Source organism: Acinetobacter sp. BHS4, from assembly GCF_018454425.1.
Lineage (GTDB): Bacteria > Pseudomonadota > Gammaproteobacteria > Pseudomonadales > Moraxellaceae > Acinetobacter > Acinetobacter pittii.
In genome coordinates this window covers 1556535-1614205 of record NZ_CP075323.1, presented here as the reverse complement: position 1 = coordinate 1614205, position 57671 = coordinate 1556535, and the positions used below count along the sequence as shown (strand labels likewise).

The 57671-nt window shown below is 36.8% G+C and carries 58 protein-coding genes, 1 other RNA gene and 1 riboswitch (2 of these 60 cut by a window edge); of the genes, 29 read left to right on the top strand and 30 right to left on the bottom strand.

Annotated features, from left to right (window positions below; all coding sequences use genetic code 11):
• From ptsP to KIP84_RS07620, 7 genes are all read left to right on the top strand, one after another.
• Positions 1 to 2197, top strand: partial view of a phosphoenolpyruvate--protein phosphotransferase gene (gene ptsP, locus KIP84_RS07650; RefSeq protein ID WP_213689646.1) — the 3' portion only. Its footprint begins 656 nt before the window's first position; the window shows 2197 of its 2853 coding nt (coding positions 657-2853); the start codon falls outside the window, past its left edge; the stop codon is at positions 2195 to 2197.
• A 15-nt stretch (positions 2198 to 2212) separates the two neighbouring features.
• Positions 2213 to 3160, top strand: a complete 948-nt coding sequence (gene pfkB / locus KIP84_RS07645) for a 1-phosphofructokinase (RefSeq protein ID WP_213689645.1) — start codon at positions 2213 to 2215, stop codon at positions 3158 to 3160.
• A complete protein-coding gene (locus tag KIP84_RS07640) occupies positions 3147 to 4865 on the top strand; it encodes a fructose-specific PTS transporter subunit EIIC (RefSeq protein ID WP_104074420.1) in 1719 nt (572 codons plus the stop codon). The genes pfkB and KIP84_RS07640 overlap by 14 nt, the downstream gene beginning before the upstream one ends.
• An 837-nt stretch (positions 4866 to 5702) precedes the next feature.
• Complete coding sequence (locus tag KIP84_RS07635) at positions 5703 to 6167, top strand: MarR family transcriptional regulator (protein WP_002121027.1); 465 nt, start codon at positions 5703 to 5705, stop codon at positions 6165 to 6167.
• A 195-nt stretch (positions 6168 to 6362) separates the two neighbouring features.
• Entirely contained in the window at positions 6363 to 6578 is a 216-nt protein-coding gene (locus KIP84_RS07630) for a hypothetical protein (RefSeq protein ID WP_002120955.1), read from the top strand.
• A 577-nt stretch (positions 6579 to 7155) separates the two neighbouring features.
• A complete protein-coding gene (locus KIP84_RS07625; protein ID WP_213689644.1) occupies positions 7156 to 9246 on the top strand; it encodes an EAL domain-containing protein in 2091 nt (696 codons plus the stop codon).
• Between the two features lie 147 nt (positions 9247 to 9393).
• A complete protein-coding gene (locus tag KIP84_RS07620) occupies positions 9394 to 9837 on the top strand; it encodes a universal stress protein (RefSeq protein WP_002120966.1) in 444 nt (147 codons plus the stop codon).
• Positions 9838 to 9891: 54 nt separating this feature from the next.
• Here KIP84_RS07620 and KIP84_RS07615 read toward each other — a convergent pair whose 3' ends face one another.
• Entirely contained in the window at positions 9892 to 11331 is a 1440-nt protein-coding gene (locus tag KIP84_RS07615) for a glucose/sorbosone family PQQ-dependent dehydrogenase (RefSeq protein ID WP_213689643.1), read from the bottom strand.
• A 393-nt stretch (positions 11332 to 11724) separates the two neighbouring features.
• Here KIP84_RS07615 and KIP84_RS07610 point away from each other — a divergent pair, with 393 nt between their 5' ends.
• Complete coding sequence (locus tag KIP84_RS07610; RefSeq protein WP_213689642.1) at positions 11725 to 12357, top strand: SOS response-associated peptidase family protein; 633 nt, start codon at positions 11725 to 11727, stop codon at positions 12355 to 12357.
• 224 nt (positions 12358 to 12581) lie between these two features.
• Positions 12582 to 14036, top strand: coding sequence for a SulP family inorganic anion transporter (locus KIP84_RS07605; protein ID WP_068563079.1), 1455 nt, complete (start codon positions 12582 to 12584; stop codon positions 14034 to 14036).
• A 41-nt stretch (positions 14037 to 14077) separates the two neighbouring features.
• Here the strand turns inward: KIP84_RS07605 and KIP84_RS07600 are convergent, their stop codons facing one another.
• The 5 genes from KIP84_RS07600 to kynU form a co-directional block, all read right to left on the bottom strand.
• A complete protein-coding gene (locus tag KIP84_RS07600) occupies positions 14078 to 15259 on the bottom strand; it encodes a S8 family peptidase (RefSeq protein WP_213689641.1) in 1182 nt (393 codons plus the stop codon).
• Between the two features lie 584 nt (positions 15260 to 15843).
• Positions 15844 to 16101 (bottom strand): DUF6527 family protein, encoded by a 258-nt coding sequence (locus KIP84_RS18795; RefSeq protein ID WP_068563081.1) that lies wholly within the window; start codon positions 16099 to 16101, stop codon positions 15844 to 15846.
• A gap of 606 nt (positions 16102 to 16707) precedes the next feature.
• Positions 16708 to 17454, bottom strand: a complete 747-nt coding sequence (locus KIP84_RS07595; protein ID WP_068563082.1) for an alpha/beta hydrolase — start codon at positions 17452 to 17454, stop codon at positions 16708 to 16710.
• Between the two features lie 7 nt (positions 17455 to 17461).
• A complete protein-coding gene (locus KIP84_RS07590; protein ID WP_213689640.1) occupies positions 17462 to 18868 on the bottom strand; it encodes an amino acid permease in 1407 nt (468 codons plus the stop codon).
• 40 nt (positions 18869 to 18908) lie between these two features.
• On the bottom strand, positions 18909 to 20159 hold the full coding sequence (gene kynU / locus KIP84_RS07585) for a kynureninase (RefSeq protein WP_213689639.1): 1251 nt from the start codon (positions 20157 to 20159) through the stop codon (positions 18909 to 18911).
• 147 nt (positions 20160 to 20306) lie between these two features.
• Here kynU and gigD point away from each other — a divergent pair, with 147 nt between their 5' ends.
• Positions 20307 to 20756, top strand: coding sequence for an Lrp/AsnC family transcriptional regulator GigD (gene gigD, locus KIP84_RS07580; protein ID WP_004791887.1), 450 nt, complete (start codon positions 20307 to 20309; stop codon positions 20754 to 20756).
• 29 nt (positions 20757 to 20785) lie between these two features.
• Entirely contained in the window at positions 20786 to 21322 is a 537-nt protein-coding gene (locus KIP84_RS07575) for a GNAT family N-acetyltransferase (RefSeq protein ID WP_068563085.1), read from the top strand.
• 37 nt (positions 21323 to 21359) lie between these two features.
• On the opposite strand, the gene KIP84_RS07570 is transcribed toward KIP84_RS07575, so the two are convergent.
• Complete coding sequence (locus KIP84_RS07570) at positions 21360 to 21653, bottom strand: hypothetical protein (protein ID WP_025465974.1); 294 nt, start codon at positions 21651 to 21653, stop codon at positions 21360 to 21362.
• Between the two features lie 424 nt (positions 21654 to 22077).
• Between KIP84_RS07570 and KIP84_RS07565 the strand changes: the two genes are divergently transcribed.
• The 4 genes from KIP84_RS07565 (at position 22078) to KIP84_RS07550 (ending at position 24910) form a co-directional block, all read left to right on the top strand.
• Positions 22078 to 22764, top strand: a complete 687-nt coding sequence (locus KIP84_RS07565) for an HAD-IA family hydrolase (protein WP_213689638.1) — start codon at positions 22078 to 22080, stop codon at positions 22762 to 22764.
• On the top strand, positions 22748 to 23176 hold the full coding sequence (locus KIP84_RS07560; protein ID WP_068563087.1) for a S4 domain-containing protein: 429 nt from the start codon (positions 22748 to 22750) through the stop codon (positions 23174 to 23176). The genes KIP84_RS07565 and KIP84_RS07560 overlap by 17 nt, the downstream gene beginning before the upstream one ends.
• A gap of 145 nt (positions 23177 to 23321) precedes the next feature.
• Positions 23322 to 24368: a recombinase RecA gene (recA, locus tag KIP84_RS07555; RefSeq protein WP_002115680.1), complete on the top strand. Its 1047-nt coding sequence runs from the start codon at positions 23322 to 23324 to the stop codon at positions 24366 to 24368.
• A 59-nt stretch (positions 24369 to 24427) separates the two neighbouring features.
• Positions 24428 to 24910 (top strand): regulatory protein RecX, encoded by a 483-nt coding sequence (locus KIP84_RS07550; RefSeq protein ID WP_005068912.1) that lies wholly within the window; start codon positions 24428 to 24430, stop codon positions 24908 to 24910.
• Positions 24911 to 24923: 13 nt separating this feature from the next.
• Here KIP84_RS07550 and ffs read toward each other — a convergent pair.
• An RNA gene (gene ffs / locus KIP84_RS07545) (signal recognition particle sRNA small type) lies at positions 24924 to 25020 on the bottom strand.
• Positions 25021 to 25334: 314 nt separating this feature from the next.
• On the opposite strand from ffs, the gene KIP84_RS07540 reads away from it, so the two are divergent.
• Entirely contained in the window at positions 25335 to 26207 is an 873-nt protein-coding gene (locus KIP84_RS07540) for a YbgF trimerization domain-containing protein (protein ID WP_068563088.1), read from the top strand.
• Between the two features lie 58 nt (positions 26208 to 26265).
• On the opposite strand, the gene lpxA is transcribed toward KIP84_RS07540, so the two are convergent.
• From lpxA to rimO, 12 genes are all read right to left on the bottom strand, one after another.
• Complete coding sequence (lpxA, locus tag KIP84_RS07535; RefSeq protein ID WP_213689637.1) at positions 26266 to 27054, bottom strand: acyl-ACP--UDP-N-acetylglucosamine O-acyltransferase; 789 nt, start codon at positions 27052 to 27054, stop codon at positions 26266 to 26268.
• Entirely contained in the window at positions 27051 to 27536 is a 486-nt protein-coding gene (fabZ, locus tag KIP84_RS07530) for a 3-hydroxyacyl-ACP dehydratase FabZ (protein WP_002115603.1), read from the bottom strand. Before fabZ ends, lpxA begins: the two co-directional genes overlap by 4 nt.
• 6 nt (positions 27537 to 27542) lie before the next feature.
• Positions 27543 to 28613 (bottom strand): UDP-3-O-(3-hydroxymyristoyl)glucosamine N-acyltransferase, encoded by a 1071-nt coding sequence (gene lpxD, locus KIP84_RS07525; protein ID WP_014206984.1) that lies wholly within the window; start codon positions 28611 to 28613, stop codon positions 27543 to 27545.
• A 4-nt stretch (positions 28614 to 28617) separates the two neighbouring features.
• Positions 28618 to 29118: an OmpH family outer membrane protein gene (locus KIP84_RS07520; protein ID WP_016145644.1), complete on the bottom strand. Its 501-nt coding sequence runs from the start codon at positions 29116 to 29118 to the stop codon at positions 28618 to 28620.
• A gap of 41 nt (positions 29119 to 29159) precedes the next feature.
• Complete coding sequence (bamA, locus tag KIP84_RS07515) at positions 29160 to 31733, bottom strand: outer membrane protein assembly factor BamA (RefSeq protein ID WP_068563090.1); 2574 nt, start codon at positions 31731 to 31733, stop codon at positions 29160 to 29162.
• Between the two features lie 36 nt (positions 31734 to 31769).
• Positions 31770 to 33125, bottom strand: coding sequence for an RIP metalloprotease RseP (rseP, locus tag KIP84_RS07510; RefSeq protein ID WP_213689636.1), 1356 nt, complete (start codon positions 33123 to 33125; stop codon positions 31770 to 31772).
• A gap of 1 nt (position 33126) precedes the next feature.
• Positions 33127 to 34323 carry a 1-deoxy-D-xylulose-5-phosphate reductoisomerase gene (gene ispC, locus KIP84_RS07505; protein WP_213689635.1) on the bottom strand — a complete coding sequence of 399 codons (1197 nt, stop codon included), beginning with the start codon at positions 34321 to 34323 and terminating at the stop codon, positions 33127 to 33129.
• Complete coding sequence (locus KIP84_RS07500; protein WP_213689634.1) at positions 34324 to 35148, bottom strand: phosphatidate cytidylyltransferase; 825 nt, start codon at positions 35146 to 35148, stop codon at positions 34324 to 34326.
• The gene (gene uppS, locus KIP84_RS07495; protein ID WP_002115643.1) at positions 35148 to 35900 is read right to left on the bottom strand and encodes a polyprenyl diphosphate synthase; all 753 of its coding nucleotides are present in this window, start codon (positions 35898 to 35900) and stop codon (positions 35148 to 35150) included. Before uppS ends, KIP84_RS07500 begins: the two co-directional genes overlap by 1 nt.
• A gap of 4 nt (positions 35901 to 35904) precedes the next feature.
• Entirely contained in the window at positions 35905 to 36459 is a 555-nt protein-coding gene (gene frr, locus KIP84_RS07490; RefSeq protein WP_002115638.1) for a ribosome recycling factor, read from the bottom strand.
• An 84-nt stretch (positions 36460 to 36543) separates the two neighbouring features.
• Positions 36544 to 37272 (bottom strand): UMP kinase, encoded by a 729-nt coding sequence (gene pyrH / locus KIP84_RS07485; protein WP_000852257.1) that lies wholly within the window; start codon positions 37270 to 37272, stop codon positions 36544 to 36546.
• A 51-nt stretch (positions 37273 to 37323) separates the two neighbouring features.
• Complete coding sequence (gene rimO, locus KIP84_RS07480) at positions 37324 to 38667, bottom strand: 30S ribosomal protein S12 methylthiotransferase RimO (protein WP_213689633.1); 1344 nt, start codon at positions 38665 to 38667, stop codon at positions 37324 to 37326.
• 342 nt (positions 38668 to 39009) lie between these two features.
• On the opposite strand from rimO, the gene glnL reads away from it, so the two are divergent.
• From glnL to KIP84_RS07450, 5 genes are all read left to right on the top strand, one after another.
• Positions 39010 to 40119 carry a nitrogen regulation protein NR(II) gene (gene glnL, locus KIP84_RS07470; RefSeq protein WP_002115631.1) on the top strand — a complete coding sequence of 370 codons (1110 nt, stop codon included), beginning with the start codon at positions 39010 to 39012 and terminating at the stop codon, positions 40117 to 40119.
• Positions 40106 to 41599, top strand: a complete 1494-nt coding sequence (glnG, locus tag KIP84_RS07465) for a nitrogen regulation protein NR(I) (protein WP_002115702.1) — start codon at positions 40106 to 40108, stop codon at positions 41597 to 41599. Before glnL ends, glnG begins: the two co-directional genes overlap by 14 nt.
• Positions 41600 to 41865: 266 nt before the next feature.
• Complete coding sequence (locus tag KIP84_RS07460) at positions 41866 to 42519, top strand: TetR/AcrR family transcriptional regulator (RefSeq protein ID WP_005803466.1); 654 nt, start codon at positions 41866 to 41868, stop codon at positions 42517 to 42519.
• A 112-nt stretch (positions 42520 to 42631) separates the two neighbouring features.
• On the top strand, positions 42632 to 43552 hold the full coding sequence (gene argF, locus KIP84_RS07455; protein WP_005068890.1) for an ornithine carbamoyltransferase: 921 nt from the start codon (positions 42632 to 42634) through the stop codon (positions 43550 to 43552).
• 193 nt (positions 43553 to 43745) lie between these two features.
• A complete protein-coding gene (locus KIP84_RS07450) occupies positions 43746 to 44270 on the top strand; it encodes a protein tyrosine phosphatase family protein (protein ID WP_044102147.1) in 525 nt (174 codons plus the stop codon).
• Here the strand turns inward: KIP84_RS07450 and ispF are convergent.
• A complete protein-coding gene (ispF, locus tag KIP84_RS07445) occupies positions 44258 to 44749 on the bottom strand; it encodes a 2-C-methyl-D-erythritol 2,4-cyclodiphosphate synthase (RefSeq protein WP_002115651.1) in 492 nt (163 codons plus the stop codon). The two genes, KIP84_RS07450 and ispF, sit on opposite strands and share 13 nt — an antisense overlap.
• 100 nt (positions 44750 to 44849) lie before the next feature.
• Here ispF and KIP84_RS07440 point away from each other — a divergent pair, with 100 nt between their 5' ends.
• Entirely contained in the window at positions 44850 to 45494 is a 645-nt protein-coding gene (locus KIP84_RS07440) for a hypothetical protein (RefSeq protein WP_016140721.1), read from the top strand.
• A 44-nt stretch (positions 45495 to 45538) separates the two neighbouring features.
• Here KIP84_RS07440 and KIP84_RS07435 read toward each other — a convergent pair whose 3' ends face one another.
• The 3 genes from KIP84_RS07435 to KIP84_RS07425 form a co-directional block, all read right to left on the bottom strand.
• Entirely contained in the window at positions 45539 to 46783 is a 1245-nt protein-coding gene (locus KIP84_RS07435) for a D-amino acid dehydrogenase (RefSeq protein ID WP_005068883.1), read from the bottom strand.
• A gap of 176 nt (positions 46784 to 46959) precedes the next feature.
• Positions 46960 to 47048: riboswitch (glycine riboswitch) on the bottom strand.
• 150 nt (positions 47049 to 47198) lie between these two features.
• Positions 47199 to 47690: a hypothetical protein gene (locus KIP84_RS07430; RefSeq protein WP_213689632.1), complete on the bottom strand. Its 492-nt coding sequence runs from the start codon at positions 47688 to 47690 to the stop codon at positions 47199 to 47201.
• Between the two features lie 241 nt (positions 47691 to 47931).
• Positions 47932 to 48375 carry a BLUF domain-containing protein gene (locus tag KIP84_RS07425; RefSeq protein WP_017398952.1) on the bottom strand — a complete coding sequence of 148 codons (444 nt, stop codon included), beginning with the start codon at positions 48373 to 48375 and terminating at the stop codon, positions 47932 to 47934.
• 228 nt (positions 48376 to 48603) lie between these two features.
• Between KIP84_RS07425 and KIP84_RS07420 the strand changes: the two genes are divergently transcribed.
• Complete coding sequence (locus KIP84_RS07420; protein WP_017398951.1) at positions 48604 to 48867, top strand: hypothetical protein; 264 nt, start codon at positions 48604 to 48606, stop codon at positions 48865 to 48867.
• Positions 48868 to 48912: 45 nt separating this feature from the next.
• On the opposite strand, the gene KIP84_RS07415 is transcribed toward KIP84_RS07420, so the two are convergent.
• The gene (locus KIP84_RS07415) at positions 48913 to 49623 is read right to left on the bottom strand and encodes an alpha/beta hydrolase (RefSeq protein WP_104074403.1); all 711 of its coding nucleotides are present in this window, start codon (positions 49621 to 49623) and stop codon (positions 48913 to 48915) included.
• Positions 49624 to 49796: 173 nt separating this feature from the next.
• On the opposite strand from KIP84_RS07415, the gene KIP84_RS07410 reads away from it, so the two are divergent.
• The gene (locus KIP84_RS07410; protein ID WP_032006888.1) at positions 49797 to 50090 is read left to right on the top strand and encodes a hypothetical protein; all 294 of its coding nucleotides are present in this window, start codon (positions 49797 to 49799) and stop codon (positions 50088 to 50090) included.
• A gap of 97 nt (positions 50091 to 50187) precedes the next feature.
• On the opposite strand, the gene fumC is transcribed toward KIP84_RS07410, so the two are convergent.
• Together fumC and KIP84_RS07400 are read right to left on the bottom strand one after the other, a co-directional pair.
• Positions 50188 to 51582 carry a class II fumarate hydratase gene (gene fumC, locus KIP84_RS07405; RefSeq protein ID WP_199993215.1) on the bottom strand — a complete coding sequence of 465 codons (1395 nt, stop codon included), beginning with the start codon at positions 51580 to 51582 and terminating at the stop codon, positions 50188 to 50190.
• A 116-nt stretch (positions 51583 to 51698) separates the two neighbouring features.
• Positions 51699 to 52706, bottom strand: coding sequence for an SDR family NAD(P)-dependent oxidoreductase (locus KIP84_RS07400; protein ID WP_063099004.1), 1008 nt, complete (start codon positions 52704 to 52706; stop codon positions 51699 to 51701).
• A 65-nt stretch (positions 52707 to 52771) separates the two neighbouring features.
• Between KIP84_RS07400 and tusD the strand changes: the two genes are divergently transcribed.
• Genes tusD through KIP84_RS07380 form a run of 4 tightly spaced genes read left to right on the top strand, consistent with a single transcriptional unit; the run spans position 52772 to position 54167 of the window.
• A complete protein-coding gene (gene tusD, locus KIP84_RS07395) occupies positions 52772 to 53140 on the top strand; it encodes a sulfurtransferase complex subunit TusD (RefSeq protein WP_002115623.1) in 369 nt (122 codons plus the stop codon).
• 44 nt (positions 53141 to 53184) lie between these two features.
• Entirely contained in the window at positions 53185 to 53535 is a 351-nt protein-coding gene (locus KIP84_RS07390) for a hypothetical protein (protein ID WP_044102138.1), read from the top strand.
• 17 nt (positions 53536 to 53552) lie between these two features.
• A complete protein-coding gene (locus KIP84_RS07385) occupies positions 53553 to 53837 on the top strand; it encodes a DsrH like protein (protein WP_213689631.1) in 285 nt (94 codons plus the stop codon).
• An 18-nt stretch (positions 53838 to 53855) separates the two neighbouring features.
• A complete protein-coding gene (locus KIP84_RS07380; RefSeq protein ID WP_213689630.1) occupies positions 53856 to 54167 on the top strand; it encodes a TusE/DsrC/DsvC family sulfur relay protein in 312 nt (103 codons plus the stop codon).
• A gap of 2 nt (positions 54168 to 54169) precedes the next feature.
• Here KIP84_RS07380 and KIP84_RS07375 read toward each other — a convergent pair whose 3' ends face one another.
• Complete coding sequence (locus KIP84_RS07375) at positions 54170 to 55033, bottom strand: DMT family transporter (protein ID WP_213689629.1); 864 nt, start codon at positions 55031 to 55033, stop codon at positions 54170 to 54172.
• Positions 55034 to 55156: 123 nt separating this feature from the next.
• Between KIP84_RS07375 and KIP84_RS07370 the strand changes: the two genes are divergently transcribed.
• Positions 55157 to 56548 carry a PLP-dependent aminotransferase family protein gene (locus KIP84_RS07370; RefSeq protein WP_213689628.1) on the top strand — a complete coding sequence of 464 codons (1392 nt, stop codon included), beginning with the start codon at positions 55157 to 55159 and terminating at the stop codon, positions 56546 to 56548.
• A 16-nt stretch (positions 56549 to 56564) separates the two neighbouring features.
• Here KIP84_RS07370 and KIP84_RS07365 read toward each other — a convergent pair whose 3' ends face one another.
• Positions 56565 to 57047: a helix-turn-helix domain-containing protein gene (locus KIP84_RS07365; protein WP_213689627.1), complete on the bottom strand. Its 483-nt coding sequence runs from the start codon at positions 57045 to 57047 to the stop codon at positions 56565 to 56567.
• A 216-nt stretch (positions 57048 to 57263) separates the two neighbouring features.
• Positions 57264 to 57671, bottom strand: the 3' end of a protein-coding gene (locus tag KIP84_RS07360; protein WP_202724216.1) for a molybdopterin molybdotransferase MoeA. The gene runs 828 nt beyond the window's last position; the window shows 408 of its 1236 coding nt (coding positions 829-1236); the start codon falls outside the window, past its right edge; it ends in the stop codon at positions 57264 to 57266.

Sequence of the window (57671 nt, the reverse complement as noted above, 5' to 3'; positions counted from 1 at the left end):
TGCTTTAGAGCTAGGTGAAAAAAAATTAAATACCCTAGTATGTATAGCTGCCAACGAGCAATTAGATAGCCAGAGATTTAATCGACTGATTGATATTCTGTTTAATCCAGAGCAAGTTGCACAATTAGACCAAACACAAGCACCAAATGAAATTGCTAAAATCATTGGTGCAGATGTTATTCCCGATTGGCCCCACCGTTCTGTTGTACTCGCTAATGCACATGGATTACATGCTCGACCAGCAACTCATTTAGTAAACTTAACCAAAAGTTTTCAAGGTGATATCCAAGTCGCAGTAGATGAAGGCAATTTTGTTTCAGCTAAAAGTTTGACACGTCTTTTAGCTTTAGGTTGTAAACGCGGCCAAACTTTACGTTTCATTGCTGAACCAGAAACGGATGCAGTTGAAGCTTTAGATAAAGTTATTCTGGCAGTGCAACAAGGCTTAGGTGAAGAAGTTGAACCTATACAATCTTCAGACATAAAAGTAGAGCAATCTAGTGAAATCCCAAGCCATTCAAAACCACTTAGCGCAAATACAGGAATTGCTGCTTCAAGCGGTTTAGCTTTTGGCCCTGTACATGTAATTAAACCTAAGGTTTACCAATATGAACGCATGGGCTTAAGTGTCAAAGCAGAAAAAGAAAAACTTGATATTGCACTTCACGCAGTTAAAAACAATATTCACCAAGTTATTGCAAAATCTGAAGTGGCTGAAATTAAGCAAATCTTCCAAGCACATTTGGAAATGCTTGATGACCCAGATCTTATTAATGGTGTTTATCAAAAGATTAACCTAAATCTTTCTGCTCCTGCTGCTTGGCATGAGCATATTGAAGCAGCAGCCAAAGAGCAAGCAGCTTTACCAGATCGATTACTGGCTGAGCGTGCGACAGACCTACGTGATATTGGTGATCGCGTTTTGGCTCAACTCTGCGGTGAGGTCATCATCGAAGAACCTAAAGAACCTTATATATTGATTATGTATGACGTCGGACCAAGTGATGTAGCCCGCCTTAATAAAGATCGTGTAGCAGGTATTTTGACCGCCGTAGGTGGTGCAAGCGCTCATAGTGCCATTGTTGCTCGTGCTTTAGGTATCCCTGCAATTGTTGGCGCTGGTGATCAAGTACTAGATATTGAGCAAAAAAGTTCTCTTTTAATTAATGGAGATACCGGAGCTTTTATCTTAAATCCTAATGCTCAACAAATCGAACAAGCGAAACAAGAGCGAGAGCTTCAGAAAAAAATTCGTGAAGAAGCTGAACGTCACAGCCAAGAACCTGCAATTACTCTGGATCAACACCAAATCGAAATTGCTGCCAATTTAGGAAAAGTTCAAGCGACCCCTCATGCAGTAGAATGTGGTGCCGAAGCAATTGGCCTACTTAGGACTGAACTTGTTTTTATGGCCCATAGTAGCGCTCCGAGTGAAGCTACCCAAGAAGCAGATTATCGCATCGTTTTAGATGCTCTTGCAGGCCGTCCCCTCGTAGTACGTACGCTAGATGTAGGTGGTGACAAACCACTCCCTTACCTTCCAATTGCTGAAGAAGAAAACCCATTTTTAGGATTGAGAGGTATTCGTTTAACGCTAAGACAGCCAGAGCTGTTGCGTCAACAACTTATTGCTCTGCTTAAAGCTGCAGATGACCGCCCTTTAAGAATTATGTTTCCAATGATTGGACGTGTAGAAGAATGGCGTGCTGCAAAAGCTATTCTTGATGAAGTTAAAGCGACATATCCATGCGCCGACTTACAAGTTGGGATCATGATTGAAGTTCCTTCTGCTGCTTTACTTGCACCTATCCTCGCGCAAGAAGTGGACTTTTTCAGTATCGGAACAAATGACTTAACTCAATATACATTAGCCATTGATCGTGGACACCCTATTCTATCGGCTGAAGCAGATGCGCTACACCCAAGTATTTTGCAATTGATTGATCAAACTGTAAAAGCTGCACATAAGTATGGCAAATGGGTTGGTATATGTGGTGAACTCGCAGCCGATCCAAAAGCTGTGCCCATCCTAATAGGCTTAGGGGTGGATGAGCTTAGTATGTCACCGAATAGTATTCCTTTGGTTAAAGCCCAAATTCGTACACTTAACTACAGCCAAGCTCAAGTGCTTGCAAAGCGTGCACTTGAATGTGATAGCGCTACTGCTGTACGTCAGTTATCCGAACAAGAAATGTAAAGATTAGGAATGGTAATGGCTAAAGTTTTAACAATTACTTTAAATCCTGCAATTGATGTGACTATACAACTCAATGAGTTACAGATAGGTGAAGTAAACCGCCAAGAATCTGTAGAAATACATGCGGCAGGCAAAGGTTTAAATATTGCACAAGTTTTAAAAGATTTGGGGCATAAGGTTGTTGTTTCTGGTTTTCTAGGAGCAACAAACAGACAGATTTTCGATGACCATTTTAAAGAAGCTCAATTTCAACCTGAATTTATTTATATTGAAGGTGAAACTCGCCAAAATATAAAAATTGCTGAACATTCAGGACGTATGACGGATTTAAATGGAAAAGGTTTTTTCGTATCTGAACTAGATAAGAAGCACCTCTTCCAAAAAATTGAAATGATTTTGCCTCTGGTAGATGTGGTTGCTATTGCTGGAAGCCTTCCGCAGGGATTTAGTGTTGATGAGTTAAAACAACTTATTAAACTTATTCAAGCGCAAGGGAAAAAAGTTGCACTAGATACAAGTGGTAAAGCGTTGGTTGCTGCCATTGAATGTCAGCCATGGATGATTAAACCAAATACAGATGAGTTAGTAGAAAGTTATCAGCTTCCTGCTACAACCTATGCTGAACAAAAAATGCTTTTTGAAAACCTAGCCAAAATTGAACATGTCGTTATTTCGATGGGTGAAGACGGTGTAAACTGGTTACATGACACTCACCCACTTCATGCCACAGCACCTAAAGTAATAGTTAAAAGTACAGTTGGTGCGGGTGACTCTCTTTTAGCAGGTATGATTCATGGCTTATTGAGTGGCTTCTCTGCTGAAGAAACATTAAAAACTGCTACAGCAATTGCAAGTCACGCTGTAACACAAGTAGGCTTTCGTATTCCTAATACTGAAAAGCTAAACCAATTAAAAGCCCAAACAACAATCAATTCATTGAGTGAATCTGATGCCAACTGCTAAACGTTTATTATTTGTTATTAATAGTCCGCAACAGCAAGTCAATGCTTTGATTTTAGCTCGTAAGCTTGCACAAGTCGCGTCCCAACAGGGTTATCAAAATAGCATTATTTCACTTGATGAATTCGAAGTGAATGAAAGCTTTGACCAAATTATCGTTGTTGGACAACGCCCGAAAAATCTTAATATTTTTGGTACACGCCCTTTATCTTTCATTAACATTGAAGAAATCAAAAGTGATACTGATTCAGCTCTTCAAACTGCTTTAGATCATTTTAAATCTGCTCAAGACTGGCAAAATGATAATAGCTTATCAGCAACTACAGCTAAAAAATTTGTTGCGATCACTGCGTGTCCTACGGGTGTCGCGCATACTTTTATGGCAGCCGAAGCTTTACAGCAAGGCGCAGAAAAGCTCGGTTATGACATTCAAGTAGAAACTCAAGGTTCCGTTGGCGCAAAAAATATCTTATCACCTCAAGCTATTGCTGATGCCGATATCGTCATACTTGCGACTGACATTGAAGTTAATACAGACCGTTTTGTAGGTAAACGTGTTTATCGATGTAGTACAGGTTTTGCTCTAAAGCAAACAGATAAAGCGTTTGCTGAAGCAATCAGTAATGCGCAAGTTTTAGAACAAGGTAAGCAACAAACTTCTGCAGAAAACAAAGATAAAACCGAAAAAGTTGGCGTATATAAACATCTCTTAACGGGTGTCTCTTATATGTTACCTATGGTGGTGGCGGGAGGTCTTTTAATTGCTCTGTCTTTATGCTTTGGCCTTAATGCAGCTGAACAAGCAGGCAGCTTACCGGCTATATTAAAACAAATTGGTGCCGCTGCATTTATGCTTATGGTTCCAATGTTATCTGGTTATATCGCCTACTCGATTGCTGATCGTCCTGGCCTCGCACCTGGTTTAATTGGCGGCTTACTTGCTTCTCAGTTACAAGCAGGTTTTTTAGGAGGTATTGTCTCAGGTTTTCTTGCAGGCTATATCGCACTATTTATCGCTAAAAAACTTAAACTTCCAACTAGTTTAGAAGCACTTAAACCCATTCTAATTATTCCGTTATTAGGCACATTATTTGTTGGTCTAATTATGTTTTATGTGGTTGGACAGCCAGTAGCACATATTTTTGAGCTAATGAAAGATTTCTTAAATAACATGGGTACAACAAATGCTGTTTTAATGGGAATTATATTAGCAAGCATGATGTGTATTGATTTAGGTGGACCAATCAATAAAGCAGCCTACGCTTTTACTGTTGGACTGCTGACAACAAATACTTATATGCCTATGGCAGCCACGATGGCAGGCGGCATGGTCCCTGCTATTGGTATGGCTATTGCAACTTTCATTGCTAGGAATAAATTTAGTACTGGAGAGAAAGATGCCGGAAAAGCAGCTTTCGTATTAGGTTTATGTTTTATTTCTGAAGGTGCTATTCCCTTTGCAGCTAAAGACCCAATGCGTGTTATTCCAACTTGTATTTTAGGTGGAGCTGTGACTGGAGCACTCGTTGCCTTATTCCATTGTGAGTTGGTTACTCCTCACGGCGGTGTATTTGTTCTTTTAATTCCTAATGCGATTAATCATGCTTGGTTATATCTTGCTGCAATTGCTGCTGGTAGTATTGTTACAGGGATAAGCTATGCCATTGTTAAGAAAAAAATAGAAGAAAAAGCTGTGACCACTGCATAATTAAAAAAGGGAGAATTTATATTCTCCCTTTTTTATAAATTATATGTGCCTGATCTCATAAAAATTTAAACTGAAAACTATTTAATTCACTTTCTTTGAGACTTAAATCATTTAATCTGAATAGCTCTTGCCATAATCTGTGTGGGCACTTCTCCTGCGAGTATTATGGTTAGAGTTCGCTCTTTTGAGATTTAATGGATAAAATTTATTAAAATTATAATTTATAGACAAAAATACCTCTATTTCAAAAGCTTATGATTTCAAATAATATTTGAAATTTATTAATAAAAATCAGTTATTTAATATAGAAATCTAATTTTATTTTACTAAATAATAGATGTTTCATGTTAAATGTATGGTAAATTTCGGCAACACCAAAACAATACAAGTGATTGATATAAATAAATATTTTTTATTTAAATATCTTAATTTTTCATAGTTATGACTTTAGAGACAAAAACTTTCTCGTTCAATGCCACGTTCAAATCATAATTTTTTTTCTACGATGCCCTTGCAAGCAACATCGTTCAATTAACGATCAAGCAAGCTTAGATGCAATCTTACATATCCACTCAAAGAGTTTCAGGTACGGCTTTGTTAAACAGTTTTTACCTTTAATAATCTTTGATTATAGCTGAAGAGTATTTAAAGTTCGCAAAGTTATAGGAACACTTTATAAAGATAAGGACAATTAAACCATGTCATTGTTAAATGAAGCTATATAACTTTTGCTCATCAAGTAAAGTCCTGCTATAACTTGCTTGATGAAACTATATTTTTCAACTATTAAAGATAGTTCACCAGGAATGCGATCCACCAAGGTATGGGGAAAAGTCAATGACAAAGAAGTATGCGCGTTTTTTACCTACAACAGAATCTTTTACTCTTGAAGATTTTCCATATTATTGGATTACTCAAGTACATGCTCAATATGTACAAAACATTGATAATGCTTTAAAAAAATATGGTTTAGATAACTCACGTCGACGCATCATGTTGGCTTTAAGCAGCAAGCCCCATGCGAGTGTTTCTGAACTTTCAGATATGATTATTTCAAAAATGTCGACTACCACAAAAATCGTTTATCGTTTGAAAGATGAAGGTTTGGTTGAAACTTACTCTTGCCAAACTGATGGTCGTATTACTCGCGTAGTACTTACAGAAAAAGGGACCGAAATGATCAACAAGATCAATGATCTAACAAGTGTAGTACTTGAGCAGTCTTTTGAAGGTATTACTCCCTTACAGCTAGAAAAAATGATGGAAAGTTTAAAATTACTTTTAAAGAACCTTTCTCGTTAAGATGAAATAAGAATCTATTTATAAGCAATAGTTAAAGCTCTCATTATGAGAGCTTAACTATTTTAATGTCTCTACTTTGATATTGAGAGAAATAGCATCCCACATAAAATAATCAATTAACCTTCTATCTGTTGACTTGAGCTCTTAACTCCAGTAGAAATTCTCTTTCAATAACTGAATAGCAAATTTCGGAAAATGGCTAAAAGAAAATACAAAAGTGACAAATTTCAGGTACGTCGTATTAACCGTAGCTGGTGGGTACTTGAAAAAGACCTTGAATCAAACTGCTATTTAAAACATGAGCAAGTGGCAACAAAAACCTTAGCAAACAACTATGCTGATGATTATATCGAACAGTACTATATGAATCTGTACATACAACAACAGTTGAACAAGCCAGAAACTGTATAAAAAGCCATTTTGGCTTTTTTTATTTTTATAATTAAAATCTATAAAAGTTATGCATAAAAAAACCTACATCTTGGGGAAAATGTAGGCTATAAAATGCACAAAAAGGAAATATATATCCTTTTTGACAAAAAGAATTTTACGATAATACAAGCTATTATTTTATATTACTTTTGTAAACTTAATAGCGATTATTGTATTTAATTAACCTCTTTTGAGAGCTTCTTTGTTTATATTATGAATAAAATTTGATTTATCAAATTCTTTATTTTTTATCTTTACTCCTTCTACTTTCTTAGTTTTATTTTTAATATGACAAATATATGGAGATAATTATAAGCTGCTGTTTTAATAAGTTTTTTACAAAAATAAGCATAAATATTTTTTTAAAGAAAGATAAATAAAAATTAATAAATAACAAAAACATAAATTAAATCTTTAGTATATATTAGTTTTAATAACTCAATTTTAGTTCAAAAAAATACACATAAAATTTATTATTTGCTGTTTTGCTTACTACAGAAAGATTACAATAATGGCTAATAAATAGATTAATCAACACAATCTTTCTAGGCATGTTATGACTTCAATGTCGAACAACACCCAAAAGCATTTTATTGTTGAGCAAATTCCACTTCCAACTTGGGTAAGTGATGAAAATGGCTTGATATTATATTGCAATATAGAGTGTACAGAATATTGGTTGGATACTTTTTCTCCATTGCCAGAGCAATGGCTAGATTTTATTTATCCTGCCGATTTAGATGAAGTCAAAAACAGATGGCTCGAAGCAATTCGCCTACAAAAAAGAATCGAATTAAAATGTCGACTTTTACGAGCTGGAAATCAATATAGATGGTGCAAACTATCGATTCAAGCATCTAAGTATCGCAGCTCCTCACAAACTAGCGAATGGTATGTTAGCTTTTTAGATATAGATCACGATATTCAAGAACAGCAAAACTTGCAAAAGAACATTGAAATACAAAATCAGATGTTAGATATCAGTGTAGATTGCATTAAAGTTTTAAATGTAGACGGCACACTTTCTCATATGAACAAATCAGGATGCCTCGCTTTAGGTATACCTGTTGATGAAACAGAATTTGGAATGAAATGGCTCGAACTATTACCACCGCACATTCGTAAACGCGGTCGAGTCGCTTTGAAAAAAGCTCTTCAAGGTAAAGTTGCTAGATTTGCAGGAATGAGCTGTTTACCAGATCAGGATCCTGAGTATTGGGATAATATGCTTACCCCAATTCATCGGGAAAATGGTGAAATTGGACAAATTCTGTGTGTCTCACGTAATGTTACTCAACAACATTTGGCAGAAAACCAGCTTAGGAATATAAGTGAGAGAGATGAACTGACCGGATTATATAATCGGCGTTCATTTAAATTTCAACTTAAGCGTACTCTCTCATATTCAAAAGACACTCAAACAAGTGTAGGGTTACTTTTAATTGACCTCGACCACTTTAAACATATTAATGATACTTTAGGGCATAGCGCGGGCGATCATCTATTAAAAGTTCTCTCCAAACGCTTTAGTCATTGTGTAGATGATGAAAAGTGCTTTGTCGCGCGGTTAGGCGGAGACGAATTTGCGGTTATTATTAATAATCTCAATTCTGAAAATGATGTCCGAGAGTTAGCAGCCATTTTACTTCAACAGTTAAATCAGCCGATTACCTATTTAGGAAATGTCTTAAATGGTGGGATGAGCATTGGCTGCGCAATTTATCCGCAAGATGCCATAGACCAGTCAGGTTTGCTTAGTTGTGCCGATATGGCATTGCATGATCTAAAAGCGCGTGGTCGTGGGGGTATTCGCATGTATGATCCATGCATGATGCAAATGACCGAAACAGTCGCTTCTCAGCTTAATTTAGCTCGTCAGCTGATTCGCCATCATACCATCCAGCCTTATTATCAACCTAAAGTAGATTTAAGAACTCATCGTGTAGTGGGATTTGAAGCTTTATTAAGATGGCATACAACCTCAGCTCAAAGAGGCTACCCTGCACAAATTGCGGAAGCGTTTAAAGATTATAATTTAGCGAGTAAGATCGGTGAAACGATGCAACACCAAGTTCTACGTGACATCGCCAAATGGATAACTCTTGGTATTACCCCTCTCCCTGTTTCACTAAATGCTGCACCAGTTGAGTTCTTAAGAGATAATTATGCTGAGAGACTTTTGAAAAAGATTAATCAATTTCAAATACCGACGCATTATATTGAAGTGGAAGTCACCGAACACATGCTAGGCGACCGAGGCTCGGAATATGTGATCCGTGCACTTAATAAATTAAAACAGCATGGGGTACGTATTGCACTTGATGACTTTGGTACTGGTTTCTCATCGCTAACCCATATTCGCGATTATCCGATTGATAGTTTAAAAGTAGATTGCAGCTTTATCCAAAAGATGCAACATGACCCATCAATTTATGCGATTGTCCAAGCAATTGGTTTACTCGCTCCAAATTTGTCACTTGGGCTTATCGCTGAAGGAATTGAAACTCCAGAACAAGAAGAGCTACTTCGACAATTTGGTTATAGCATAGGTCAAGGATTCTTGTTTGAATCTGCTATAGATGCTACTCAGGTTATTTCCATACTTAAACAAAATCAGCCTTACTTAGAAAGTCATTACAATCTTTGAAAATAGGATGTTTAATGAACCTTTTAGTTTTTATTCATACTAAAAATAAACAATAATTTTTTAAAAACTGTTCATAATATAAGCATAAAGATAATAATTTCGGTGTTTCCGCACCATACATTGTCATAAGACAATAAGGAGCAATATATGAGTTATCACCATATCTTGGTTCCAGTCGATGGTTCTCCTACTTCACTTATTGCCGTCAATCATGCAACAGCAATTGCTAAGGCCTTTGGCAGTAAAGTGACTCTAGTATATGCACTTACCATAGATCCTTTCATTTCTGTAGAGTTCATTGATAGTACAGAATTAGCACAGGATTATTTTAATAAAGCTAGAGCATCGATTCAGAGCATTTTAGACCAAGCTAAAGAACAATTTAGCCAACATGGAATTTCTGTTGAAACAAAAATTGTTGAGGGCCAAACAATCCACACAGAAATTATTAAAGCAGCTAATGAGCTAAAAGCAGATTTATTAGTGATTGGTTCGCATGGGCGAAAAGGGTTTAAAAAGTTCTTCTTAGGAAGCGTGACTCAAGCCCTTTTAGGAGAAATTCATTTACCGGTATTAGTCGTAACTGAATAGTTTTCTAAAGCTAAAAAACCGATCTTTAATAGATCGGTTTTTTAATGGTCTGTATTACTTAGCCTTATATGTAAACTTAATGAGAGATCCTGGGTTTTCTAATGTATTTGTTACCGAGCCATCATCTTTTTGGACATTTCCGGCAGTATCAGTTAATACATATAAAACATTCCCATCTGGACTTGCAATCACATCACGATAACGGTTGTTGCTCTTAAACATCGGTACAGCGTCATCATAAGTAGTGCTATAAGTTGGATCTAACTTAATACGGAAAATAACACCGCGTTTTAAAGATGGAACCAATAATGTATTTTCCCAACCAGTAATTGCTTTTTTACCGCCCTTATAGACATAGGCAGATGACGGCGCAACTGTTGGCCAGCAAATGTAGGTCATCTCTCCACAAGTTGGATCGTTATAGTTGTAGGTATCTTGAACGGTATATAAAGTTTTTAATGGTGGGACAAAGTTTTTACCAGTCCATTCAGATTCTTTCGTCACAGGAACCCCTGCGGCTACTTTTACTCCATTCTGAGCTAAATCCTTAATTGACTTATTGGCTGCTGCTGAATAGTTTGCATAAGCATAGCCACTATCATCTTTATAACCTGCTACATTCGGCCAACCATAGTTGCCACCTTTGACAATGAGGTTAATTTCATCGTCAGAGTTTGGGCCTTGTTCAGACTGCAACAATTTACCATTTGGAGTAAATGCTAAGCCCTGCGGATTACGATGTCCGAGCGTATAAATATGGCTAACCACCCCATTAAAACTTGGATTATCCTTTGGAATACTTCCATCAAGATTTAAGCGTAGTACTTTACCCATATAGGTGTGATAGTCTTTGCCATTGAGTTCTTGTTGAGTTGGCGTATGTTGTGCTTGGTTTGGCAAGAACAAATAAGCAAGTTGATTACGCCCTTGGTCACCAATCGTATAATAAATCTTTTGATCTGGCCCAATGACAAGACGACCTGACTGATGGTCTTTCGATGATGGTAATCCTGCCAATAAATCTACTGGCTTCTCGAGCGTATCTATTGACTTGTTATAGGTATATCGACGAATAATCGTTTGATTCGGTAATTCTTTATCTGTAGATTTCGGATTTTTAAATGTACCTGAAATATAAATATAAGAATTATTTTTAAAGTCAGGATGGAAGGCAAAGCCTAATAAACCGTTTTGACCATCAGCATCATTGACAATCTCTGGTACCTGAAAAACTGTTTTTACACTCCCCGACTCTGGATTCACTCTTAAAATCTTGCCTGTTGCTCGCTCAGTTAACCAAATTTGATTATCTGGTCCCCACAACAAAGCATGCGGCTTATTTAAATTAGACAGAATAACTTTTTTGTCAAAGTTTTCTGTTTTCGCTTTAGCAAATTGAGATGGAGTAAGAGGAACATCAGCAAATGCTGAATTGAGTGTAACTACCTGAGCGGCGCCTAATAAAGCAATTTTTGCCAGTAAATGTTTATTCATGTGTCCACCTTATAAATTGTCAAAATTTTCCGAGAATTTTTAAACCTTTACTCACTGGTTTGTACGAGTTCTCTATATGATTTGTATTATGATGAATAACGAATCTATTAAAATCTAAATTTCTGAAAGGCTCTGTTGCATAAAAGTAGCTATTAAAACTGAATAAACTCTCTTTAAGATGAGCAACTTAACTATACGATTTATCTATTCTATTAATTTTATATCTGAAACTTTTTTGAAATGTCCATGAGTTAAATAAATATTTATTAACGAAGTAATTGATAGTTAAAAATTAATACTCAAAGAGACAATTCTAATTATAAAAATATACATCACTAAAGACTAAAAGTTAGAAGCTGTAATTGAGAGCTATTTTTACAACGAAGGTGTCTTATGTGTGCAAACTTTAAACCTATTAAGAAAATACATGCCAATCAGTTAGATTTATTCGAACCAACCTTTGAATATAAGATGGATATTTTCCCAAGTGATGATTGCCCACTCATTTTATCGAATGAAAATGAGCTTGAGTGGAGAAAAGCTAAATTTGGAATGCTTCCCCCTTACGCTAAAGAAATCGCATTCAAATATGCAACGTATAATGCCAGAACAGAGACAGTACAACAAAAGCGCTCTTTTAAACATGCTTGGTTAAATGATCAGTTCGCACTTATTCCTGTTGAAGCCATCTATGAACCTAAATACATTAATGGAAAAGCTCATTGGTATGGTATTTTCCGTCAAGATCGACAACCTTTTACCCTTGCTGCAATCTATGAAGAAACACTTATAGATGAACAGAAAGTTAGATCAATGTCGCTATTAACAATCAATGCTGATCATCACCCTTTCATGAAACAATTTCACAAACCTGATGATGAAAAGCGTTCGGTTATTGTGATACCTGATGATCTTAGAAATGATTGGCTCAACTGTACTCATTCTGAAGCAAAAGACTTTTTCTTAGATATGCCTGCGAATGAATTTGCCTCAATGCCAAAAGCTAAAATGAAAAATTATGATTAAATCGGTTTAGTCGACTTAGGTTAGTCAGCCTTAAAAACTTATGCTATTCTTCGGGCACTTTTAAATGCCTCAAACTCTCTATACCTATGACACTTACACCACCTTAAGTTTATTTACCCTTATCTATTGTAAATAACTCATCACTGTTTAGTGATGTGGTGTAGTCGCTTGTGTTGGTATATCACATCACTAGCCTTTTAAATTTAGAACTTAGGCTATTTCTCATGTTATCCAATGTCCGAGAACAATGGTTCTCTAATGTCCGCGCAGATATTCTTTCCGGTCTTGTTGTGGGTCTTGCTTTAATTCCAGAAGCAATTGCATTTTCAATTATTGCGGGTGTAGATCCAAAAGTTGGTTTATATGCCTCTTTTTGTATTGCCGTTATTATTTCTTTCGTAGGCGGTCGTCCCGCTATGATTTCGGCGGCTACAGGCGCAATGGCTTTGGTTATGACAACGCTTGTAAAGGATCATGGTCTTCAATACTTATTTGCAGCAACAGTATTAACTGGCGTTATACAGATTTTGGCAGGATATTTCAAACTCGCTAAACTCATGCGTTTTGTTTCTAAATCGGTGGTTATTGGATTCGTTAATGCCCTCGCTATTCTCATCTTTATGGCTCAATTACCAGAATTGGTAAATGTGACATGGCATGTCTACTTACTAGTAGCAATTGGTTTAGGAATTATTTACCTTTTCCCCTATATTCCAAAAATTGGAAAGTTCTTTCCCTCACCTCTTATTTGTATTGTAGTGGTCACATTACTCGCTATTTTTTTAGGATTTGACGTTCGAACAGTGGGTGATATGGGATCATTACCAGATACGTTACCTATATTTCTAATTCCGAATATTCCTTTAAATTTAGAAACCCTCCTTATTATTCTTCCATATTCTTTAGCGCTGGCTGCAGTTGGTCTACTTGAATCCATGATGACTGCAACAATCGTTGATGAAATGACAGATACATCTAGTGATAAATTTCAAGAATGTAAAGGTCAAGGCATTGCAAATATAGCTTCAGGTTTTATGGGAGGTATGGCGGGTTGTGCCATGATTGGTCAATCAATGATTAATGTAAAATCGGGTGGTCGCACACGCTTATCCACTTTTTGTGCAGGTATATTCTTACTTATTCTCGTTGTATTTTTAAGTGACTGGTTAAAGGTTATTCCCATGGCCGCTCTGGTTGCCGTCATGATTATGGTATCAATTAGTACTTTTGAGTGGAGTTCACTGACTCAATTTAAAAATAATCCTAAAAGTAGTAATGTCGTTATGATCGCAACCGTTATTGTAGTAGTTGCTACCCATAACTTAGCGTTAGGTGTATTAACTGGGGTATTACTTTCAGCACTTTTCTTAGCAAATAAACTTGAAAATGATATTCGTATTGAAACTTCATTCGAGGGTCAAGCTCGTCTATATGAATTAAAAGGTCAAATATTTTTCAGTTCATCTGAAAAATTTATGCAAGGTTTTAACTTTAAAGAAGATGTTAAAGAAGTCATTATTGATCTCACCCATTCTCATATTTGGGATGTGACCTCAGTTGCCATGTTAGATTCTGTTGTGAATAAATTTCAAAAGAACGGTATTCAGGTAACGGTTCGCGGTTTAAATGAAGCCAGCTCAATCATGATTGATAAATACGGTACTCATGCAAAAATCTAAAAAAGGTCCTTCGGGACCTTTTCTAATTTAAATAACTGCTTTTACTGCGCAGATTTATATAGCAACCGATTTGGGCTACCAGAAGGATTTTTTACCACATTATTACTTGCTTGGTTTAAAAGATTGTTCGAGATTGTCTGAGGTGTTGCAGTAGGCGTACTTTGCAACATTTCAGCTACGACACCGACAACATGTGGAGTAGCCATTGAAGTTCCATTCAAAACTTTAGTTGCTGTATTACTCCCAATCCAAGAAGAGTTAATCTGGCTTCCAGGCGCAAAAATATCAACGCAGCTTCCATAATTCGAATAACTCGCTCGAGTATCTGTACTATCTGTAGCAGCAACAGTAATTGCCTTACTTACTCTGGCAGGAGAAGAACTACATGCATCTGTATTCGAGTTTCCTGCAGCCACAACCATTACATAACTATTATTAAATAAATTTTCCACTGCACTATCTAAAGATGCGTTTGCTTCACCTCCTAAAGACATATTCACTACAGCTGGCTTTTTACCATTTTTTAATATCCAATCTAGCCCCGCAATCACATTACTCGAAGCACCAGAACCATCACATCCTAAAATCCGAATGGGTACTAAGCTTACATTCTTGGCAACCCCATAGGTACTACCACCAACTGTTCCTGCCACATGTGTACCATGACCATGACAGTCATTTGTGCCATTTCCATCAGATATCGCGGTATAGCCACTTAATACCCGTCCAGAGAACTGTTGATGTGTAGACAATATTCCTGTATCAACAATATAAGCGGTTGTGCCTGAACCTGTTTGTAAGTACGAATAGGCTGAATCTAGAGGTAAGTTTTTTTGGTCAATACGATCTAGTCCCCAATCTGGGTTACTTTGTGTAGTGGCATCAATTTTCATGATTGTGTCATTTTCAACAGAAACGACTTTCGGATTTTTTTTCATTGCTTCAACAAAAGCAGTACCGGCAACATCGGGTAAATAAATTGCAAATCCTTTAAGTACAGCATCATAGGTCTGTAATACCTTCCCACCATGTTGTTTAGCAATACCTTGTGCAAACTCGTTAGAAGAACCCACATCCTTATTAAGAATAACAATATATTGATTTTTAATAATTCCTTTTGCTTCAGATGAGCCTAATACAGAATTAGTTGTAGCAGGTGCAGCATAGGTTAAATGACTCAGCGCTATTGCTAAAAGAAAAGTCGAAACTTGGCAAAACTTCATAGAAAATCTCCATATTTTTTACTTTAGACATCATTGTTATGATCAGTACAGTCTTTATATTTAGGGATTAACATCTTTAGAAAGGAATTTTTATTATATTCTCCATATATTATGACCACGTCATGTTTTCATAAAACTTGGACCTATACAATGCTATTATCTTTTTTCATTTAAAATTGAGAACCAATTCAAATAAACCAATAAATCAAATATTTTAGAATAAATAACTACCTTACTTTATTTATAATGTAGTTTAGGTGGGATGTATAATGTAAAAATATATAATCATTAAAAATAATATAAATGTGGAAATAATGAGATATGTTCCAGTTGTATTAAAGCTTTTTAAAAATTTCCAGATATCCATAAATAAAAATATAAAACAGTAAGTTATGAAAATTCTTGCAAATTCTAATATAGCCTACAACTAAAAGAGATTTACAATTTTTTAAACTATATGTGTTCAGTATCAAATATGTAAAGATATATTGCAAAAATATGTGATAATTAAGGAAATGTGCAGCCTTTTAAATGGCCATAATTAATAAATACCAAAATCAATATATTCTATAGTTTTTTTAATTTTAGTTCTGCAGCTCAATCTTACAACCAGCTAAATGATGCCTACAATTAACGCTATATTCGATAAAGCCATCTTTAATAAAGTAATTACAATATTCATTTATACTTATGATGGGATCAAATGTCGGTTTTTCCAAGTTACTATTAAAAAACCATTGGTTGCCGTTAGAGAAAGGATAATGCACAGGAATATAATGAAGATATCCGCAAGCAGGACACATATGTTTATACATGCCTCCTTCGAAATACTGTACTTTCATTAACACTCCTTTAAAAATAAAAAAGCCAACTCATAAGAGCCGACTAAACCAATTATTTACAGATTCTATATATTATTAAATTATGTACTATAGCCTTCTCTCTTTTATTTTTCTGTTTTTAATTTATCTAACCTATATGACAAATTCATGAACTTCCGAGTGTAATCTCACACTTTGTTAGTTTGGTAAAATATATTTTATATAATCCATTAATTAAATGATAATTCCAATTAAATAATGAAAAGCAAATTCTAATTTGTTTCTTATTTAGCAGAGGGCTATGTGATTAACTCATATTAATCATTAAATAGATATTATCGCCATATCCAAGAATAAAATTCGATTTATCTAATTGTTTTTAAAAATCAAATAAAAAAGTCCGCATCTTGGGAAGCTACGGACTTGAAACTCAACTAAACAACAGCTAAACATTTTGCCGCTTAGTGAGAAAGCACTATCTTTTTAATCTAATTAAGTTCTATAGTCAGGTCAATAAGGATACTTAATTTTTATAAAAATTAGGTTGAGTTGTGATTTATCTCACATTTCATCTTCTAATAAGTTTAATATGTTTTTCTTTACTCAGTTACATTCTATTTCAAACACTTAAATTAATATCGAGTTAAAATAGTGTTCTAAAATAGAATAATGATTAACTTTAGGAATAAGCTTAAAAGAAACAAAATCCTGATCTTGCTCTCTTTTATTTTCAAAATAATTTTGGCTTTGCCATTTCAACTCGTCTAGCTCAAGTTCACCACATAAAATTGAACATGGAATAGTAATTCGTTTTGACTGGTGAACGGGACTATATTTCAAGATATCTTCGCTTGAAAGATTGAGAGCATGATTTAAATGGGTACTTTGTATAGGTTCCAGATCATAAATTCCACTTAGCAAAACCATCTCGGATATGAGTGGATGGCCTAATGACAAAGCAGCCAGATGCGCCCCTGCCGAATGACCAATTAAAACTACCTCATCAGTTTTCCAGTCTTGCTCTCGAATAAAATTGAGAGCTTGATTAACTTGAGAAGTAATATCTGAAATTTTACTTTGTGGTGCTAAATCATATTCTAAAAGAACGCACTGGACTCCTTTTGCTAGAACATACGCTACAATGAATGCAAAATCTGATTTATCACACCATTGCCAATAACCACCATGAATAAAAATAACAGTCTTTTTGGCTTGCTCTAATGGGAATAAATCTAAAGTTGATCTTGAGTTCGGACCATATTGGATATCTGTGATATGGGTAAATTTTTGATAGCTCAACAAGCTTGTTCTTTTAAATTCTGCCAATATTTCATGTTCATTCGCTACGGTTCTAGAATTATCATATGGTCGCATAGGTCTCTCACTTCAAAGATTCTTTATGAGCATTTAAAGCAAGCTTGGCTGATGAACGTTTTAAATAATAGAAAAATGTAAGAACAACAACTAATGGGACTCCAAACTGTAAAGTTGACTTGAATTCATTTGTAAACCACGTTGTGATCGTAATACTTAAAATTGCGATTAAACCTAACAGGGAGATTAACTGACTCGCTGGAACCTTAAATTTTAACTGTTCTCCTTTTCGTGCCATCTTCCTTCTAAAAAACATATGGGTAACAAAAATACTGCCCCAAGTGAACAGTGCACCGAACATAGATAAAGCAATCATGATCGGGAATGCCGAGTTCGGATTAATGGTATAAACAATACTCGCAATACCAATCCCAACCGCTGACAATAGCAATGCGTTAATTGGTACGCCATTATGACTAATACGACCAAACAGTTTTGGTGCATCACCTGCTCGTGACAAGCTAAATAGCATACGTGTTGAGATATATAGCATACTATTCATGGCTGACAAGGCCGCGACAATTACAATAAAATTTAAAATACTGTCTGCATATGGAATACCTACAATTTTCATCACCATCACAAAAGGGCTGGTCGCTTCGGCTCCAATTAAAGTTGTCCAAGGAACAAGTGCCACAATGAGAAATAAAGACAGCAAATAAAATAGGATTAAGCGAATTGCCGTACTTTTAAAAGCTTTTTTAACAGCTCTTTCTGGATCTTTAGCCTCACCTGCTGCAACAGCGATCATTTCAATACTTAAATAACTAAATATTGAAATGATTACTCCAATCCAGACTCCACTAAAACCATGAGGGAAAAATCCTCCATGCTCGGTTAAATTAGAGAGAACCTGTTTCGTTCCTCCATGACTTTGGGTCAAAATACCAATTGCTAAAAGAATAAATACAATAATTGCAAAGACTTTTATTGTCGAAAACCAATATTCAACCAACCCGAATGCTTTAACACTATATGCATTAACCACAAGTAACGTCAGCGAGAAAAACGCAATCCAGACCCAAGAACCTACATGAGGAAACCATAATTTCATATAGTCAGCAACTGCTGTAATTTCTGTACCGACCGCTAATACAATACATGCCCAATAACAATAACGGACTAAAAACCCAGCAAGCGGACTTACATAATGCTCAGCATATGCCCCAAATGAGCCTGACGTAGGGTGCTGGACTGTCATCTCAGCCAAACAAGTCATAATAGCAAATGCGATTAAGCCTCCAATGGCATAACTCACAATGACGGCTGGGCCAGCAAAGCTAATTGCGAACTTGCTTCCCATGAACAGCCCTGTACCAATCGCTCCACCAATTGCAATCATTCCCATCTGTTTTGCGGATAATTTTTTATGTAAACCCGCTTCTCGATTTTGTATTTCATCAAAACTGCTCATAGGCCCTCCTAGCCATTATTCTAATGTTGATCTCTAACGATCAGGTCACTTCACTGCGCACCAGATAACGTTCATTTTTCCATTCACTATTCAGCATAATTTGCTTAAGTTGTTGTACGGCATTCCAAATATCTTCAAATCCTAGATATAAAGGTGTAATTCCAAAACGTAATACTTCCGGCTCGCGATAATCCCCAATTACCCCACGCGCAATAAGCGCCTGAATAATTTCATAACCGAACTCATGCCTATAACTGACATGACTGCCACGATATTTATGATTTAAAGGTGTAATCAGCTCAAAACCAAACTGGGCACACTCTTGTTGAACAAGTTGAATAAACAAATCAGTTAATTTGAGTGATTTCTCGCGTATTTGTTGCATATCAGCTTGTAAGAAAATATCGATACCACATTCAATTAGACTCATAGAAATAATGGGTTGAGTTCCGCACAAGTAACGGCGAATACTGTTAGCTGGTTCATAGTGCTGAGCCATATCAAAAGGTTTCTTGTGGCTCCACCAGCCTGAGAGAGGTTGCCAGAACTGATCACGATGCTTTCGATTTACCCATAACAACGCTGGAGAACCTGGGCCACCATTTAAATATTTATAAGTACAACCAATCGCAAAATCACTATTGCTCTGATTAAGATCCATAGGCACCGCACCAACCGAGTGACATAAATCCCAAATAATCAAAGCATCTTTAGCGTGAATTTGTTGATTAATAGATTCCATATCATAGAAATATCCTGTCCGATAATTCACATGAGAAAGAACAACTACCGCCACATCTTTTGCTAAAACACGAGATAAATCATCGGTGCCATCAATCAATTCAACTTGATAACCCTGATGAATCAAATCGATAAAGCCTTCAATAATATAAATATCGGTTGGGAAGGCATCTTTTTCAGCAACAATAATTTTACGTTCCGGAAATTTTTCAGCTTGAATTTTTACCGCTGCTGATAAAACTTTGAATAAATTTAGTGTCGTTGAGTCTGAAATAACCACTTCCCCTTTTTCGGCACCGATAAGCTGCGCGACTTTATCTCCGAGTCTAGTCGGTAAGCCCCACCAATCTGCTTTATTCCAACTATTAATGAGGTCCTCACCCCACTCTTTTGCAATAATATGCTGAGCAACCTCTAATGATTTTTTTGGTCTTGCACCCAAAGAATTACCATCTAAATAAATGACATTTTCTGGTAATGCAAATTCGTCTTTAAACTTTTTGAGTTCATCTTCCTGATCCCAATAGAGGCATTGTTCGTGAGTAATCATTTGTTATTTCACCTATTTTCAACATTTCCTTTGTATTTGAATTTTATCACGCCAATTCTTTCGATTTATTCGATAATATTTGATTAAAATTTGCTATTTTCGTATAAAATTCGAATTAAAATTAAAAAACATGGATGAAATTCGAAAATGAATGTAGATGCAATTGATCTTAAAATTTTAAAATATTTACAAGATAATGCTCGGTTAAGTAACCAAGAACTGGCCGATCTCGTTAACCTTTCGGCTTCAGCTTGTCATCGGCGAGTTAAAATTTTAGAAAGCAATGGTGTAATTGAAAAATATCAAGCGAAAGTTAATTATGAAAAACTAGGTATAAAAATTGAGGCAATTGTCGAAATAAAGCTTGCCCAACTCACAGAAAATGATCACAACTTCTTTTTAAGTCAGATCAAAAATTTTGATGAAGTCATTAATGCATATATTATTACTGGCGAATCTAATTATGTTTTACACGTTGCGACCAAAGATTTGAGTTCTTTTTCTCATTTCGTCATTAATACCTTAAATAAAATAAAAGGTGTAGTGAGCATCAATTCCAAGATCATTTTACAGAAGATTGTGCAAAAGCCACTTTGACCCATCATTTTTAATTATAGAGCCATCTCATGATCGAAACTCAGCGTTTAATTTTAAGACCGTGGAAAGAAAGTGATGTTGAGCCTTTTATAACAATGGGCTTAGATCAAGATGTTATGCAATTTTTCCCAAATCTATTAACACCCCAAGAAAGCCATAATTTAATCCAAAAAATTTCATCTCTCATTAATAAAAATGGTTGGGGCTTCTGGGCAGTAGAATTAAAAGAAACCCATCAATTTATCGGGTTTATTGGTTTACATAGCCAACCTGAACAATTTGACTTCTCTCCATGTGTGGAAATTGGGTGGCGACTTGCAAAAGACTTCTGGAAACAAGGTTATGCAACTGAAGGAGCAAAAGCGGCTTTAGACTATGGTTTTAATGTACTGAATTTAGATAAGATCGTTTCATTTACCGCTAACATAAATATACCCTCTCAAGCGGTCATGGAAAGACTTGGAATGCACAGAGTTAAAAACTTTGATCATCCCAAGGTTCCTCTCCATCACCAACTAAAAGCACATGTGTTATATGAAATTACAAGCTCTTCATTTATTTTTTGATTAAAGTCAAAATTTTAAATTATTAATAAAAATTTTCTTAATCATCGAAATCATAGCCAACAGATGTAGAGCACTCCCAATACTCATGGATTTTACTTGCGATATCATCTTTTCCCATTGTAGTGAGTACATAAAAGAGTTTAGCCTCTTTATTTTTTCTTAGTATTAAGAGGTTGTAGTAATCATACTCAGGCCCATTAAGACCTAATGTTGGCTGTGATTCACAGTGCTTTTCTGCTTTGTAATGCCATTCAAGCTTATAGGTATCAAGGCCATCAGCAGCATTGATTACAATACCGTCATTGGCTCCGCCAATAAATCCAATTTTCATTGCTTTCTCTAAATTCTTATTAGGGTTAATTTTAAATATATCTTTAAACAAGTATCCTTCAATTTATAAAATGTATGTCAATACGTATCCTATGTAAGCAAAATTAACCATAAATATAGATAGCCTTTTAAGATTTCTTAATTATAAACTTTGCCTGTCTATTTTTACTTCAAACACAGTAAAAGTTATCTATTAAAAAGCATTTATTATTGTTTCCTGTTTTGCAAAATTACACGCTATAATTTTCAAATCATTTATCCTCCCTACCCATCACATTAATCAAAACACCTTTTGAAACAATTAATGGGTGGAGTTTTAAATTAATTTTATATCTCGAAGTTTCTTTAATTAATGATTTTAAAAAGGATATATGGTAGATGTGTCTTAAAAAATTTTCTTTAAATGATTTTGGAGATATTTAGATATGTCTAAAATCGTAATGTTTGACATGGATGGTACGCTATTAGATCTCGCTTTTGATGATTTCATCTGGAATGAATGTCTTCCTAAGCGACATGCAGAGATACATCAACTTCCAATCGACCAGAGCCAAAAAACACTATATCAGTTTTATCAATTACATAGACATACGCTTGTTTGGTATTCATCAGCTTATTGGACCAAAACTGTAGGCGTTGATGTACTCAAATTACAGCAAGAATTTCAGACAAAAATTCAAGCTCGGTCTGGTTGTATTGAGCTTCTACAGGAACTGAAAAAGCAAGGATATAGTTGTTGGTTAGTTACAAATGCCGATCGTGCAAGCTTACAGTTAAAGCTCGATAATGTTGCAATTAAACACTTCTTTGACGTAATCGTATCGAGTGAACAAATTGGTTATGCAAAAGAAGATATTCATTTTTGGCAAGAGCTCCAAAAATTACACCCTTTTGACCCAGACGTAACCATTTTTATTGATGATACAGCTCCTGTACTAAAAACAGCTGAAAAATTTGGTATCAAGCACTTGTTTACTATCTTGCAGCCCTCAACTCTAAAGGATGTAAGAAAGCATGAAGATTTAGAATATAAAGCGCTAGATCGACTTACAGAATTGCTGTCTATATTGAATCAAATTGATAGAAAGGATAATGATGTCAAAATCGCTTGAAAACGATGCTGTAGAGACCATGCGTATCGACAAATGGTTATGGGCTGCTCGTTTTTTTAAAACTCGTTCAATTGCTAAAGCAGCAATCGAAGGAGGGAAAGTACATCACAATAATGAGCGTGTAAAAGTTTCCAAAGAAATTCGTGTTGGAATGGAACTTATTATTCAACAAGGTTTTGATAAAAAAACCGTTGTCGTAAAAGCGCTTGCGAACACACGTGGTCCAGCACCAGTTGCCCAGCAACTTTATGAAGAAACAGAAGTAAGTATCGCTAGACGGGAGTTGATTGCATCCCAACGAAAATTGCATAATCTTGCTCGACCTGATCATAGACCGAGTAAAAAGGATCGTAGACAGATTAATCGGTTTAAACAGGACAATGATCAGCACTGGTCGTATGGTGATGAATAAAAACGTCGAGTTGTGTCGCACACACACAGACAACACATAGAAGCTATAGAAAAAATCTGTCACTATTAGCCCTGTGAAACAAGTTGAGATTCAATGCATCCACTTGGGTTAAACGTGATGAACTTAGAGTATTGAGGTTTTTGAGATGGATGAGAATAAAAGCAAAGCATTACAAGCCGCGCTAAGTCAAATTGAGAAGCAATTTGGCAAAAATACGGTGATGCGTCTCGGTGACAACACTGTTCAAGCAGTTGAAGCTGTATCTACAGGTTCTTTGACTTTAGATATTGCATTGGGGATTGGCGGTTTACCGAAAGGTCGTATCGTTGAGATTTATGGTCCAGAATCTTCTGGTAAAACCACAATGACTCTCCAAGCGATTGCACAATGTCAAAAAGCTGGTGGTACTTGTGCATTTATCGATGCAGAACACGCATTAGATCCACAATATGCACGTAAGCTGGGCGTGGACATTGATAATCTACTTGTATCGCAACCAGATAACGGTGAACAAGCACTCGAGATTGCAGACATGCTAGTTCGCTCTGGTGCAATTGATTTAATCGTTGTCGACTCAGTTGCTGCTCTTACTCCTAAAGCAGAAATTGAAGGCGAAATGGGTGACTCCCACATGGGCTTACAAGCTCGCTTAATGAGTCAGGCATTACGTAAAATTACGGGTAACGCTAAACGCTCGAACTGTATGGTTATTTTCATTAACCAGATCCGTATGAAAATTGGTGTAATGTTTGGTAGCCCTGAGACTACGACTGGTGGTAACGCATTGAAGTTCTATGCTTCTGTACGTTTAGATATCCGCCGTATTGGTCAAGTCAAAGAAGGTGATGAAATCATCGGTTCTGAAACTCGAGTTAAAGTTGTTAAAAACAAAATGGCTCCTCCATTTAAAGAAGCTATTTTCCAAATCTTGTACGGTAAAGGTACAAACCAGCTTGGCGAACTTGTAGATTTAGCTGTACAACAAGATATCGTGCAAAAAGCAGGCGCTTGGTATTCATATCAAGGCAATAAAATTGGCCAAGGTAAAAACAATGTTATCCGCCACTTTGAAGAGAACCCTCAAATGGCTGGAGAAATTGAAAAGATTATCCGTGAACAACTGCTAACTACGGGTACTAATGGTGCTGTACAAGTGGAAGATGAAGAAGAAGATCTTTTATTAGAGTCTTAATTACCGCTTATAAGTCTTAAAACGCCCTTCGGGGCGTTTTTTACAAGGAAATATTAAATATGTTCAAAAGAACAGAAGAACAGCCCCAACAACGCGCTTTGCTTACAGGGCAACGTTTGCGCTCATATGCTTTTGCATTATTGACTCGTCGAGATTATTCGAAAGCAGAACTGATCGAGAAATTGAATCGTTACGCACAAAACCCTGAAGAGGTTAAGCAACTTGTTGAAGAGTTATCTGAGCAAAATTATCAAAGTGACCAACGTGTTGCAGAACTAACATTAGCTAGCCAAATTCGTAAAGGTAAAGGGCCAAAACGCATTAAACAAGCTTTAAAAACTAAACAAATCGAAAATGATTTAATTGCAGATGAAATTCATAATATTGATTGGGTGGAACAGGCTTATCAACTTAAAGTGAAAAAGTTTGGTGAAGAAGTAGAAAAAGATCCTAAACTTAAAGCAAAACAGATGAGGTTTTTACAATATAGAGGATTTGATTTAGATGTAATTATGAAGGCAATCCAACGGAGATCGGATTAGAGGATGGTGGCAACCCCACTAGCAAAACTTCGGCACATCATAGATCTGCTACCGTTGCTACCTTCCGGTCCTGGCGGGGTTCACAGAGTACAATTGCGAAGCCACCAGCGGGGCTACCATTGCAAAACAGAGTATAGAGATTTTTAAAAGAGTTGCAAGCCTTCTTCTCAATTTTAAGCAAGTTTATGTTTCAATTGATTAATTCATCGTCAAAAACATATAAATTCCTAGAATCTCTTATCTTATATTCTTTCTTGATACTTATTTTGAATAAAATATGCTTGAAGATTGTAAACTATTCTTGCATTTATATTGTTAGCTGTTTTAATTGCAATGATCAATTAAAACCTTAGATAGCTAATGTGAATAGTTTACATATTCCCTTCTCAAGTTAGCTTTTACATAAAATTATGGACCTATACTCATGCGATTGATGAAGCATTCTTTATTATTTATTGCCTTAATGAGCACTACTTCTCTCTATGCCAATATTCCAATTGAATCGCGCGGTTTAAGTCAAAGTGGTGGTAGTTCAACTAACACTTCATCGAATAACGCTTCAGTCCCTAGTAATTTAAATTGGGAATTGATGCAAAAAAACCAACAATTAGAAAATGATATACGCACCTTACGCGGACAGTTAGAAGAACAATCGAATGATATTGAACAACTGAAAAAAGATTTATCTAATCGCTATACTGATTTAGATCAGCGTTTGGAATTACTAAATCAAAAAGTAGATCCAGAAAGTGTAGCACCAGACAATACAGCAAATAGTGATGCTACAGCTACCGGAAGCTCAGAAGCTCCTCCTACCGACAATAAAGCAGCTAGTACTACAACTGCTGCAAGTCAAGTTACTTCCCCCTCACAAACGCAAGTAACACAACCAGCTTCATCGCCTGCTATGCAAAATCAATCGAACCCTGTAGAACTTGAAAAAGCAGCTTATACTGTCGCTTTAGATGCCTACAAACAAGGTGGAGCGAAAAAAGCGATTGCTCCAATGCAAAACTTTATCAAAAATCATCCTAATAGCGTTTATACAGGGAATGCCTATTTTTGGTTAGCCGAGTTTAATTTAGCAACTGATCCGGTAAATTATAATGAGGCTAAAAAGAACTATAATGTAGTCGCTACGCAATACCCAAATTCTAGTAAAGCTCCTCGCGCGCTTTATCAACTCTACAGTATTGCCAAAGATGTTGATAAAAATACTGTATCAGCAAACCAATATAAAGCTAAAATTTTAAGTCAGTATCCAAAATCTGAAGAAGCCAAATTTTTTAACAAATAAAAGTTTTTAAGAAAAAAAGACACCGCAGATTGCGGTGTCTTTTTTTGAATATCTCGGCTTAACGCACAATACCACGTTCTGATTGCTCAACAGAGTCAATTAATAATTGAGCTTCTGGAATATTCGGAAGAATATCATTTTTAATCTGCTCAACAGCTTGAACAGAAGTCAGGCCTGATTTAAAAATCAATTTATAAGCTTCTCTAAGGCCTTGAATTGTATCCTTAGACCAACCCTTTCGACGCATACCTTCTATATTAATACCAAACGCATGTGCTGGATTACCAGATGCCATAACATAAGCTGGCACATCTTTTAAAATTAAAGATGCTCCACCAACCATACTGTAAGAATCGATTTTACAGAATTGATGAATTCCCGAATTACCACCAATAATGACATGATCACCAATATGGACGTGTCCAGCAACACCAACATTATTTGCGAAAATATTATGATTACCAACAATACAGTCATGTGCAATATGCGTATTAACCATCAATAAGTTATGACTACCTATTTTAGTTAAAGCATTATCTTGTACAGTTCCTCTATGTAAACTGCAATGCTCACGAATTAAATTATGATCTCCAATCTCTAACCAAGTTTCTTCACCTTGATATTTCAAGTCTTGGCAAACTTCACCAACACTTGCAAACTGGAAAATCTCATTATTTTGACCAATTTTGGTAAAACCACCAACTACAACATGTGAATGTAATTTAGTACCAGCGCCAATCGTCACATTTGGACCAATAATACAATAAGGTCCTATCTGGACATCCGGGGCAATCACTGCAGATGGATCAATAATGGCCGTAGAATGAATTAAATCGTGATTGCTCATGCCTGCTCTGTTTTTTGGTGTGAAATCATAATTTCAGCGGTTGTTGCTACAATACCGTCAACGGTAGCCGTACAGTTATATTTGTAGATACCGCGTTTTTGCATTACTAATTCAGATTTTAATACAAGTTGGTCGCCAGCAACTACTTGTTTTTTAAATCTAACCTTTTCTGCACCAGCAAAGAGGAATAAAGAACCCGGTTTTGGCGTCTCATTGTTCATGATAAAACCCAGAACGCCCGAAACTTGAGCTAATGCTTCTACAATTAGAACACCAGGCATAATCGGATATTCTGGGAAATGTCCTTGGAGGAATTCTTCATTGATAGAAACATTTTTATAACCAACAATACTATTGTCAGTAACTTCAGTCACACGATCAACCAATAAGAATGGGTAACGATGCGGCAAATATTGACGAATCGTTTGAATCTGCATTGGTAATTCAGGGATGGCAAATTTAGGTGTAGTTGACTCGGTCATAATATTCTATTTACGCAAATTAAAAGTTGATTCAAGAGACTCTATTTGAGCTTGTATATGATCAAGTCGTTTAGTGATTTGGGTCAATGGCACATCTGCTAATTGTCGCAAGCGTACAATTGTCTTTTTCCAATGACTATTTTCAAATAATCCAATTCCTGAAGAATAGGTACCAGCTTCAGAAATATTTTTTGTGACCATTGACATTCCAGTTAAAGTCACATTATCAGTGATTGAAAGGTGACCAGACACACCACAGGCTCCTGCAAGAATACAGTTTTTGCCAATTTTAGTGCTTCCAGCAATTCCACATTTAGCAGCAATCGCTGTATTGGAACCAATATGAACGTTATGTGCGATTTGCACAAGATTATCAATAATTACCCCATCTTCCAAAATCGTATTATCTAGTGCCCCTCGATCAATACTACAATTTGATCCAATACGGACATCATTACCAATAATAACTGAACCTAATTGTGCAATACGATGCCATTTACCTTGATATGGTGCAAAGCCAAAGCCTTCACTACCAATTACAGTACTTGCATGAACTCGAACACGATCAAGTAATTTAGAACCGCCAGTAATGGTGACATGAGAATCAATAAAACAATCCTTTCCAATTTCCACATTATCATCCAGACGAGTATGAGACTGAATAATCGTGTTCTCACCTACTACACAATTTTCACCAATTACAACGTAATGGCCAATATATGCTTTTTCAGAAATAATTGCAGAAGGATGAATTTGAGCAGTACTTTCAATACCTATTGATGTGATCTTTTTATCAAAAGCATGGGTAAGGATGGCAAAAGCCAAATATGGATTATCAACAATAATAAAATTTTGTTTATCAGTAAGCTGTTCTTTAATAGAGCTTGTAACAATGTACGCACCCGCACGGCTAGCCTTTGCTTGATCAATATACTTTTCGCCATTTACGAAAGTAATATGAGAAGGTTCAGCATTTTCTAAACTTGCTAGGTTTATAAATTGAAGACTACCCGCACCGACTAACTCACCATTCACTAGGTGAGCTAGTTCATCTAAACGATAATGTTGCACTTTCATTAATTTATTTCATTGAATTAACCTTTTGTATCATTTTATCAGTTAAATCATATTTAGCGTCATAGGCAACGGTCGAATTTTTATTCAAAATGAAGTCAAGATTATTTTCTTTTCGTAATTGTTCAGCTGCTTGCTTCACACGAGTCTCAAAAGTTGAGTTCATTCCTTGCAAACTAGTTTGAACTTTAGATTGCAAGCCTTGTTGAGTTGAATTAAATTCATTTAATTTTGACTGATATTGAGTCTGAAGCTTTTTAATATCATCTTCTTTCATTTTTTGCCCTTGGGTTTGGGCTTGACGTTGAAGACCTTCTAACTCTTTACCCAACTGCTCAAGACGAGTTGTTGTTGGTTTAACAGATTGATTTAAACTTGCATTTTGTTGTTTTAAATAAGTACTACTTTCAACAACTTTAGCAAGATCAATAACGCCATAACCAGCTGCATTAGTCATAGCAGAAACTGTAAGACCTAATCCTAACATTAATATATTTAATTTTTTCATCTTAATTTGTGTCCTTATTTCATTGTTTAGTCAAGTCGTACTTAGAAAGTACGACCGATTTCAAACTGAATCTCTTTAGTTTCGTCACCAGGCTTGTCATTTAACGGGAATGCATAGCTAAGAGATAATGGTCCAATCATAGTGATCCATGTGAAACCAACACCTACGCTATAGCGCATATTGCCTAAATCAAAACCGTAGTTATCTTCACAGTATTTTTTTGCATCTGCTATTTGCTGCCCATTCATAATCATAGAATAAGAGCCAACATCACATTTAGTATCAAATACTTGACCGCCTTCAGCAAAAAGAACTGGTCGTACTTGGCGAGTCCAATCTCCTTTGAATGGCAATGGTAAAGCAAGCTCTGTACCAAACTGAACTAAAGCATTACCACCAACTTCTTCTGGAGAAGAGTCATTTTTACCTTCTTCTTGTAAATTCACGCTTGAATATTTCGGGCCCAAGGTACTGTTGTCATAACCACGAACAGAACCATAACCACCCGCATAGAAGTTTTTATAGAATGGTAAATCATTACCATAACCAAGCTTACCATAGCCACGCAGCACAAAACCTGTGTCTTTAATAGGCCAGAACGCTTGAGCATCATAAGTTGCTTTTTGGTATTCAACATCACTACCTGGCAAACCAATTTCAAGCCCCACTCGATGAGACATACCTGAAGTTGGGAAAATTGGTCTATTTAAGGTGTTATATGACCAACCTAAATTCAGATTATAGGTGAAGAATTCACCTTCAAAAGCATTATCATAACTGGTAAGACCTAACGTATTATTATTCGAATCTACACATTTAGTAGCAAGATCATAACCTTCTGGCTTAGTTGTTGGAGGTGCAGTTCCATTTGCCTTATCAATATCAGCTTGAGACTTATAACTTCCTGAACAGTACTCTCCTTTACCAGTGGCCTTCCCACCATTTTTTACCAAATAATCACGTACATACGTTGATACAAATGCACCAGTAGTTACTTTAGTATTATCAATACCAACCGAAGCACTTAGGCTTTGGTTTTCATCAATTGGATAACCAAAACTTAAACTACCGCCGAAACTATCAGTAACGTAATTATTAACGTTATAGTCATCATTAAGTTTCGTTTTACGATAGTAAACGTTATAGCCGCGGCTTACCCCATCAATTGTAAAGTAAGGGTCAGTAACACTTAAGTTATAGTAATCTTGAGTTTCAGAACGAGATAAATCGATCGCAACACGGTTACCCGTTCCCATAAAGTTAGTTTGACTCAAACCTGCTTGGAATGTGATACCACCACTTTGCGAGTAACCTACCGCTAATGTTGTAGTTCCCGAGTGTTGCTCTTCAACATTTACGTTTAAATCCACCTGATCTGGTGAATTTGGGATACGAGCTGGTTTGATATCAACTGTCTTAAAGAATCCTGTACGTTCTAAACGGACTTTAGATAAATCAATTTTTTCATTACTTGCTAAAGCGCCTTCCATTTGACGCATTTCACGACGTAAAACTTCATCAGCAGTTTTACTATTACCTGTAAAGTTAATACGACGTACGGTCACTTGCTGACCTGGGTTTACATAATAATTTAGGTCAACAATGCCTGTTTCGTTATTAATTTGCGGAACAACGTTCACATCTGCAAAGTAATAACCAGCATTACCATATTTACGCAATAACAATTGCTTAACAGCATTTACTTTTTCTTGAGAATAGGTATCGCCGTCTTTATAGATTTTTAAAGCTTGCAGTTCTTCAGGTTTATAAAGTGCGTCACCTAAAAATTTGGTTTGGCCAAATTTGAACTGACTACCTTCCTCTACAGCAACTTCAATAAAGATATTCTTTTTATCTTCACTAATATTAAGCTGTGAGTTATTGATATGAAAATTGATATAACCCTTATTCAGATACATCGCACGCAAAGCTTCAAGGCTCGCTGCCATTTTCTCTCTAGCATAACGGTCATTACGAGTTACAACTGAAGCCCAACCACTTTCTTTAACTGCGAAAGCTTGTTTAATTTCACTGTCTTTAAAAACAGTATTACCAATAATATTGATGTTAAAAACTTTAGCTGCCGTACCTTCATTAAAATTTAATTTAAGTTCAACACGGTTATTTGGGCGAGCTATCGTATCAACAGTTACATCAGCATCATAACGACCTTGCTGAGTATATTGCTGCTCTAATTCGGTTTCAATTGTTTGCAAAGCTGACTTCTTGAAAACTTCGCCTTCAGCAATGCCCATTTTTTTGAGGCCTTGCTCTAAAGCCTCTTTAGGAATAAGTTTGTTACCCTTAAATTCAAGTTTTGAAATAATTGGGCGCTCTACGACATTAAAAACTAAAGTATCGTTATCTTTTGATGCTTTAATATCGTCAAAAAGTCCAGTGGCATACAATGTTCGAATTGCTTCTGCGATCATCGGTTCATTAACGCGATCGCCACTGTTGATTGGCAACATGGTAGAAACATTTGCAGGAGTAAGACGGACCAAACCATCTATACGAATATCTCGAACAACGAAATCATCAGCTGCATATGCTTGTTGTACCGCTGCCATAGCGCTAACAAGTGCCAAAGGCATTAAAAAATGTGTGTGCCGCATGCCAGTTTTTCCAGTAAGTTATAAATCCATATACGTTTACAAACGCATAAAATCGTTAAATAAAGCTAAAAGCATCATACTACCGAGCAGTACCATACCAATTTTTAGACCAAACATTTGTATTTGTTCAGAAACAGGCTTCCCACGAATAGCTTCAATAATGTAATAAACGAGATGTCCACCATCAAGCATTGGAATTGGCAATAAATTTAAAATTCCAAGACTTACACTCATTAAAGCCATAAATGAGATAAAAGTCTGCCATCCCATTTCCGCACTTTGTCCCGCCACTTTCGCGATTGTAATTGGTCCGGAAAGATTCTCTAGACCAATCAATCCCTTAACCATTTTTACTATTGAACTCAATATCATGCTAGAGATTTGGCTAGTCTTATCTAGCGACATCTGGAAAGCTTGCAATGGAGTATATTGAATTGTTTGCTTATATTCGTCAGGAATTGTAATTTTTCCTGCATCACTTTTTACGCCTAAAACACCGCTCACTTGTCCCATATTGTCACGCTTTCCTTGAGGCATGACTTGCAAATGAACGAGTTGACCATTACGCAACACATCAATACTAAGTAACTTTTCTGGTGAGTGTTGTACAATCTCCACAACATCAAACCAGTCTTTCATCGCTTGACCATTAATGGATACAATACGATCACCGACTTTCATTCCTTGTCGAATTGCTGCTCCATCTGCAGTCAACTCGGTTACAATAGCTGGAATAACGGGACGATAAGGTAAAAAGCCTAATACATCTAAAGCTGATTCATTCTGATTTTTTAAAAAGTCTTTAATCGGCAAAACAATATTTTTTTCAGTACCTGCACGATCTACATCGATATTCAAGTTACCAGTTTCACCTACACGATCAATCAAAGCAAAGTTAAGTTTTTCCCAAGTTTGCGTTTCCTTTCCGTCAACAGCAATAATCTTGTCACCTACTTGTAGTTGAGCTGTAGCAGCTGGCGAGTTGGGTACAACCTTACCCACTCTTGTATTTAGTTGTTCCTGTGCTGGTAAAAATAAAATCCAAAAAAGTAAAACAGCAAAAATCAAGTTAATTAAAGGCCCAGCCGCAACAATTGCTATACGCTTCCATGGTTTTTGACGGTTAAATGCATAAGGTAAATCTTGCTCTGCAACATTACCTTCGCGCTCATCAAGCATTTTTACATAACCGCCTAAAGGCAAAGCTGAAAGTTGGTACTTAATTCCAGATTTTTTTGATGTCCATTTAAGTAATGTCGGACCAAAACCAATAGAATAAACTAGAACCTTAACACCAAGTTTTCGTGCCACCCAATAATGACCGAACTCATGAATTGCAATTAATGGACCGAGCAAGAGAGCTGCTGCTGCAATCATAAATAATGCGCTCATTTCAGCCTCCTATACTTGATATATACTGCTGTGCTACATGTCGTGCTACTTCATCTTTATTCAAAATAGACTCGATATTATCAGCAACTGAGTTTTCCAATTTTTGCAAAGTATGCTCTACCACTTGTGGGATATTTGTAAATCCAATCTGTTCCTTTAAAAATGCAGCAACGGCAACCTCATTTGCAGCATTTAAAATAGTAGGTGCCAGCCCTCCCGCACGCATTGCCTGACGGGCTAAATCAAGTGCTGGAAATTTCTGGATATCCGGTGCTTGAAAATTAAGCTGAGAATACTCAAATAAATCTAAAGCGGGAACACTAGTCTGTAAACGTTCTGGCCATGCTAATGCATGGGCAATCGGTGTACACATGTCTGGATTACCCATTTGCGCCAATGTTGAACCATCAACATATTGCACCATAGAATGAATAATACTTTGTGGATGAACAACAACTGTAACAAAATGTTCAGATATTGAAAACAAATGACATGCTTCGATCAACTCTAACCCTTTATTCATAAGAGTAGCTGAGTCAACTGAGATTTTCTGTCCCATAGACCAGTTGGGATGCTTACAAGCCTGTGCAGGAGTAACTTTTTCTAATTGTTCTAACGAATGGTTTAAAAATGGTCCACCTGAAGCGGTCAATAAGATTCTTGATACACCCTGTTGCGGTTGTCCATTTCTTTCAGCTTCTAAATAGTTATGAGGCAATGACTGAAAAATAGCGTTGTGTTCTGAATCTACCGGTAATAATAATGCCTGATGATCACGTGCTGCTTGCATCATGATTTCACCAGACATGACCAAGGCTTCTTTATTAGCAAGCAATACGCGTTTACCAGCTTTTACAGCCGCTAATGTTGGTAATAAACCAGCTGCTCCAACAATTGCGGCCATAACTACATCAACATCTGGATGAGATGCGATACTTACCAGCCCTTCCTGATCAGTCAAAATTTCAATATTTTGTAATTCATTTTTTGCAAATAAAGCTGCTAATTCGTCAACTTTTTGCTTTGGAACAACTACAACTTTTGGTTGGAATTGTTTACATATATCAATCAATTCAGAAATTCGACTATGAGCCGAAACTCCAAATACTGAATACTTATCAGGATGTTGATTTAAAATTTTTAAGGTACTTTGCCCAATGGAACCGGTTACACCCAATATGCAAACAGATTGTGTCATTTATAAATCTACACCAATAAGTTTTAATATATACATTCCCGTTGCAAAGATCGGGGCTGCAGCAAGTAAAGAATCAATACGATCTAAAACACCACCATGACCAGGTAGTACACGTCCGGAATCTTTAATACCAGCACGACGTTTAATCATCGACTCAAATAAATCACCTAAAACTGAACCGAATACTGTAATCAGTGACAAGATAAGAAACAGGATTTGCTGAATTAAAGTTAAATTTAAATACTGATATTGCACAACCAACATTACCAGTATGGTCGTGATAACACCACCATATAAACCTTCTACCGATTTGTTCGGACTTACGGTTGGTGCTAGTTTTCTTTTACCAAATTTACGGCCAACAAAGTAAGCACCACTATCTGCACCCCACACGAGTAAGAACAGATACATTAACCACCATGGCGAACTTTGCCAAACAACAAAAATTGAAGTTACCGCAGCACAAACTAAAATAATGCCAATTACATATAGAGTAGCATTATACCACCCATCAAATTCAGGAAAAGATTTGACCCAATAAATGCTTACAAGCCAAGTCAAAATTGAAGCTGACCACAACAGTAATGCAATATCATGGAAAAATAGAGCAACGCCCGAAACGAATGCAACAAGCAGACCGTAGCACCAAGCTTTTGGCTTTACAGCATTTACAGTTTCATGGGGCATTAATTTATACCATTCATACCCTGCAACCCCTGCTGCTACAATCATAAGAACCAACATTGGATAATGTGATTGCGTAGCAAACATACAGCCTAAAACAACTGCGACAAGTACCAATGCGGTAACAATCCGCTCTAACATTATAAGTTCTCTATTTTCTCTTGCTGAATTTGTTCAGATGTTTTGCCAAAACGACGTTCACGCCCTGAAAAAACATTCAATGCATGATCGAATTCTTGTACTGTAAATTCTGGCCATAAAGTATCAGTAAAATACAGCTCAGCATATGCTGCTTGCCATAACAAGAAATTAGATATGCGATAATCTCCACCTGTACGGATTAATAAGTCCACAGCTGGCAGATCGTTTAGACTGACATATTTTTCGAACAAATCAACATTTATTTGATCAGCACCAAATTCACCACGGGAAACCGCTTCAGCAACTTGTTTTGCTGCATTTGCAATATCCCACATCCCACCATAGCTCACAGCAATAGTTAAGGTCATAGTGTTATGGTGTGCTGTCTGTTGCTCTGCATCTTCCATTAAGGCAACTAGGTGTGACGGTAATCTTGAACGATCACCTATGAAACGCAAAGCAATATTAAATTTCTTCATGCGAGGTATTTGCTCATGAATAGTTTCTTCAAGAAGCTTCATAAGCAGATCGACTTCAAATTGTGGTCGATTCCAGTTTTCGCTTGAAAATGCAAAAACCGTTAAAGCACGAATACCTGTTTTTTTACAATGTTCAACGATAGGATCAAGAACATTTTTACCCTCTCGATGCCCATCACCTTTTTGCATTTGATTTTTTTTTGCAAAGCGGTTGTTGCCATCCATGATGATGGCAACATGCTTAGGAAGATGATACTCTTCTGAATCGGTCATAAAATTAGACCTTCATCAATTCTGCTTCTTTCGCTGCAAGACGCTTGTCTACTTCTGCAACATATTTGTCAGTGATTTTCTGGATATCGTCACCTGCACGGCGCTCATCATCTTCAGAGATTTCTTTCTCTTTTAATAATGCTTTGATATCACCTAATACATCACGACGAATATTACGAATTGCAACTTTTGCATTTTCAGCTTCGCTACGCGCAATTTTTTGCATATCACGACGTGTTTCTTCAGTTAATGCAGGTAAAGGTACACGAATGGCATCCGCAGTAATCGGGTTTAAACCAAGATCACTCTCACGAATTGCCTTATCAATAGCTGAAACCATTGTACGTTCAAATGGCTGAACAAGAAGTGTACGAGAATCTTCAACACCAACGTTTGCCACTTGATTTAAAGGCACATCAGAACCGTAGTAAGGAACCATTACCCCATTTAAGATTGATGGGTGTGCACGGCCGGTACGAACTTTAGCAAACCCTAGTTCCAAAGACTCAAGAGTTTTCAACATACGCTGTTCGCTGTCTTTTTTCAGATCGTTAATCATATGATCTACCTTACTTATTTATTCAAGGATGTTTTAACAAATTTAATTTAGCGCTAGTATAAAGAGCTTTCGTCAACACGTACATTATTTAGTAACGCGTGTACCTTCTTTTTCGCCCATGACTACTGACAATAGCGCGCCTGATTTATTCATATCAAAAACTTGTAATGGCACATTATGGTCACGACATAAACAAATAGCTGTCAAATCCATAACACCAAGTTTTTCGTCCAATACCTGATCAAAGGTTAAATGATCATATTTAACCGCATCTTCGTATTTACTTGGATCTTTATTATATACGCCATCTACTTTGGTCGCTTTTAGAATTAAATTTGCTTCAATTTCAATTCCGCGTAAGCAAGCTGCCGTATCAGTCGTAAAGAATGGATTTCCTGTACCAGCAACAAAAACACAAACTTCACCTTGACTCAAGTGACGAATCGCATCACGACTTGAATAAGACTCCACTACTGTACCAATTGGTAATGCAGACATAAGGCGAGTTCTGATATTACGGCGAACTAATGCATCACGCATAGCCAAACCGTTCATTACAGTTGCAAGCATACCCATTTGATCGCCTGTTACACGACCAACCAAGCCATCCTTTTGCAACTGACTACCACGATACAAGTTACCGCCACCAACAACGATACCCACTTGCACACCTAAGCCAACTAAGTGAGCAATTGAAAGGGACATTTGGTCAAGAACTTGGGCATCAATACCCATGTCTTTGTTACCTGATAATGCTTCACCAGATAGTTTTAATAAAATGCGTGAATAACGGGGGCTAATTGTTTCCGCCATGAGTTTGCTCCAAAACCTCTTAAACTGAATGCTTTTTTGAATCGTTATCGATTAAACCGACTTAATTTTAATTAACTTTGCAAATAAGTCGTATTCATCCGCATCGGTGATTTCGACTTCCAACATATCGCCTGGTTGAATAGTGCTCTTATCGATATCTTCTACAAAGACATTACCGTCAATTTCCGGAGCATCGGCATAAGAACGTGCAACAGCAACAGGATATTCATCTTCCAAACTATCGACTAATACAGTCATCGTTTGACCAATACGTTTTTGCAACTTAGCAGCAGAAATTTGTTGCTGCACTTGCATAAAGCGCTCGTAACGCTCTTGCTTAATTTCTTCAGCCACATGATCAGGTAAATCATTTGCCGTAGCGCCTTCTACTGGTGAGTAGGTAAAGCAGCCAACACGATCAAGTTCAGCTTCAACTAACCAATCGAGCAATATTTGAAAATCTTCTTCAGTTTCGCCTGGGAAACCCACTACAAATGTAGAGCGAATCACAAGATCTGGGCATTTTTCACGCCACAATTTAATTTTTTCGAGTGTATTTTCACTGTGAGCCGGACGCTTCATTAACTTAAGAATACGCGGGCTTGCATGTTGGAATGGAATATCAAGATATGGCAGAATTTTACCTTGTGCCATTAAGTCAATAACCGCATCAACATGTGGGTATGGATAAACATAATGTAAGCGCACCCAGATACCAAGTTGGCCTAGTGCTTCACACATATCAAAGAATTTTGTTTTAACAGGCTGGCCATTCCAGAAATCAAGTTTGTACTTGGTATCTACACCATAAGCTGATGTATCTTGGGAAATAACCAAGATTTCTTTAACACCTGCTCTTTTAAGCGCAGCGGCTTCTTCCAGTACACTTCCAACTGGACGCGATACTAGATCGCCACGCATACTTGGGATAATACAGAAGGTACAACGGTGGTTACATCCTTCAGATATTTTTAAATAGGCATAATGTTTTGGTGTTAAGCGAATTCCTTGTTCAGGAACCAAATCAACAAACGGGTTGTGTTTAGGTGGTGCTGGGACATATTCATGTACAGCTTCCATTACATCTTGATAAGCTGCTGCACCAGTAACCTTTAAAACATTTGGATGCATTTGACGAATTTTGTCTTCGTCTTTACCTAAGCATCCAGTAACGATTACTCGACCATTTTCACTCATGGCCTCGCCAATTGCATCTAGCGACTCTTGTACCGCAGATTCGATAAAACCACAGGTATTAACAACAACTAAATCAGCACCATCATAATCTGATGCAACTTGATAACCTTCAGTCTTTAACTGAGTTAAAATTCGTTCAGAATCTACCAATGCCTTAGGACAACCTAAAGAAACAAAACCGACTTTGGGGGTCTTCATGAATCTGCGCTCCACTTGAATGCGCGTATTGTATGTCTTTTCTTGTCTCAAGCATAGGTGGAAAGCCTACTCTTTGTGTAATGCACCAAAATACGACCAACATTTGCACCAAAACTCACCTTTGCACCAAGTTGGATCATGTTATTATCTATATTCAAGCCATCAGTTTTGATCAACCGATATAAAGACCGATTTCAGCGCGTTTTTAAATACTTTAAAACTTTAAAATAACCCATAAACAAAGTTGGCGTATATTTTGCATCGTTCATGTTCTATAACGGTGAAAATCCGATAACCAATGAAGATGCCATTGCGCTATTTTAAGACAGGAACGATTCGCTAATGGATCAACACAACCCTATCGACTATCGCCTATTGGTAGACAACTTAACTACTGCGATTTTATTGATCGATAGTAACTTGAATATTTTTTACTTAAATTCTGCCTGCGAAGCACTATTTGACATTAGTTTGCTTCGAGCTTCAGGACAGCCGGTTTTGAACTTACTTCATGCACCAGATGATACTTTTAATACACATGAAGCGTTATTAAACACTATAAAAACCGGTCAACCCTATACTCGTCGAGAAGCTGTTATTAATGTCAACTTTAAAGACCTTCATGTTGATTACACAGTGTCTCAATTAAATGCAGGTAAAAGTTATCATCCATTACTCTTGATTGAGCTCAACCCGATTGATCGTATGTTAAAGATTTCTAAAGAAGAAAATCTGGTACAACAACATCAGGTCGCTAGACAGCTTGTACGTGGCGTTGCGCACGAAATAAAAAACCCACTTGCAGGTATTCGTGGTGCAACTCAATTACTCGCGCGCAGTTTGAATGATAAGAGTTATGCTGAATTTACAGATGTCATTATTAATGAAGTAGATCGTTTAACTAACTTGGCAGATACTATGTTGGGTTCTAGACAACTCCCAAGTTATGAAAACGTTAACGTACACGAGCCTTTGGAGCGAGTGCGTTCACTTATCGCCAACCAGACAAAGAAGAAAATCAAAATTATACGGGATTATGATCTGTCTTTACCCGATGTTAATGCCGATCGTGATCAGTTAATACAAGTCATGCTCAACATTAGTGTAAATGCAATTCAAGCCATAACAGAAAACAAAGCATTTTTTATAGATCACGAACCAGAGTTAATTCTACGTACACGTATACAACGTCTTGTCACGATTAATGGTGTACTAAATCGATCTACAGTGCGAGTCGATATAGAGGACAATGGACCAGGCATTCCTGAAAGTATTTTGGAGTCAGTATTCTATCCATTGGTTACTGGACGAGCAAAAGGTACTGGGCTTGGCCTGAGTATTGCACAGAATATTATGCATCAACATAACGGAATGATTGAATGCCAATCTGTTCCTGGAAAAACAATTTTTAGCTTATATTTACCTTGGGAGTCAGACCGTGTCGCGAAATAAAATATGGGTTATTGATGATGATCGCGCCATGCGATGGGTATTGGAAAAGACCTTTAAAGAGGAAGGTTTTGATGTTACCAATTTTGAAGAAGCTCAAACTGCGCTTGAACGTTTGCACCATGATGCTCCCGATGTCATCTTAACTGACATCCGCATGCCTGGAATTGATGGTTTAACTTTTTTATCTAAAGTCAAAAACACTCATCCAGATTTACCTGTCATTATTATGACAGCACATTCTGACTTAGAGTCTGCTGTATCAAGCTATCAAACAGGCGCGTTTGAATATTTACCAAAGCCTTTTGATATTGATGAAGCTTTAGCTTTAGTCAATCGTGCGATCCTGCATATTAATAAACTACAACAGCAAGAAGCTACAAAAACAGCCTCACCTCTTCAATCAACAGAAATTATTGGTGAATCTCCGGCAATGCAGGAGGTTTTCCGTGCTATCGGCCGTTTATCGCAATCTCATATTACTGTTTTAATTAATGGTGAATCGGGTACGGGTAAAGAATTAGTTGCTCATGCTTTACACAAGCACTCCCCACGCCGTGCCAAGCCTTTTATTGCTTTAAATATGGCGGCAATTCCAAAAGACTTAATTGAAACCGAGTTATTTGGTCATGAGAAAGGAGCATTTACAGGCGCGAATACTCAACATCAAGGCCGCTTTGAACAGGCAAATGGCGGAACACTATTCCTTGATGAAATTGGTGATATGCCATTTGAAACTCAGACTCGATTGCTTCGCGTACTCGCTGACGGTGAGTTCTATCGTGTAGGCGGACACATTCCCGTTAAAGTAGATGTTCGAATTGTTGCGGCAACGCATCAGGATCTAGAGAAACTGGTAAATGAAGGTCGCTTCCGTGAAGACTTATATCACCGCTTAAATGTGATTCGTATTCACATTCCTAAGCTTGCCCACCGTAGTGAAGATATTCCAATGCTTGCGCAGCATTTCCTTGCGCGTGCAGGTAAAGAGCTTGGCGTAAGTCCAAAAATCTTACGTACCGAGACGACAGACTATATGCAACAGTTACCATGGCCAGGTAACGTACGACAACTTGAGAATACGTGCCGCTGGCTAACTGTAATGATTACGGGCCGCGAAGTTTATCCGGAAGATTTACCTTCTGAGCTCAAACAAGTTCCATTGCAAAAGAATAGTGATTCTAGTCAACCAGCACCTTCATTTGAACGTATTTCCCTACATCATTGGGATGAACTACTAAATCAATGGGCTATTCAAAAGCTTAAAAATGGTGAAATGAAAATTTTGGATATTGCCACACCAATGTTTGAACGCACATTGATTAACGCAGCCTTGCAACAAACACGTGGACGCAAACGTCACGCAGCGGAATTATTAGGTTGGGGTCGCAACACCTTAACACGCAAGTTAAAGGAACTTGGAATGGATTCTGCAGATGATGACGAAGAAGATGAGCACAAGGTTACTCAAACTGAAGCCTAGAAATCTCATTATTTAACTTCAAAGCGGTTAAGTCATTCTTAGCCGCTTTGTTTTTCAATCAGATTTTTCTTTAAAATATAATGTAAACATAAGGTTACATCATCAACTCCTTCCACAACCAACTCTAAGCTTATATTTTGTATTAGTTTATTTTTTGAATTAGCCACTTACTGTTCAGCATATGATCTAAAAAAATGGTTATAACCATCACTAAAGATAGTTTTGCTATACTAGATAAGCAAAGTCAGTTGTTGTTATTAAATTTTATGCATGATTCAGTCCTGGATTCACATCACCTTGCATGTGAGAAACCTCAAACACGCCGCGGTATTGAACGTCGTTTAGCTCTATTGTTAAGCGCGACCGAGCTGTTCCTAGAGAAAGGATATGATGCTGTATCTCTCGATGATATCGTTAATCATGCAGGTGGCTCTAAGGCTTCTATTTATAAATATTTTGGCAATAAAGAAGGACTTTTTACGGCTATATGTGATCATAAACGTGAAATGTTTTTTAAAGATATTTGCATTCCATTCCAACCAGAGAAAAGCACTTTAAGAGAATATCTGATTCAAACACTTAATCGTGTATATATTCATATTATTCAGCCCGAACATGTTGCATTTTTAAGACTTATTATTGAACAGACCGAATGTAACACTGTCCTCATACAATACTTATATGACAAATGGGTACATAATTTACAAAATACACTTACTCAAGCATTAGAGTTTGCGGATAAATCAGGCGAAATTACCTGTAATTCTCCGTATTATTCTTCACTCATGTATTTTGGGATTTTACGAGATATTGAATGGCGTATGATTATGGGTATGCCAGCTCTTCCAGATGAGAAAGAAGCTTTTGATTATATTGAATATTGTGTAGATATTTTCTTAAAAGGCCATCATAAAGTCTAATTCTTTTGCATTTTAAAATGCTTATAGTATAGTAGACTTCTTTTTTCCCACATCCACCCAGCCAACAACAGATAATTGTTATATTTCAAAACAATTATTATGGAGTAGCTACATGGCTCTAAGACATTTCCTGACTTTACGTGATCTATCCACTCTAGAACTTAATCGCATTTTAGAACGCGCAAGTGAACTTAAAAAAATGCAACATGACAATAAGGTCTACCAGCCTTTTGTTGGTAAAGTATTGGGAATGATTTTTGAGAAATCAAGTACGCGTACACGTATCTCTTTTGAAGCAGGTATTAACCAATTTGGCGGTAGTGCGATTTTTTTATCGCCTCGTGACACACAATTAGGCCGTGGTGAACCAATCGAAGATTCTGCACGTGTAATTTCAAGTATGCTTGATATTGTGATGATTCGTACTTTCGGTCATGACATTGTTGAACGTTTTGCATCTTATTCAAAAGTTCCTGTAATTAACGGCCTAACTGATGATCATCATCCATGCCAGTTACTTGCTGACTTACAAACTTATATTGAACACCGCGGCAGCATTGAAGGCAAAACCGTTGCTTGGATTGGTGATGGCAATAATATGTGTAATTCATATATTGAAGCTGCACACATGATGGGTTTCAAACTCAAAATTGCATCGCCAAAAGGATATGAACCTAAACCTGAATTTTTAGCGGAGTTTGGTCATTGCGTTGAGCTTTATGATAATGCGGAAGATGCAGCAGTAAATGCTGACCTTATTGTGACTGATGTATGGGCAAGTATGGGTCAAGAAGAAGAGCAAAAACTTCGTGAAAAAGCCTTTGCTGATTTCCAGGTTAACGAAAAATTAATGAGCCTTGCTCACCCAGATTGTTTATTCATGCACTGCTTACCTGCTCATCGCGGCGAAGAAATTTCTGAAACCATGCTCGATTATAAAAATGCAGTCGTATGGGATGAAGCAGAAAACCGTCTCCATGCTCAAAAAGCTTTAGTCGAATTTTTATTAAATGAAAATTTAAAGAAAGCTTAAATTTTGAGTTTAAAAAAACAGCATCTTAATGATGCTGTTTTTTATTTTATAAGACTTGTACTCTTCCAGTTAATTATTTTTAAAAATTTGATAACGTTGCCGAATATATAAGCAGGCTGTATTTCAACTATTCTCTAGAATCGTGTATAACATTCTACACAATAAGCTAAGCCTACTCTTGTAGAGTGCGATCATGACAACCCTTGAACAATCATTATCTCAAATTCCCGCATTTTCGATTATTCATGAACATTTATTTAGCTCGGCCCAGCCTTCTGCTGAACAACTAAAATTGATTAAAGAGTTTGGTTGTAGCACAGTCATTAACCTTGCTTTAACTAATGCTTCAAATCATCTTGAGAATGAAGACCGTATTTGTTTAGACCTTGGTTTAAATTATATTCATATTCCAATTGATTGGGAGATGCCTTCTGCTGAGCAATGCTTATTAGTTTTAGATTTGATTGATCATTTAGTGCAAAATGAAATTGTTTGGATACATTGCGCCAAAAATAAACGCGTAAGTTGCCTGATGTATGTCTATAGACAGTTTTATATGAATATTGATATGCCGACTTCTCAGGATTTATTGCACGGAATTTGGGAACCTAATGAGACTTGGACTGGACTCATTCATAGTATTACCTTACAGCTACAAGGCCGTAAGGCAACTTTAGAACTTCAACAGTCTTTACAACAGGCAGATCACTTGGTGTGATGAGAGACTAAAACAGTCGCTGTAGCCAAAATACCTTCTTGACGACCGGTAAACCCAAGTTTTTCGGTTGTCGTTGCTTTAATACTAATTTGATTAATATCTACATTTAGAACATCAGCAATGCTTTGACGCATTTCAAGATTATGCTTAGCTAATTTTGGACGCTCGCAAGCCACAGTAATATCGGCATTATTTAACTGATAACCACGGTCTAAGATTAATTGATAAACATGCTTTAACAATACTCGGCTATCTGCGCCTTTGTATTCTGGGTCAGTATCAGGAAAATGTTGTCCAATATCTCCAAGCGCTAAAGCACCTAATAAAGCATCACATAGCGCATGAAGTACAACGTCACCGTCAGAGTGCGCTTTCAAACCATGTGTATGTGGAATTTGAATACCCGCCAATGTAACGAAGTTCCCCTCTTCAAAGGCATGTACATCCATTCCTTGTCCAATACGAATCTGAGCAACCATATAAATTATTACCTTCCATAAAAACTTAAGAAATCTTGTATTCAGCCTTTCTGTTTCGCTATAGTACACCTAGCAAAGTAGACTGAAAGTATAAGCGATCATGCTGTCTAATACTGATATGAATCAATTGAAAAGATTAAGTTTTGTCGTGACACTGAGTTGTTTATGTTCACCTCTTGTCTTTGCAGAATCAATAGACTGTTCCAATACTGGAGCTGAGCTTAAAATCTGTTCAAAAACATTTAGTGAATCGAGAAAGCAACTCAATAATAAATATCTTTCTGCATATTTAGTTACTGATGCCCCCTTACAGCTTTTACAGGATACACAAAAGTTATGGTCTAAACATACTCAGCAATGCAAGAGTAATACATGTATTCAACAACAGTTTGATTTACGTACTGATGACTTAAATTTTTATGCTTCACTTAAGCAAACGCTTACCCAGCATTATCTTAAGTTTGAAAATGGACATATAGCAGCTCAGCCTGTACACATTCAAGTCCATCAGCTCGCGAAAGATAAAATTAAGATTGAAGGGATAGCATACCGCAATCCAAATAACCGCAAAGAAACTCAAACGATCTCATTGATGGCCTATAGTTCACCTGAACAAAAAAGTGAGATTCTAGACAATGAGCACAACTGTAAATATCAGTTTAATTTTCAAAAAGCTTTACTTAATGTGAAAACCCAGCAAAAAGGCTGTGAACGTTTTAGCGGAATCTACCGCCTATATGATTAACGCTTAAAATAAAAGCCAGTGTTTGAACACTGGCTTTTTACTTTCTACGCTGGATATTTTTGAGCAATATCCTGACCGACTAAAACTGCAGTTGCCGCAGACAAAGTCCAACCTAAATGCCCATGCCCTGTATTATAAAAAACACGAGGTTGTTTAGATTGCTTAACAACAGGCAGCATATTCGGCATCATTGGTCTTAACCCTGCCCAAGGCACCACATGCTCAGTTGAAATATCAAAGTTACGATTAACCCAATTCACTAATGGTTGAATACGATCAGCCCGTATGTCGCGGTTATAGCCATTAAACTCAGCAGTCCCTGCCACACGCAGTCGATCTTTACCTAAACGAGAAGTCACAATTTTTGCACTTTCATCTAGCAAACTCACCCAAGGAGCATTCTTTACGCTGTGCTCATCTTTTAATTGCACGGTAATTGAATAACCTTTTACTGGATACACATTTACTCGCTCACCAATCATATCGGCAAGTTGATAGCTCCCTACACCACCACAAACAACAAGTACATCACCTTCAAGCTGAATGTTATCGGACTCAACCAGATAAGGATGCTCAGCACTTGGCTGACAAGTTACGACTACTTTGTCTGCGCTGCACTTAATATCCATAACTTCTAGGCCAAACTTATATTGAACGCCATATTCTTTAGTCTTCTCAGCCAAAGAAGTTGAATATTTATGAATATCACCCGTCGCATCACTTGGTGTGTAATAGCCACCGAAATAGTCACCCGTCAAAGATGGTTCTATTGTTTTCATTTCATCAGGTGAAACCGAATAGCGTTCCAATGTACCTTTGTTCAATACGTTATTAACTTGTTTAGCAATCTCGTAGTCAGCCTTACTATGATACATATGGAGGATTCCACGTTTCTCCAAATCAAACTCAAGCTGCTCTTTTTCAGCAACTTCAAACAAACGTTTACGAGCGAGCAATGCCAAACGCACCGTCTCAATCGTATTCGCTTCATAGTTTTTAATATGTGAGAGAAATTCAACTAGCCAACTATACTTATGCAAACTAAATGAAGGGTTCAACAATAGAGGAGCATCTTTTTGTCTCATCCATTTAAAGCCTTTAATCACGGTGGCTTTTTGGTTCCATACTTCGGCGTTACAAGCCGATAATTGCCCTCCATTGGCAAATGATGTTTCCATTGCAGGATATAAATGTCGATCAATCACTGTGACTTGATAACCCAGTTGCGATAATTCATAAGCAGAGGTAACCCCTGTGATTCCCGCACCTATCACAATAACATGTGGCATAACAGACTCCTCAGAAATGCAAAAACATTTCATCAGTACAGCCCATCTGTCATTGGTACCTGAGAGTTTCGACCCCAACGTTACCTTTTAACGTTTAGATCTTCCCCTTCGGTGAGTTTATAATTTATAAGTTATTGTTTTCCATTCTTATAAATCTAAGCTTCTCTCCAGATTTTTTAATTATTACAGTCCTTTTGCCTGAGAGTTTCCGGGCTTGTTGCTCCTTCGGCGGGTTCTTAATGAACCTCTCTCCCGCAATAATTTTGTATTTATATAAGCAATGTATCTGCCACATTGAAAAAAACGCATTCTTTTCTTGTAAACTTTTGTATAAGCAATCTTAAAATTATAAAATACTGATTTAATTAGAAAATAAAAAAGGTGAATTTTTATAAATCCACCTTTTACACTTAAATTAGAGTTTACCGTTAAGCACTTGGTCTGAAACCGTACCCTTCCATTGCTCACGCAAGGTTGGTAAATAGAATTTCTCACCAATAGTGACCAATTCAGCATCAATCAATGCATGAACTTCGTGCATAAAAATATAATCTAGAGCAACTAAAGAAAGCTGATGATTTTTTTGCGCTGTTTTCTTACGTTTTACCTGTGCTTGTTTCACTAGCTCATTTGCAAAGTTTTTATCTTTATAAGCAGTAATTGCATTTAAACGAAGCTCAATAACACCCCATCCCGCTAATAGTTTTTTAAAAACTTCAAAATCTTTTGAGGTTGATTCCCACGTTACGTTTTCTAGATCATTATCTTCAGGTAAAACTGGTAATAATAAATCCGATGTACTTGGGAAAATCTTTTTAAGATTTAACAGAAACTTAACTGGCTGATCACTAGGGTAATCATTAAATTGCACATGTTGTTGGGTATCTGTCAAATAAATAGAGAGCATTCAAAAATCCTTAACTAAGCAGCTGTTTTTAATAATTTTATCTCTAACTTTGCGAAATAAATGCAAAACAAAAAACAATATAAAAACAGGACAAGGTGGGCATTTTAACAATTATGACGGCTTATTCAACGCCAATTCGCCATTAATTAGTGAAAGTTTCAGCCTTTGTGATAAAAAGCTCTCCGAAGAGAGCTTAACTTTAAATAGAACATCAAAAATCCGTTGTAATTCTTGGTTTCGATTAACCTTGATATTGATCAACTTTATAATTTGGCTGATCTACAAGCAGTTCAATAAAAGTCGGAATAGATGTAGTGTTAAGCAGATAAGGATTAAATTCATCAACATGATGATGATGAAAGAACTCTTTTATTTTCGTGTTAATGGGAGCAAATTTCATACTCCAATGTTTAAATAGCCGTTGTTCGGATGGTTCTGAAAAGATGATTTCACAGTTCTGATGTCTCGAATCTTTCAAAATTAATTTATAAAATAGCGATTCGACCTGTTCTTTCTCACCTTCCAAATACTGCAAGAAGTATCCATTACCATAGTAAAGTACTCCTGTAATATCATTATGTGAATTGAATTTGACAGCTTCGGTGAGAATATCAATTAAATCTTGTTTTATTTGACTATGTTCACTATTGGTTTTACTTGCATACATAAAGCCTATTAAACTCATAGCGATACTCGAAGATAGATTTTAATGTCCATTCTGACATCTACCCTCTCTTCTTACAATGTAAGCTATTTAAAACCTTGTATTTCAAAAGTAAAGATTATTTTCTTTTTGAAAATGACAAACTTTAACAACCCGAAATCTTTTGTAAATTAATGCCAACCTAACAAGTTAATTAGACACTATTAATTTTAGTACAATTGAAAATTATCTTTAATGTATGGATGTCTAATGGAGAATCATGAAATTATTCTTCAAGACGAACATCATAAACAGTTTAAGATTATTAAAGTCCAAGATGTTCGTTTTGATAAGAATACGCTTAACAATAGCTACCAATGGTTATGGATATTTGATCATAGTTCAGAGTTTTTCCCATTTGAGTTATGGGATCAGCTTGATCATGCAACCATTCACCAAAAGATCAAACTTGGTAATCAAGTTTTCAGGATTATTAAGATTCTGACGAAGAAAACGAAAGTTAGGCCCTCCTGAAACATAAGTCCTCAAGTAACTATTTTTTAAGTTATTTAAAGTTCTCTAACTTGCTCCTAAATTCTTTTCACTTAACCATATGGAAATCACTGATGCCAGCGACTTAGGTTGTTCAATCGGAATCATATGACCAGTATTATTAATTATCTTAAGCTTTGCATGGGGTAACTGATCTAATAATTCTATAGCTTCTTCCTTAGAGCGGAGCTGGTCATCAGCGCCAGAAATGATTAAAGTTGGACATGTGATTTTACTCATATCATAAGAGCTTCTATCTAACATAGATTGTTTAACGAATTCTTCATAACCCAAAGTTTTCCCCATTTCTTGGATTCTTTTTACAAGAGTACGATTCTGCACATTTGATGGATGAAGTGTTTTTTCAATCGATATTGAGCTTAGCCCATGGAAATTTTTCCCAGAGTTAAGTTTAATCGCCGTTAACTTTTGACTCTTCTGCTCTTCTGTATCTGAGCGTAGTGAAGACGCTATTAAAATAAGTGCCTTAACTTTGTCAGGAAATTGCTCCACTATAGATCTAGCGATATATCCTCCAAGTGAGAATCCAATCAGTACAAAGCTTTGTGGCGCATGTTCAACAATATTTTGAGCAATTTCTTTGATTGTTTGCCCTTGTTTTAAAGTAGCTCGAGATATATTCCACTCTTTAGGCATTTCATCTATGAGTTCATTCCAGAGAGATTCATCAAGCATATAACCAGGAATTAAAACAACTGAAATAGGCTTTTGATTCATAAGTTTTTTAATACCTTACTTGTAAATTATAAATAACTGCATTTTATGCTAATAAAAAATCTATAATTAGAATATTGAAGTAAAAAATAAAATCACTATATAAATTAAACAGAAGTAACTGTAGAAGCACGCCAGACTAAAACATTCCCTTTCTACGCTTGAAGGAGGTACACATGAAAGTTAGAGCATCACGTACGTATTCCGCTTCAGCAAATAATTATTTTATTTCCAAAGAATATGACTGTACTGTTATTCCTGTAAAAGGAATATGTTTTATAGATTCTGGTTTAACTGAGAGTGGAGTGATCCAACCAGTAGAAATTATTGAAGTGACTATAGAACCAGAAACTAACTCGTATCATGTTCTTTTAGCAGGCGATCCTCATAACTACGAAAAAGAAGAGCTAAAAAAGAAGTTTGAGACTATGAAATCTCATGGTTGGGAATATATAGAAGGCTTACTTTGATATTTTTCTATCTCAAGCTATAAGTTAGTCTCTACATATAAAAGCCCTCAGATGAGGGCTTTTATATAAACATTAATGCTTACATTGTTTTTAGTGATTACTTACTATTTGGCGAAACCATTTTTTCAGGTTTAACGACTTCGTCAAATTGTTCCGCTGTAACTAAACCAAGCTCAACAGCGACCTGCTTCAAAGTTTTATTTTCTTTATAAGCAGTCTTTGCAACTTTTGCAGAATTTTCATAGCCGATTACTGGATTTAGAGCTGTAACCAGCATCAGAGAGTTATGCAAGAAGTGATCAATCTTATCGCGATTAGGCTCAATTCCTACTGCACAATGGTCATTAAAGCTATTACACGCATCACCAAGCAATTGAATAGACTGCAATAAGTTATAAGCAATCACAGGCATAAATACGTTTAATTCAAAGTTACCTGAAGCACCTGCTACGTTAATGGTCGTATCATTTCCAAGCACTTGCGCAACAACCATGGTCATTGCTTCACTTTGTGTGGGGTTTACTTTCCCCGGCATAATGCTTGAACCAGGCTCATTTTCTGGAATACGGATTTCACCAAAACCACAACGCGGTCCACTTGCCAGCCAACGAATATCATTTGCGATTTTGTTTAAGCTTACAGCCAAAGTTTTTAATGCACCTGATGCAAAAACAGCCGCATCACGGCCTGCAAGTGCTTCAAATTTGTTAGGCGCAGTTACAAATGGCAAGCCCGTCAGCAAAGCAAGTTGAGCAGCTGCTTTTACTGCATAGTCAGGATGTGCATTTAACCCAGTCCCTACCGCAGTTCCACCCAATGGCAATTCATATAAACCAGTTAAAGCTTGCTGTAATCGAATCAATCCATGCTCAAGCTGAGATACATAGCCACTAAATTCTTGGCCTAAGGTTAATGGAGTAGCATCTTGCAAATGAGTACGGCCAATTTTGACAATGTCTTGAAATTCATCTGACTTTCTTTGCAAAGTCGCTTTAAGTTGCTCTACAGCAGGGATGAGTAATTCGTTAATTTGTAAACTTGCTGCCACGTGAATGGCGGTTGGAAACGAGTCGTTTGTTGATTGAGCACGATTGACATGATCGTTTGGATGTACTGGCTTTTGAGCACCTAACGCCTGACCTAACTTTTGGTTTGCAATATTGGCAATCACTTCATTACAGTTCATGTTACTTTGGGTACCAGAACCTGTTTGCCAGACAACTAAAGGAAATTGGGAATCCCACTTACCATCAATGACCTCTTCAGCAGCGCCCACAATATATTGACTCAAATCTTGTGGTAATTGCTCAAGTTCAGCGTTAGTTATTGCAGCAGCCTTTTTTACCAAACCCATTGCTCGAATCATGGCACGGGGTAATCGTTCTTGCCCGATTTTAAAGTTCTGTAAGCTGCGTTGAGTCTGTGCTCCCCACAATGCTTCATTTGGAACTTCAATCTCACCCATAGTGTCATGTTCAATTCGTGTTTGCATAGAAACCTCGGTTATCTCAATAAAGAACTCACGGGCTGAAGCAAGTGTTTGCTCTGGCTAGTTAATTTTGAATATCGTACTCAAGCATACCAGCATTGTAAATAAGAATCATTATCTTATCTTCCATTTAGAGTATTTTGATAAAAGCGCCATTCATCTTCGATCATTTGTTTTAACGGGCGTTTTGGTGACCACTGCAATAATGTTTTCGCTTTTTCAATATTAGCCCCAACTTGATCTAACTCAACATGTTTATAAATTGCTGGTTGTGTTGAAATCTCAGCTTGAGTGACCTGTGAAATTTCATCGAGTAATTGACGAATTGAATGAACTTGGTCATGGGCAATATTAAATGCTTCGCAACAATGCGTTTGTTCACGCAACCAATGTAAACTCGCACTAACCGCTTCACATAAATCTAAGACATGTAGAAAACTGCGTTCAGTCGTATGATCTGACGTTTCAGCTTGATCTTGTAATTCAATCAAATCACGTTGCATTGCTGCGACTTGCATGGCAAGTGGTACGATATTTTTAGGCAGCTGAGCGACATACTCTCCAAGCACTCCATGCTCAAATGCACCCACGATATTAGATAATCGTAAAATCGCAATTTTCCACTCATGATCAATTTTATAAGTATCACGGATAATTTCTTCAATCATCTGTTGAGACTTAATATAAGGATTAGGATAAGCATAATTAAATTCTTCTGTTTCGCTCAATTGCAAACCAGATTTCCCATAAGCTGCAAGGCTAGACAGATGAATGAAGTGACGAACACCAGTACGTTGCATGGCACGCAGTAAACTCATGATGCAGCTAACATTATCATTATAATATTCAAGAGGTTTAAGGTTAGACTCTTCAATTGATTTAAATCCGGCAGTATGAATAACTGCATCAATTGAATATTGCTCAAACACCTTATTCAGTGCTGGTGTATTGCGTACATCAAGTTTGACAAATGGAACGTACATACCAGAAATAAACTCTAGTCGCTCCAAAGTTTGCAAGGTTGAATTAGCCAAATTATCGACGATTACCACCTCTTGCCCTTGAGCCATTAGACTCAACGCAATGTGTGAACCGATAAAGCCTAAACCACCTGTCACTAAAATCATTGTATACTTACCTTTCTCTTAATGTATCTACGCCCATTTAGACGTATGACCATAGTGAATTCTCAATGAGTACATTACTACTAATTACCTCTGCTCCTACTTCCATTCATGCTTGGCATGCGTTAGGACTTGCTCAGGCACTCAAAAGTAAAAATGAAGACTTCCGTGTATTCTTTTACCAAGATGGCGTGCAGGTTGCTAATGATTTTCAATGGGTTCCTGACGACCAGCGTAATTTAACGCATGAATGGCAAAAGCTTGCGATTCGTCTTCCTGTTTGTGTGAGTGCTGCCCTCGCTCGTGGTATTACAGATGCAGAAAATGCCAGTCGCCATCACCTTACTCATCACAACCTTGCCAAAGACTTTGAACTTGTCGGGTTAGGTGAACTTGCTGATGCAGTACAGTCAGCATCTCGTCTTATTCAATTTTAAGTTACTTTGTTTGCTTAGATTGTTGCTTTTAAAAGGTATATTGTGTGAAATCTGTACTCGTCATTTTAAGTCAAGCCAATTTAACCAGTCTTCAAATCAATGAAAGCCTTTCTGCTACTATGGTTTTAGCAACCTTTGGCTCACCAGTCAAAGTATTATTGAAAGATGCTGCTCTTAGTCTTCTGCAAAATGATTTAAGCTTTGATCAGTTTCGTCAGGCTTTCAAAGTAGCCTCAAATATGGTCGAAAGTTTTGAGTTCTACGACTTGAGTCCTATTCTGATTGAAAATAAAAATCAGCAGCATCCTCTTGTACAAAAAACCGAACAAGAAATTGAATTCGTTCAGTTGAATGCTGAGTTTATTCAATCTTTTGATCATGTTCTATATTGGTAGATAAAGGTGTAAGTTTAATGAATCCATCGACACTTTATCTTGTGCAATCTTCTTACCATGCTACACCTAAGATTATTGATGAATTAAGTCATCTTTTTCAGATAGGTGATCAAGTTGTTTTTATGGGTGATTCAGTTGCACACATTTCTACTGAAATGAGTCAACCATTTGAATCTGTTTCATGCTTAAGCATCGAAAAAGACTTACTTGATACAGATACTTTATCTCAGGTGAAGGTATTAGATTATGATCAATTTGCTGATCTGGTTTTAACGTTTAATCGCTGTATTTCTCTTAAATAATATATTTAGGCTGGTTTCATGAATTTAGAATTAGACCAAGATGGTCATTTGGTTGATTACACAATCTGGAATCCTGAAGTTGCGCAAGAACTTGCCAAGTCACTTGATCTCGAACTCACCGAGTGGCATTTCGAAGTTTTAGGTGCTGTGCGTCAGTTTTATCAACAGTTTGGGCACTCTCCAGCAACTCGCCCGCTCATTAAATTTTTAATGAAAACGGTTAGTCCAGATATTAATAATGCTGTTTTACAGCAACAATTTAATACTGGTTTAGTTGCTCGTCATTTAAGTCGTTTAGCTGGAATCCCTAAACCAGCAAATTGTTTATAAAATTAAGTAAATTTCTTGGCAGCAGCGACGCATAAAATTGTTGCTGCTGTAACCACCAACATTGACCAACTTACTTGTTCGTGTAACAAGACCGCAGCAATACCTAATCCCATTAAAGGTTGCAAGAGTTGTAGTTGGCTAATCGCAGCAATTCCTCCTTGCGCAAGCCCTTTGTACCAAAAGAAGAAACCAATCAGCATACTAAATAAAGACACATAAACAAGACCTACTAAAGCTGATGTAGATATGTTCTGAAATGAAGCTGGCATATAGAAAATAGTCAAAAATAGCATAAAAGGTAGTGACAAAATAAGCGCCCAACAAATGACCTGCCATCCACCAATTTTTTTTGAAAGTACACCGCCTTCTGCATAGCCAAAGCCACAAAAAATGATCGCCATCAACATATAAAAGTCTCCTATCCCAAATGAGGTATCACCAGAAATCAAAAACATATAAGTGAAGACAACCGCACTCCCTAGGACTGCAAATATCCAGAAAAATTGATTAGGTTTTTCGCCGCCTCTTAACACAGCAAATATTGCAGTTGCGAGGGGTAAAAGGCTAACAAAAACGATTGAATGAGCCGCATTCATGTATTGCAGAGCAAGCGCTGTAAATAGAGGAAAACCTATCACCACGCCTAAAGAAACGATGGCAAGAGGCCACCAATCTTGCTTGGCTGGTTTTTTTTGTTTTAAAACCAAAATAAGAATAAGGCCTAAAATACCTGCGATTGCCGCACGTGCCGCAGTTAGAAAACCAGGATCGAAACCCATTACGGCTACGCGTGTAGCTGGTAGTGATCCCGCAAAAATAGCCACGCCAATAAAACCATTCACCCAGCCATTCATAAACCTATTCATAATTTTCTCCGTCACTATACGAAGAATTTAAGCTGTGCTAAGGTGAATAAACCAGATACAAAGCAGTACAATTTTAAAGAACTGTAATGTATTAATAACCAGTACAGTTCGGATTGTAAGTCAGTGAACCAGAACAAAACCAAAATTGAAATTGTCATTTCAGAGATTGAGCAACAAATAAAAAATCGCTCTTTAATGCCTGGAGCACGCTTGTCTTCTGTCCGTAAGTTAGCAAATGATCTGGGCTTTTCAGTATCAACTGTTGTAGAAGCGTATGAAAGATTAATTGCTTTAGGCAAAATCGAATCAAGAACTGGATCTGGATTCTATATTGTTGGTCCGCTTGCCCCGCTTTCTTTAAGTGAATTAGGTCCTAAATTAGATCGCTCAGTCGATCCATTGTGGATTTCACGCCAATCTTTGGAGGCGAAAGCAGATGTGTTTAAACCTGGTTGTGGTTGGTTACCTGATGACTGGATGCCATTAGACAGTATTCGTAAAGCCTTAAGGTCAGCTGCAAGAAGCCCAGATGATTGTTTGATGGGTTATTCAACACCGTTAGGATTACCCGCTCTACGTGACTTACTGGCAAGACGCGCTCAAGCAAAAGGTATCAATGTAAATCTTAATCAAGTACTTTTAACAGACTCAGGAACTCAAGCGATTGATTTGGTTTGCCGATTTTTACTAAAGCCCGATGATGTCGTTCTCATTGATGATCCTTGTTATTTTAACTTTCATGCATTACTTAAAGTTCATCAAGTTAAGGTTATTGGTATTCCCTACACACCAACAGGTCCTGACTTAGAGGCATTTAAAGAAGCAATTGCAACTTATAATCCACGTCTTTATATCACCAACTCAGGAATTCATAATCCAACTGGTGCAGTACTTTCTCTTTCTACGGCGCATCAATTATTAAAGCTTATTGAACAATCAAATTTGATTGTTGTTGAGGATGATATTTTCTCAGACTTTGAATATAGCCCTGCTCCTCGACTTGCTGCTTTGGATAATCTTTCACGTGTAATCTTTATTGGAAGTTTTTCTAAAACGTTATCAGCATCTATTCGTTGTGGTTATATTATTGCTAAACCAGAATGGATTGATCAGCTCACAGACCTGAAAATTGCCACAAGCTTTTCTCACAATGGCGTATCAGCTGAAGTTTTATTAAGTGCTTTAACAGATGGCTCGTACCGTAAACATATAGAATTACTAAAGGTTCGTTTAGCAAAAGCGATGCACGATACGATTACTAAACTTGAACCAGTGGGTATAAAGCCATGGATTAAGCCACAAGCGGGAATTTTTGTTTGGTGTCATTTGCCAAAGGGAGTTGAAGCTTCAGAAATTGCAAAATACTGTATTAACCATCAAGTTATTCTTGCGCCAGGAAACGCATTTAGCCAAGCTCCCAATGCTGGTCAATTCATCCGCTTTAATGTAACCCAGTCAAATCATGACCACATCTATAAAACTCTAGCTGATGCGATTCAACAAGAGTCTTCATGACTGGTAGTAAGAGAAATTAAGCTTGTTTCTGCGTTTGCTGCATATATGCAAAATAACCCGGCCCAGCTGAAACTTGAACTTGTTTTGCATGTAAAGGTTCACGGCAAACCGAACATACCATGACTGGTTCAAACTTATGACCACATGTTTTATGACGATATTCTAAAGGTTTGCCTAAGCCTTGATCCATCCATTTATCTGCCCAATTCGCCATAGACAAAATAATTGGATAAAGTTCAAAACCTTTATCAGTCAATTTATATTCAAAGCGTTCCTGACGATCAAAATAAGGAGATTTGACTAAAATTTCATATTCAACCAACCGCTTTAAACGATCCGAAAGGACATGACGAGTGACACCTAATGATTTTTGAAAATCGTCAAAACGGCGTATTCCCATAAAAGCATTACGCAATATTAGCATCGTCCATCGATCGCCAATTACTGATAGCATACGAGCAACCGAACAAGGTTGATCACCGATGTCGTCCCATTTCATCTTTATGCGTTCCTCGATATTTCCTAGCCTAACGGCCTTATTGTTTATACCCTAAACCACTTAGCACGATTTATGCAAGATTCATTATTAAAATAACTTCTTATCAACCTTATGAACAAATTTTTATTATAAAAAATTAAAAATTATTATTTAAAATTGCTTAATTAATATAACTCACTCAATTATATAGTGAGTTATATTTATCATTACTAATTATTAATTCGAAATAAATACACCCTTCAATATATAACCCGCTTCCAATTTTGTACTTGCCGGGATTCGGACTAGACAATTGGCTTGCATTAAATTACTGAGCATGTGTGATTGCTGTTTTGCCAAACTTTTAACTTTGAGTTGTCCATTGTCAAAATAGGCATGCATTCGTAGAAAACGTTCACGTGCATCTTCCTTTAAATCATGATCTAAAATTGCACTAAACCACTCTGGTCCAGCTAAGTTTCCCTGCAAAGTATCAAGCAATGCTTTACAGTATATCTGCATAGACACATAGACCGCAGCAGGATTACCCGGTAACCCCAGCAAATAACAATGGTGATTTGTTTCAGGTTGAGAATATTCAGCAAAGAATAAAGGTTTACCCGGCTTTTGTTTTACTTTCCAAAA

Bases quoted from the DNA above. Each gene is read 5' to 3' on its own strand.
- pfkB (WP_213689645.1), top strand. From the start codon at position 2,213: ATGGCTAAAGTTTTAACAATTACTTTAAATCCTGCAATTGATGTGACT.
- KIP84_RS07640 (WP_104074420.1), top strand. From the start codon at position 3,147: ATGCCAACTGCTAAACGTTTATTATTTGTTATTAATAGTCCGCAACAG.
- KIP84_RS07635 (WP_002121027.1), top strand. From the start codon at position 5,703: ATGACAAAGAAGTATGCGCGTTTTTTACCTACAACAGAATCTTTTACT.
- KIP84_RS07630 (WP_002120955.1), top strand. From the start codon at position 6,363: ATGGCTAAAAGAAAATACAAAAGTGACAAATTTCAGGTACGTCGTATT.
- KIP84_RS07625 (WP_213689644.1), top strand. From the start codon at position 7,156: ATGACTTCAATGTCGAACAACACCCAAAAGCATTTTATTGTTGAGCAA.
- KIP84_RS07620 (WP_002120966.1), top strand. From the start codon at position 9,394: ATGAGTTATCACCATATCTTGGTTCCAGTCGATGGTTCTCCTACTTCA.
- KIP84_RS07615 (WP_213689643.1), bottom strand. From the start codon at position 11,331: ATGAATAAACATTTACTGGCAAAAATTGCTTTATTAGGCGCCGCTCAG.
- KIP84_RS07610 (WP_213689642.1), top strand. From the start codon at position 11,725: ATGTGTGCAAACTTTAAACCTATTAAGAAAATACATGCCAATCAGTTA.
- KIP84_RS07605 (WP_068563079.1), top strand. From the start codon at position 12,582: ATGTTATCCAATGTCCGAGAACAATGGTTCTCTAATGTCCGCGCAGAT.
- KIP84_RS07600 (WP_213689641.1), bottom strand. From the start codon at position 15,259: ATGAAGTTTTGCCAAGTTTCGACTTTTCTTTTAGCAATAGCGCTGAGT.
- KIP84_RS18795 (WP_068563081.1), bottom strand. From the start codon at position 16,101: ATGAAAGTACAGTATTTCGAAGGAGGCATGTATAAACATATGTGTCCT.
- KIP84_RS07595 (WP_068563082.1), bottom strand. From the start codon at position 17,454: ATGCGACCATATGATAATTCTAGAACCGTAGCGAATGAACATGAAATA.
- KIP84_RS07590 (WP_213689640.1), bottom strand. From the start codon at position 18,868: ATGAGCAGTTTTGATGAAATACAAAATCGAGAAGCGGGTTTACATAAA.
- kynU (WP_213689639.1), bottom strand. From the start codon at position 20,159: ATGATTACTCACGAACAATGCCTCTATTGGGATCAGGAAGATGAACTC.
- gigD (WP_004791887.1), top strand. From the start codon at position 20,307: ATGAATGTAGATGCAATTGATCTTAAAATTTTAAAATATTTACAAGAT.
- KIP84_RS07575 (WP_068563085.1), top strand. From the start codon at position 20,786: ATGATCGAAACTCAGCGTTTAATTTTAAGACCGTGGAAAGAAAGTGAT.
- KIP84_RS07570 (WP_025465974.1), bottom strand. From the start codon at position 21,653: ATGAAAATTGGATTTATTGGCGGAGCCAATGACGGTATTGTAATCAAT.
- KIP84_RS07565 (WP_213689638.1), top strand. From the start codon at position 22,078: ATGTCTAAAATCGTAATGTTTGACATGGATGGTACGCTATTAGATCTC.
- KIP84_RS07560 (WP_068563087.1), top strand. From the start codon at position 22,748: ATGTCAAAATCGCTTGAAAACGATGCTGTAGAGACCATGCGTATCGAC.
- recA (WP_002115680.1), top strand. From the start codon at position 23,322: ATGGATGAGAATAAAAGCAAAGCATTACAAGCCGCGCTAAGTCAAATT.
- KIP84_RS07550 (WP_005068912.1), top strand. From the start codon at position 24,428: ATGTTCAAAAGAACAGAAGAACAGCCCCAACAACGCGCTTTGCTTACA.
- KIP84_RS07540 (WP_068563088.1), top strand. From the start codon at position 25,335: ATGCGATTGATGAAGCATTCTTTATTATTTATTGCCTTAATGAGCACT.
- lpxA (WP_213689637.1), bottom strand. From the start codon at position 27,054: ATGAGCAATCACGATTTAATTCATTCTACGGCCATTATTGATCCATCT.
- fabZ (WP_002115603.1), bottom strand. From the start codon at position 27,536: ATGACCGAGTCAACTACACCTAAATTTGCCATCCCTGAATTACCAATG.
- lpxD (WP_014206984.1), bottom strand. From the start codon at position 28,613: ATGAAAGTGCAACATTATCGTTTAGATGAACTAGCTCACCTAGTGAAT.
- KIP84_RS07520 (WP_016145644.1), bottom strand. From the start codon at position 29,118: ATGAAAAAATTAAATATATTAATGTTAGGATTAGGTCTTACAGTTTCT.
- bamA (WP_068563090.1), bottom strand. From the start codon at position 31,733: ATGCGGCACACACATTTTTTAATGCCTTTGGCACTTGTTAGCGCTATG.
- rseP (WP_213689636.1), bottom strand. From the start codon at position 33,125: ATGAGCGCATTATTTATGATTGCAGCAGCAGCTCTCTTGCTCGGTCCA.
- ispC (WP_213689635.1), bottom strand. From the start codon at position 34,323: ATGACACAATCTGTTTGCATATTGGGTGTAACCGGTTCCATTGGGCAA.
- KIP84_RS07500 (WP_213689634.1), bottom strand. From the start codon at position 35,148: ATGTTAGAGCGGATTGTTACCGCATTGGTACTTGTCGCAGTTGTTTTA.
- uppS (WP_002115643.1), bottom strand. From the start codon at position 35,900: ATGACCGATTCAGAAGAGTATCATCTTCCTAAGCATGTTGCCATCATC.
- frr (WP_002115638.1), bottom strand. From the start codon at position 36,459: ATGATTAACGATCTGAAAAAAGACAGCGAACAGCGTATGTTGAAAACT.
- pyrH (WP_000852257.1), bottom strand. From the start codon at position 37,272: ATGGCGGAAACAATTAGCCCCCGTTATTCACGCATTTTATTAAAACTA.
- rimO (WP_213689633.1), bottom strand. From the start codon at position 38,667: ATGAAGACCCCCAAAGTCGGTTTTGTTTCTTTAGGTTGTCCTAAGGCA.
- glnL (WP_002115631.1), top strand. From the start codon at position 39,010: ATGGATCAACACAACCCTATCGACTATCGCCTATTGGTAGACAACTTA.
- KIP84_RS07460 (WP_005803466.1), top strand. From the start codon at position 41,866: ATGCATGATTCAGTCCTGGATTCACATCACCTTGCATGTGAGAAACCT.
- argF (WP_005068890.1), top strand. From the start codon at position 42,632: ATGGCTCTAAGACATTTCCTGACTTTACGTGATCTATCCACTCTAGAA.
- KIP84_RS07450 (WP_044102147.1), top strand. From the start codon at position 43,746: ATGACAACCCTTGAACAATCATTATCTCAAATTCCCGCATTTTCGATT.
- ispF (WP_002115651.1), bottom strand. From the start codon at position 44,749: ATGGTTGCTCAGATTCGTATTGGACAAGGAATGGATGTACATGCCTTT.
- KIP84_RS07440 (WP_016140721.1), top strand. From the start codon at position 44,850: ATGCTGTCTAATACTGATATGAATCAATTGAAAAGATTAAGTTTTGTC.
- KIP84_RS07435 (WP_005068883.1), bottom strand. From the start codon at position 46,783: ATGCCACATGTTATTGTGATAGGTGCGGGAATCACAGGGGTTACCTCT.
- KIP84_RS07430 (WP_213689632.1), bottom strand. From the start codon at position 47,690: ATGCTCTCTATTTATTTGACAGATACCCAACAACATGTGCAATTTAAT.
- KIP84_RS07425 (WP_017398952.1), bottom strand. From the start codon at position 48,375: ATGAGTTTAATAGGCTTTATGTATGCAAGTAAAACCAATAGTGAACAT.
- KIP84_RS07420 (WP_017398951.1), top strand. From the start codon at position 48,604: ATGGAGAATCATGAAATTATTCTTCAAGACGAACATCATAAACAGTTT.
- KIP84_RS07415 (WP_104074403.1), bottom strand. From the start codon at position 49,623: ATGAATCAAAAGCCTATTTCAGTTGTTTTAATTCCTGGTTATATGCTT.
- KIP84_RS07410 (WP_032006888.1), top strand. From the start codon at position 49,797: ATGAAAGTTAGAGCATCACGTACGTATTCCGCTTCAGCAAATAATTAT.
- fumC (WP_199993215.1), bottom strand. From the start codon at position 51,582: ATGCAAACACGAATTGAACATGACACTATGGGTGAGATTGAAGTTCCA.
- KIP84_RS07400 (WP_063099004.1), bottom strand. From the start codon at position 52,706: ATGATTTTAGTGACAGGTGGTTTAGGCTTTATCGGTTCACACATTGCG.
- tusD (WP_002115623.1), top strand. From the start codon at position 52,772: ATGAGTACATTACTACTAATTACCTCTGCTCCTACTTCCATTCATGCT.
- KIP84_RS07385 (WP_213689631.1), top strand. From the start codon at position 53,553: ATGAATCCATCGACACTTTATCTTGTGCAATCTTCTTACCATGCTACA.
- KIP84_RS07380 (WP_213689630.1), top strand. From the start codon at position 53,856: ATGAATTTAGAATTAGACCAAGATGGTCATTTGGTTGATTACACAATC.
- KIP84_RS07375 (WP_213689629.1), bottom strand. From the start codon at position 55,033: ATGAATAGGTTTATGAATGGCTGGGTGAATGGTTTTATTGGCGTGGCT.
- KIP84_RS07365 (WP_213689627.1), bottom strand. From the start codon at position 57,047: ATGAAATGGGACGACATCGGTGATCAACCTTGTTCGGTTGCTCGTATG.